This window comes from Dactylosporangium sp. NPDC051087, assembly GCF_055586325.1.
This window is the reverse complement of record NZ_JBVJIJ010000042.1, coordinates 1-55,661: the sequence shown is the minus strand read 5'-3', so window position 1 is coordinate 55,661 and position 55,661 is coordinate 1. Positions and strand designations below refer to the sequence as shown.

General features: G+C 73.4%; 56 protein-coding genes and 2 pseudogenes (1 of these 58 running past the window's edge). 22 read left to right on the top strand and 36 right to left on the bottom strand.

Features of this window, described 5'->3' with window-relative positions; translation table 11 throughout:
• Positions 1-450 carry the end of a galactose-binding domain-containing protein gene (locus tag ACZ6TV_RS49090; protein ID WP_465307492.1) on the top strand. Its footprint begins 1,503 nt before the window's first position, so the window shows 450 of its 1,953 coding nt (coding positions 1,504-1,953); the start codon falls outside the window, past its left edge; it ends in the stop codon at positions 448-450.
• A 77-nt stretch (positions 451-527) separates the two neighbouring features.
• On the opposite strand, the gene ACZ6TV_RS49085 is transcribed toward ACZ6TV_RS49090, so the two are convergent.
• Entirely contained in the window at positions 528-968 is a 441-nt protein-coding gene (locus tag ACZ6TV_RS49085; protein ID WP_465307490.1) for a cupin domain-containing protein, read from the bottom strand.
• A 136-nt stretch (positions 969-1,104) separates the two neighbouring features.
• Here ACZ6TV_RS49085 and ACZ6TV_RS49080 point away from each other — a divergent pair, with 136 nt between their 5' ends.
• Positions 1,105-1,899, top strand: a complete 795-nt coding sequence (locus tag ACZ6TV_RS49080; protein WP_465307488.1) for a hypothetical protein — start codon at positions 1,105-1,107, stop codon at positions 1,897-1,899.
• Positions 1,900-2,056: 157 nt separating this feature from the next.
• On the opposite strand, the gene ACZ6TV_RS49075 is transcribed toward ACZ6TV_RS49080, so the two are convergent.
• From ACZ6TV_RS49075 to ACZ6TV_RS49035, 9 genes are all read right to left on the bottom strand, one after another.
• Entirely contained in the window at positions 2,057-2,623 is a 567-nt protein-coding gene (locus tag ACZ6TV_RS49075; protein WP_465307486.1) for a TetR-like C-terminal domain-containing protein, read from the bottom strand.
• Complete coding sequence (locus ACZ6TV_RS49070) at positions 2,616-3,413, bottom strand: alpha/beta fold hydrolase (protein ID WP_465307484.1); 798 nt, start codon at positions 3,411-3,413, stop codon at positions 2,616-2,618. The genes ACZ6TV_RS49075 and ACZ6TV_RS49070 overlap by 8 nt, the downstream gene beginning before the upstream one ends.
• A gap of 46 nt (positions 3,414-3,459) precedes the next feature.
• A complete protein-coding gene (locus ACZ6TV_RS49065) occupies positions 3,460-4,509 on the bottom strand; it encodes a sugar ABC transporter substrate-binding protein (RefSeq protein WP_465307482.1) in 1,050 nt (349 codons plus the stop codon).
• A gap of 8 nt (positions 4,510-4,517) precedes the next feature.
• The gene (locus ACZ6TV_RS49060; RefSeq protein WP_465307480.1) at positions 4,518-6,137 is read right to left on the bottom strand and encodes a methyl-accepting chemotaxis protein; all 1,620 of its coding nucleotides are present in this window, start codon (positions 6,135-6,137) and stop codon (positions 4,518-4,520) included.
• A 45-nt stretch (positions 6,138-6,182) separates the two neighbouring features.
• The gene (locus ACZ6TV_RS49055; protein WP_465307478.1) at positions 6,183-6,854 is read right to left on the bottom strand and encodes a FadR/GntR family transcriptional regulator; all 672 of its coding nucleotides are present in this window, start codon (positions 6,852-6,854) and stop codon (positions 6,183-6,185) included.
• A 25-nt stretch (positions 6,855-6,879) separates the two neighbouring features.
• Positions 6,880-7,713, bottom strand: coding sequence for an amidohydrolase family protein (locus ACZ6TV_RS49050; protein WP_465307476.1), 834 nt, complete (start codon positions 7,711-7,713; stop codon positions 6,880-6,882).
• Positions 7,714-7,730: 17 nt separating this feature from the next.
• The gene (locus ACZ6TV_RS49045; protein ID WP_465307474.1) at positions 7,731-8,657 is read right to left on the bottom strand and encodes an aldo/keto reductase; all 927 of its coding nucleotides are present in this window, start codon (positions 8,655-8,657) and stop codon (positions 7,731-7,733) included.
• Positions 8,654-9,409, bottom strand: coding sequence for an SDR family NAD(P)-dependent oxidoreductase (locus tag ACZ6TV_RS49040; protein WP_465307472.1), 756 nt, complete (start codon positions 9,407-9,409; stop codon positions 8,654-8,656). Before ACZ6TV_RS49040 ends, ACZ6TV_RS49045 begins: the two co-directional genes overlap by 4 nt.
• A gap of 105 nt (positions 9,410-9,514) precedes the next feature.
• Positions 9,515-10,396, bottom strand: coding sequence for a serine/threonine-protein kinase (locus tag ACZ6TV_RS49035; protein ID WP_465307470.1), 882 nt, complete (start codon positions 10,394-10,396; stop codon positions 9,515-9,517).
• Between the two features lie 108 nt (positions 10,397-10,504).
• Here ACZ6TV_RS49035 and ACZ6TV_RS49030 point away from each other — a divergent pair, with 108 nt between their 5' ends.
• Together ACZ6TV_RS49030 and ACZ6TV_RS49025 are read left to right on the top strand one after the other, a co-directional pair.
• Entirely contained in the window at positions 10,505-12,856 is a 2,352-nt protein-coding gene (locus ACZ6TV_RS49030) for a putative bifunctional diguanylate cyclase/phosphodiesterase (RefSeq protein ID WP_465307468.1), read from the top strand.
• Positions 12,853-14,664 carry a diguanylate cyclase domain-containing protein gene (locus ACZ6TV_RS49025; protein WP_465307466.1) on the top strand — a complete coding sequence of 604 codons (1,812 nt, stop codon included), beginning with the start codon at positions 12,853-12,855 and terminating at the stop codon, positions 14,662-14,664. Before ACZ6TV_RS49030 ends, ACZ6TV_RS49025 begins: the two co-directional genes overlap by 4 nt.
• Here ACZ6TV_RS49025 and ACZ6TV_RS49020 read toward each other — a convergent pair.
• Positions 14,643-14,846, bottom strand: a complete 204-nt coding sequence (locus ACZ6TV_RS49020; protein ID WP_465307464.1) for a hypothetical protein — start codon at positions 14,844-14,846, stop codon at positions 14,643-14,645. The two genes, ACZ6TV_RS49025 and ACZ6TV_RS49020, sit on opposite strands and share 22 nt — an antisense overlap.
• A gap of 135 nt (positions 14,847-14,981) precedes the next feature.
• On the opposite strand from ACZ6TV_RS49020, the gene ACZ6TV_RS49015 reads away from it, so the two are divergent.
• Positions 14,982-15,851 (top strand): aldo/keto reductase, encoded by an 870-nt coding sequence (locus ACZ6TV_RS49015; protein WP_465307462.1) that lies wholly within the window; start codon positions 14,982-14,984, stop codon positions 15,849-15,851.
• 9 nt (positions 15,852-15,860) lie between these two features.
• On the opposite strand, the gene ACZ6TV_RS49010 is transcribed toward ACZ6TV_RS49015, so the two are convergent.
• Entirely contained in the window at positions 15,861-17,114 is a 1,254-nt protein-coding gene (locus ACZ6TV_RS49010) for an aldehyde dehydrogenase family protein (protein WP_465307460.1), read from the bottom strand.
• Positions 17,115-17,161: 47 nt separating this feature from the next.
• Complete coding sequence (locus ACZ6TV_RS49005) at positions 17,162-17,986, bottom strand: class I SAM-dependent methyltransferase (protein ID WP_465307458.1); 825 nt, start codon at positions 17,984-17,986, stop codon at positions 17,162-17,164.
• 86 nt (positions 17,987-18,072) lie between these two features.
• Between ACZ6TV_RS49005 and ACZ6TV_RS49000 the strand changes: the two genes are divergently transcribed.
• The 3 genes from ACZ6TV_RS49000 (at position 18,073) to ACZ6TV_RS48990 (ending at position 21,575) form a co-directional block, all read left to right on the top strand.
• The gene (locus ACZ6TV_RS49000) at positions 18,073-18,744 is read left to right on the top strand and encodes a siderophore-interacting protein (protein WP_465307456.1); all 672 of its coding nucleotides are present in this window, start codon (positions 18,073-18,075) and stop codon (positions 18,742-18,744) included.
• A 122-nt stretch (positions 18,745-18,866) separates the two neighbouring features.
• Positions 18,867-20,327: a diguanylate cyclase domain-containing protein gene (locus tag ACZ6TV_RS48995; RefSeq protein ID WP_465307454.1), complete on the top strand. Its 1,461-nt coding sequence runs from the start codon at positions 18,867-18,869 to the stop codon at positions 20,325-20,327.
• A 9-nt stretch (positions 20,328-20,336) separates the two neighbouring features.
• Positions 20,337-21,575: an RNA polymerase sigma factor gene (locus ACZ6TV_RS48990; RefSeq protein ID WP_465307452.1), complete on the top strand. Its 1,239-nt coding sequence runs from the start codon at positions 20,337-20,339 to the stop codon at positions 21,573-21,575.
• On the opposite strand, the gene ACZ6TV_RS48985 is transcribed toward ACZ6TV_RS48990, so the two are convergent.
• Complete coding sequence (locus ACZ6TV_RS48985; RefSeq protein ID WP_465307556.1) at positions 21,556-21,906, bottom strand: MarR family winged helix-turn-helix transcriptional regulator; 351 nt, start codon at positions 21,904-21,906, stop codon at positions 21,556-21,558. The genes ACZ6TV_RS48990 and ACZ6TV_RS48985 overlap by 20 nt on opposite strands.
• A 246-nt stretch (positions 21,907-22,152) precedes the next feature.
• On the opposite strand from ACZ6TV_RS48985, the gene ACZ6TV_RS48980 reads away from it, so the two are divergent.
• Positions 22,153-23,856, top strand: coding sequence for an ABC transporter ATP-binding protein (locus ACZ6TV_RS48980; RefSeq protein ID WP_465307554.1), 1,704 nt, complete (start codon positions 22,153-22,155; stop codon positions 23,854-23,856).
• Here ACZ6TV_RS48980 and ACZ6TV_RS48975 read toward each other — a convergent pair.
• From ACZ6TV_RS48975 to ACZ6TV_RS48965, 3 genes are all read right to left on the bottom strand, one after another.
• A complete protein-coding gene (locus ACZ6TV_RS48975) occupies positions 23,835-24,326 on the bottom strand; it encodes a hypothetical protein (RefSeq protein ID WP_465307450.1) in 492 nt (163 codons plus the stop codon). The genes ACZ6TV_RS48980 and ACZ6TV_RS48975 overlap by 22 nt on opposite strands.
• A gap of 108 nt (positions 24,327-24,434) precedes the next feature.
• Positions 24,435-24,800, bottom strand: a complete 366-nt coding sequence (locus ACZ6TV_RS48970; protein WP_465307448.1) for a DoxX family protein — start codon at positions 24,798-24,800, stop codon at positions 24,435-24,437.
• Between the two features lies 1 nt (position 24,801).
• On the bottom strand, positions 24,802-25,620 hold the full coding sequence (locus ACZ6TV_RS48965) for an NAD(P)H-binding protein (protein WP_465307446.1): 819 nt from the start codon (positions 25,618-25,620) through the stop codon (positions 24,802-24,804).
• Positions 25,621-25,732: 112 nt separating this feature from the next.
• Between ACZ6TV_RS48965 and ACZ6TV_RS48960 the strand changes: the two genes are divergently transcribed.
• Positions 25,733-26,203, top strand: coding sequence for a MarR family transcriptional regulator (locus ACZ6TV_RS48960; protein ID WP_465307444.1), 471 nt, complete (start codon positions 25,733-25,735; stop codon positions 26,201-26,203).
• A gap of 32 nt (positions 26,204-26,235) precedes the next feature.
• Here the strand turns inward: ACZ6TV_RS48960 and ACZ6TV_RS48955 are convergent, their stop codons facing one another.
• From ACZ6TV_RS48955 to ACZ6TV_RS48940, 4 genes are read right to left on the bottom strand one after another with little or no spacing between them, the layout of a single operon-like run.
• Positions 26,236-27,126, bottom strand: a complete 891-nt coding sequence (locus ACZ6TV_RS48955; protein ID WP_465307442.1) for a glycoside hydrolase family 88 protein — start codon at positions 27,124-27,126, stop codon at positions 26,236-26,238.
• A gap of 5 nt (positions 27,127-27,131) precedes the next feature.
• Entirely contained in the window at positions 27,132-27,569 is a 438-nt protein-coding gene (locus ACZ6TV_RS48950) for a nitroreductase family deazaflavin-dependent oxidoreductase (protein ID WP_465307440.1), read from the bottom strand.
• 38 nt (positions 27,570-27,607) lie between these two features.
• Positions 27,608-28,939 carry an AI-2E family transporter gene (locus ACZ6TV_RS48945; protein WP_465307438.1) on the bottom strand — a complete coding sequence of 444 codons (1,332 nt, stop codon included), beginning with the start codon at positions 28,937-28,939 and terminating at the stop codon, positions 27,608-27,610.
• Positions 28,940-28,992: 53 nt separating this feature from the next.
• Positions 28,993-29,871: a hypothetical protein gene (locus tag ACZ6TV_RS48940; RefSeq protein WP_465307436.1), complete on the bottom strand. Its 879-nt coding sequence runs from the start codon at positions 29,869-29,871 to the stop codon at positions 28,993-28,995.
• Between the two features lie 235 nt (positions 29,872-30,106).
• On the opposite strand from ACZ6TV_RS48940, the gene ACZ6TV_RS48935 reads away from it, so the two are divergent.
• Entirely contained in the window at positions 30,107-30,388 is a 282-nt protein-coding gene (locus ACZ6TV_RS48935) for a DUF3040 domain-containing protein (RefSeq protein WP_465307434.1), read from the top strand.
• Positions 30,389-30,466: 78 nt separating this feature from the next.
• Complete coding sequence (locus ACZ6TV_RS48930; RefSeq protein WP_465307432.1) at positions 30,467-31,198, top strand: 3-keto-5-aminohexanoate cleavage protein; 732 nt, start codon at positions 30,467-30,469, stop codon at positions 31,196-31,198.
• Between the two features lie 25 nt (positions 31,199-31,223).
• Here ACZ6TV_RS48930 and ACZ6TV_RS48925 read toward each other — a convergent pair whose 3' ends face one another.
• Positions 31,224-32,036 (bottom strand): NAD-dependent protein deacetylase, encoded by an 813-nt coding sequence (locus tag ACZ6TV_RS48925; RefSeq protein ID WP_465307430.1) that lies wholly within the window; start codon positions 32,034-32,036, stop codon positions 31,224-31,226.
• A 91-nt stretch (positions 32,037-32,127) separates the two neighbouring features.
• On the opposite strand from ACZ6TV_RS48925, the gene secA2 reads away from it, so the two are divergent.
• Complete coding sequence (gene secA2 / locus ACZ6TV_RS48920; RefSeq protein WP_465307428.1) at positions 32,128-34,455, top strand: accessory Sec system translocase SecA2; 2,328 nt, start codon at positions 32,128-32,130, stop codon at positions 34,453-34,455.
• On the opposite strand, the gene ACZ6TV_RS48915 is transcribed toward secA2, so the two are convergent.
• Positions 34,442-37,672, bottom strand: a complete 3,231-nt coding sequence (locus tag ACZ6TV_RS48915; RefSeq protein WP_465307426.1) for an AfsR/SARP family transcriptional regulator — start codon at positions 37,670-37,672, stop codon at positions 34,442-34,444. The genes secA2 and ACZ6TV_RS48915 overlap by 14 nt on opposite strands.
• A gap of 95 nt (positions 37,673-37,767) precedes the next feature.
• On the opposite strand from ACZ6TV_RS48915, the gene ACZ6TV_RS48910 reads away from it, so the two are divergent.
• Positions 37,768-38,832 carry a class I SAM-dependent methyltransferase gene (locus tag ACZ6TV_RS48910; protein WP_465307424.1) on the top strand — a complete coding sequence of 355 codons (1,065 nt, stop codon included), beginning with the start codon at positions 37,768-37,770 and terminating at the stop codon, positions 38,830-38,832.
• A 44-nt stretch (positions 38,833-38,876) separates the two neighbouring features.
• Here the strand turns inward: ACZ6TV_RS48910 and ACZ6TV_RS48905 are convergent, their stop codons facing one another.
• The 3 genes and pseudogenes from ACZ6TV_RS48905 to ACZ6TV_RS48895 form a co-directional block, all read right to left on the bottom strand.
• Positions 38,877-39,356 (bottom strand): GNAT family N-acetyltransferase, encoded by a 480-nt coding sequence (locus ACZ6TV_RS48905; RefSeq protein WP_465307422.1) that lies wholly within the window; start codon positions 39,354-39,356, stop codon positions 38,877-38,879.
• A gap of 12 nt (positions 39,357-39,368) precedes the next feature.
• Positions 39,369-39,728, bottom strand: a complete 360-nt coding sequence (locus tag ACZ6TV_RS48900; RefSeq protein WP_465307420.1) for a hypothetical protein — start codon at positions 39,726-39,728, stop codon at positions 39,369-39,371.
• Positions 39,729-39,747: 19 nt separating this feature from the next.
• Positions 39,748-39,948: pseudogene (locus ACZ6TV_RS48895) on the bottom strand (ATP-binding cassette domain-containing protein); the annotation flags it as partial.
• Between the two features lie 76 nt (positions 39,949-40,024).
• Here ACZ6TV_RS48895 and ACZ6TV_RS48890 point away from each other — a divergent pair.
• From ACZ6TV_RS48890 to ACZ6TV_RS48880, 3 genes are all read left to right on the top strand, one after another.
• Positions 40,025-40,192 (top strand): hypothetical protein, encoded by a 168-nt coding sequence (locus ACZ6TV_RS48890; protein ID WP_465307418.1) that lies wholly within the window; start codon positions 40,025-40,027, stop codon positions 40,190-40,192.
• Positions 40,193-40,892: 700 nt separating this feature from the next.
• Positions 40,893-41,687 carry a hypothetical protein gene (locus ACZ6TV_RS48885; RefSeq protein ID WP_465307417.1) on the top strand — a complete coding sequence of 265 codons (795 nt, stop codon included), beginning with the start codon at positions 40,893-40,895 and terminating at the stop codon, positions 41,685-41,687.
• A 184-nt stretch (positions 41,688-41,871) separates the two neighbouring features.
• Positions 41,872-42,642 carry a hypothetical protein gene (locus ACZ6TV_RS48880; protein ID WP_465307415.1) on the top strand — a complete coding sequence of 257 codons (771 nt, stop codon included), beginning with the start codon at positions 41,872-41,874 and terminating at the stop codon, positions 42,640-42,642.
• 247 nt (positions 42,643-42,889) lie between these two features.
• Here the strand turns inward: ACZ6TV_RS48880 and ACZ6TV_RS48875 are convergent, their stop codons facing one another.
• Positions 42,890-43,195: a hypothetical protein gene (locus ACZ6TV_RS48875; RefSeq protein ID WP_465307413.1), complete on the bottom strand. Its 306-nt coding sequence runs from the start codon at positions 43,193-43,195 to the stop codon at positions 42,890-42,892.
• Positions 43,196-43,443: 248 nt separating this feature from the next.
• Between ACZ6TV_RS48875 and ACZ6TV_RS48870 the strand changes: the two genes are divergently transcribed.
• Together ACZ6TV_RS48870 and ACZ6TV_RS48865 are read left to right on the top strand one after the other, a co-directional pair.
• Positions 43,444-43,827, top strand: a complete 384-nt coding sequence (locus tag ACZ6TV_RS48870) for a hypothetical protein (protein ID WP_465307411.1) — start codon at positions 43,444-43,446, stop codon at positions 43,825-43,827.
• Between the two features lie 79 nt (positions 43,828-43,906).
• On the top strand, positions 43,907-44,128 hold the full coding sequence (locus ACZ6TV_RS48865; RefSeq protein ID WP_465307409.1) for an NADAR domain-containing protein: 222 nt from the start codon (positions 43,907-43,909) through the stop codon (positions 44,126-44,128).
• Between the two features lie 62 nt (positions 44,129-44,190).
• Here the strand turns inward: ACZ6TV_RS48865 and ACZ6TV_RS48860 are convergent, their stop codons facing one another.
• The 4 genes and pseudogenes from ACZ6TV_RS48860 to ACZ6TV_RS48845 all read right to left on the bottom strand — a co-directional run bounded on the left by ACZ6TV_RS48860 (position 44,191) and on the right by ACZ6TV_RS48845 (position 47,959).
• Positions 44,191-44,742 carry a hypothetical protein gene (locus ACZ6TV_RS48860; protein ID WP_465307407.1) on the bottom strand — a complete coding sequence of 184 codons (552 nt, stop codon included), beginning with the start codon at positions 44,740-44,742 and terminating at the stop codon, positions 44,191-44,193.
• A gap of 312 nt (positions 44,743-45,054) precedes the next feature.
• The gene (locus ACZ6TV_RS48855) at positions 45,055-45,705 is read right to left on the bottom strand and encodes a hypothetical protein (RefSeq protein WP_465307405.1); all 651 of its coding nucleotides are present in this window, start codon (positions 45,703-45,705) and stop codon (positions 45,055-45,057) included.
• A gap of 185 nt (positions 45,706-45,890) precedes the next feature.
• The gene (locus tag ACZ6TV_RS48850; protein ID WP_465307403.1) at positions 45,891-46,688 is read right to left on the bottom strand and encodes a hypothetical protein; all 798 of its coding nucleotides are present in this window, start codon (positions 46,686-46,688) and stop codon (positions 45,891-45,893) included.
• A gap of 208 nt (positions 46,689-46,896) precedes the next feature.
• Positions 46,897-47,959, bottom strand: a pseudogene (locus ACZ6TV_RS48845) (IS30 family transposase).
• A 205-nt stretch (positions 47,960-48,164) separates the two neighbouring features.
• On the opposite strand from ACZ6TV_RS48845, the gene ACZ6TV_RS48840 reads away from it, so the two are divergent.
• Both ACZ6TV_RS48840 and ACZ6TV_RS48835 read left to right on the top strand, forming a co-directional pair.
• A complete protein-coding gene (locus ACZ6TV_RS48840) occupies positions 48,165-48,692 on the top strand; it encodes a type 1 glutamine amidotransferase domain-containing protein (protein WP_465307401.1) in 528 nt (175 codons plus the stop codon).
• A 132-nt stretch (positions 48,693-48,824) separates the two neighbouring features.
• Positions 48,825-49,853 carry a hypothetical protein gene (locus ACZ6TV_RS48835; protein WP_465307399.1) on the top strand — a complete coding sequence of 343 codons (1,029 nt, stop codon included), beginning with the start codon at positions 48,825-48,827 and terminating at the stop codon, positions 49,851-49,853.
• Positions 49,854-49,861: 8 nt separating this feature from the next.
• Here the strand turns inward: ACZ6TV_RS48835 and ACZ6TV_RS48830 are convergent, their stop codons facing one another.
• Positions 49,862-50,524, bottom strand: coding sequence for an SDR family NAD(P)-dependent oxidoreductase (locus ACZ6TV_RS48830; RefSeq protein ID WP_465307397.1), 663 nt, complete (start codon positions 50,522-50,524; stop codon positions 49,862-49,864).
• A gap of 66 nt (positions 50,525-50,590) precedes the next feature.
• Between ACZ6TV_RS48830 and ACZ6TV_RS48825 the strand changes: the two genes are divergently transcribed.
• Positions 50,591-51,556 carry a dipeptidase gene (locus ACZ6TV_RS48825; protein ID WP_465307395.1) on the top strand — a complete coding sequence of 322 codons (966 nt, stop codon included), beginning with the start codon at positions 50,591-50,593 and terminating at the stop codon, positions 51,554-51,556.
• A 6-nt stretch (positions 51,557-51,562) separates the two neighbouring features.
• On the opposite strand, the gene ACZ6TV_RS48820 is transcribed toward ACZ6TV_RS48825, so the two are convergent.
• From ACZ6TV_RS48820 to ACZ6TV_RS48805, 4 genes are all read right to left on the bottom strand, one after another.
• Positions 51,563-52,069, bottom strand: coding sequence for a flavin reductase family protein (locus tag ACZ6TV_RS48820; protein ID WP_465307393.1), 507 nt, complete (start codon positions 52,067-52,069; stop codon positions 51,563-51,565).
• 87 nt (positions 52,070-52,156) lie between these two features.
• Entirely contained in the window at positions 52,157-53,104 is a 948-nt protein-coding gene (gene alc, locus ACZ6TV_RS48815; protein WP_465307391.1) for an allantoicase, read from the bottom strand.
• Entirely contained in the window at positions 53,101-54,414 is a 1,314-nt protein-coding gene (gene allB, locus ACZ6TV_RS48810) for an allantoinase AllB (protein WP_465307389.1), read from the bottom strand. The genes alc and allB overlap by 4 nt, the downstream gene beginning before the upstream one ends.
• Positions 54,411-55,559, bottom strand: a complete 1,149-nt coding sequence (locus ACZ6TV_RS48805; RefSeq protein ID WP_465307387.1) for a DUF6986 family protein — start codon at positions 55,557-55,559, stop codon at positions 54,411-54,413. Before ACZ6TV_RS48805 ends, allB begins: the two co-directional genes overlap by 4 nt.
• Positions 55,560-55,661 lie beyond the last annotated feature (102 nt).

Below are 55,661 nucleotides of genomic sequence, written 5' to 3'. Positions count from 1 at the left end.
TCCAACGCCGTCACCGTCACCACCTCGGCGCCGCCGAACACCAACACCAACCTCGCCCAGGGCAAGCCGACCTCGCAGAGCAGCCAGACCCAGGTGTACGGCAGCGGCAACGCCGTGGACGGCAACACCGGCACCTACTGGGAGAGCGCCAACAACGCGTGGCCGCAGTGGCTGCAGGTCGACCTCGGCGCCGCCACCGCCGCCCGCCGGGTCGTGCTGACCCTGCCGTCGCACTGGGGCACCCGCAACCAGACGCTGTCGGTCACCGACGGCTCGTCCGGCGCGACGATCGTCGCCTCGCGCAGCTACACCTTCGACCAGAACGCCGCCAACACGGTGACGATCACCCTGCCCACCACCACGTCCGTGCGCTACCTGCGGCTGAACTTCACCGCCAACACCGGCTGGCCCGCCGGCCAGATCTCGGAGTTCCGCGTCTACACGGGCTGACCACGAGCACCCTGACCGACGCCGACGGTCAGGGCCGGGCGGGTGACGACCGGACGCCGGTCCTCACCCGCCCGACTTCACGCCCCCGTCGGCCCGCCGCCGTCCGTCCCGGTGCCGAACAGGCTGGGGAGGTTGACGACGATGCCCTCCTGGCTGCTGCGGGCGATGACGACGACGGCCTCCTCGGCGCCGGGGTTCTCCTCGCGGTGCGGGACGAACGGCGGCACGAAGACGTAGTCGCCGGGCTCGGTCTCGATCCGGACCTCCCGGCCGTCCTCGGCGAACACGAAGACCGGGTGGCCGGACACGACGTAGATGGCGGTCTCCGCCTCGCCGTGGTGGTGGTCGCCGGAGTTCGTCGCCGGGGCGACGTGCGTCTGGCCCATCCAGACCTTCTCCGAGCCGACGGTCCTGCCGGACACCGCCTCCAGGCGGGTCATGCCGGTGGTCTGCCGGGTGTCGCCGCTGAGCTGCCTGCCCTTGATGTGCCGCAGCGGCGCGTGCCAGTGATCGGTCATGTGTGCTGCTCCCCTGCCCGCGGTCCTCGACCTGCGTCCATTGTCGCCTGAACCGTTTGGAGTCTTTTAGTCCGTTTTGTCGTTAAGGTCACCAGTGGCCGGGCACGACGCGCGGCCGGACGGGAGCGACGCAAGCATGAACCGCAGGAGTCTGCTGCTGGGCGCGGGCGCGGTCGGCATCACGGCCGCCGTCGGCGGCGCCGCGATCGCGGTGGCCGCGCCGGACGACACCGAGGCGGGCCGGCGCCCGCAGCCGCTGCTCACCTGGGAACTGACCGGCGGGTTCGTGCCCGCCGGCTGGAACGCGCTGCGCGCCCCGCGCCTCGCCGCCTACGACGACGGCACCCTCATCGCCGACGCCACGCACCGGCTGAAGATCGGCCAGGGCACCCTGCGCTCGCTGCGCAACCACGCCACCGCGGTCCTGCGCGACCCGGCCAACGCCCGGCGCCGCGCCGGCGCTCCGATGATCGCGGACGTGCCGTCGACCGTCTTCACCGTGCGCGCCAACGGCCGCCGCTTCCGGGCGCAGTACGAGGGCCTCGAGGAGACCCGCTCGGACCGGGCGTACCCGCAGGCGTCGTACTCGCTGCTGGACCACCTCGCCCAGCTCCGGGACCGCACGCTGGAGCACGGCTCGTCGTTCCGCCCGGACGCGGTCCGGCTCGTCGCGGTCAAGCTCGACCCGTCGCAGGTCCCGGCGACGCAGCCGCCCACCCGGCCCACGGTCGTCCAGCCGTGGCCCGCCGAGGTGCCGCTGCCGCGCCTGGGCCGGGACGAGTTCGTCGCCCAGCTCGACCTGCACGGCCGGCAGGCCCGCGCCCTCCTGCGCGCGGTCCCGCGCCCCGACCCGACCCGCTGGCCGGTCTTCGCCACCCCCGACGGCAACCGCTTCCAGGTCAACCACCGCTTCCTCCTCCCCCACGAGTGACCGCCGAGCGACCCGCCGACCGACCCGCCGACCGACCCGCCGACCGACCGCCGAGGGACCGCCGATCGACTCGCCGAGGGACCCGGAGCGACCCGCTGAGGGTCCGCTGAGGGTCCGCTGAGGGACCGCTGAGGGACCGCCGAGCGACCACCCGTCGTCAGCGCGGGGCCGTGGTGACGATGCCGTGCACGACGGTCGCGACGAGCCGGTCGAGGGTGGCGCCGACGTCCTGCGGGAGCCCGAAGCCGCCGGACGTGTGCAGGACGGCGAATCCGTGCATCGCGGCGCGGGCGATGCGGGTCGCGTGGACGAGGTCGTCGCCGGCCAGGCCGCAGCCGCGCAGCACGGCGTAGTGCACCTCGACGAGCCTGGCCGCGGCGGCGCTGACCGCCGGGTCGGGGTCGGGGGCCTGCGGCAGCAGCGCATAGCGGTGCGGGTGCGCGACGGCGTAGTCGTGGTAGGCGCGCATGAGCGCCTCGAGCGCGGCGGTGCCGCCGAGGCCGAGCACGGCGGCGGTCGTGGCGGCGGTGAACTCGTCGAAGAGCCGCACCGCGAGCAGGTTGCGCAGGTCGGTGAGGCTGCCGACGTGCTTGTACAGCGACGGCGTGGCCACCCCGGTGCGCGCCGCCACCGCGGCGAGGGTCAGCGCCGCCGGGCCCTCGGCGTCCACGAGGGCCAGGGCGGCGCCGGCGACCGCGTCGCGGCTGAGCCCGGCCCTAGGCACGGGCGACGTGCCGGTGCAGGAAGGTGACCACGGCGGCCGCGGTCTCCGCCGGGAACTCCGAGTGCGGGTAGTGACCGGCGCCGTCGATCATCGAGACGGTGCCGCCGATCCGGGACGCGACGAGGGAGGCCTCGGCGGCGGGGTCCGGGAAGTCGGGGTCGCGGGTGCCCATGACGACGAGGGCGGGCGTGCGGACCTCGCCCATGCGGGCCTCGCAGTCCGCCACGTCGGCGGCGAACATCGAACGCAGCGCCGCCATCCGGCCCGGTTCGGCGAGGTTCGCGGACAGCGCGGCCCGCTCCTCGGCGTGGTTCGCGGGCTTGCGCGTCTTGTACAGGCTCGCCCAGTACATCATCCACAGTGGACGGAAGCGGCCGACCGCCCGGATCGCCAGGCGCATGAACGCGTTCGGCGCGGGCATGACGCGGGCGAACGGGGCGCAGAGCACGATCGCGCTGAACAGCTCGGGCGCCGAGGCGGCGGCCCAGACGGCGGTCGCGCCGGTGTAGGAGTTGGTGAGCAGCACCGCCGGGCCGGCGTCGAGGTGCCGCACGAGCGCGACCGCGTCCCGGCCGATCGCCGAGGGGCTGTAGTCGCCCCAGACGGCGTCGGTCTCCCCCGCGCCGCGCAGGTCCATGGTGACGACCCGGTAGCCGGCGTCGACCAGCAGCGGCCTGATCAGGTCGTACGTCTGGCGGGTCACGCCCATCCCGGGCAGGCACAGCAGCAGGGGTCCGGCGGTGCCGCTGTCGTCGTACGCGATGCGGCCGCCCTCGTGGCTAAGTTCCATAGCCATAAAGCTAATGCCATTAGCCAACGTGCGCAAGCCCGCGGCGTCAGACGATCCCCGCCGCCCTGCACGCGTCCGCGTAGGCGCCGGCGCACAGCGCGGTCGGCGTGACGAAGCCGTCCTTCACCACGGTCGACGCGATCGTGTCCTTCGTGACGGTCACCGGGTCGAGCAGGATCGACGGGATCCGCCCGGCGCCGTTGTCGACCGTCGCCGGCGCGGCCGGCCGCCTGCCGCGCACCAGGTCGTCGGCGAGGACGGCCGCCGTCTCCGCCTCGGTGCGGATCGCCTTGTAGACCGTCATGTACTGGTCGCCGACGAGGATCCGCTGCAGCGCCGCGGTCTCCGCGTCCTGCCCGGTGACCGGCACCTGCGGCAGGCCCGCCGCCTTCATCGCGGCGATCGCGCCCCCGGCGGTGCCGTCGTTCGCGGCGTACACGCCGACGATCGTGCGTCCGCGCAGCGTCGGCAGGATCCGCGCGGTCCACGCCTTCGCGTTGTCCGGGTTCCACTCCGCGGTGTCGGACTCGGCCGCGACCCGGACCTTGCCGTCCAGGCCCGCGTGCGCGCCCTGCTTGAACAGGGTGGCGTTGTTGTCGGTGGGCGAGCCGTTGATCCACAGGATCTCGCCGGCGGCGGCCTTGCCGCCGAGGGCCTGCAGCAGCGCCGTGGCCTGCAACGAGCCGACCTTCGCGTTGTCGAAGGAGATGTAGTAGTCGACCGGCGTCTTGAGCACGAGGCGGTCGTAGGAGATGACCGGCACGCCCTTGCCGCGGGCGAGCTCGGCGATCTCACCGGCGGCGACGCTGTCGACCGGGGTGAGGACCAGCACCTTCGCGCCCTGCGCCAGCGCGTTCCGCGCCTGCTCCGACTGCTTCGCGGCGTCCTGTTCGGCGTTGCGGTAGTCGACCTCGCACCGGGGGCACAGCTCAGCGAGCTTCTGCGCGAAGTACGGCTGGTCGCCGGCCTCGTAGCGGCTGGCCTTGCGCTCCGGCAGCAGCAGCGCCACCCGGGCGGACGGCCCGGCGTCGCCGGTCTCCAGCGCCTGCGTGCAGCCGGCGAGCAGCGACAACGCCACGAGAAGCAGTAGGCGCACGACACACCTCAATACGTGAAGCGGGACACGAGGCCGCGCATGTCGGAGGCCATCCGGGCCAGCTGGTCGACGGCCTCGCCGGTGCTGGTGACGCCGTCGGTGGTGGACCTGGTGGCGTCGGCGACGCCGGCGATGTTGGTGGCGATGTCCACGGACCCGCCGGCGGCCTCGTCGACGCTGTGGCCCATCGTCCGGGCGGTGACCGCCTGCTCCTCGACGGCGGCCGCGATCGAGTGCTGATACTCGCTCATCTGCGCGATGACCTCGCCGATCTGCCCGATCGCGCCGACCGCGTCCTCGGTGTCGAGCTGGATCGCCTGGACGCGCCGGCCGATGTCGTCGGTGGCGCGGGCCGTCTCCCGGGCCAGGTCCTTGACCTCCTGGGCGACGACGGCGAAGCCCTTGCCGAAGTCGCCGGCCCGCGCGGCCTCGATGGTGGCGTTGAGCGCGAGGAGGTTCGTCTGCCCGGCGATCGAGGTGATGACCTTGATGACCTCGCCGATCTCGGCGGAGGACGAGCCGAGCTTGCCGATGGTCTCGTTGGTGGCAGCGGCGATCGACACGGCGGTGGCGGTGACGGTGGCGGCGTGCGCGGTGCTGCGGGAGATCTCCTCGATCGCGCCGCCCATCTCCATCGCGCCGTTGGCGACGGCGGCGACGTGCTCGCTGACCTCGCCGGCGGCGCGGGCGACGAGCTCCGCGCGGGAGTTGGCGGCGGACGCGCTGGTGTCGATCTGCCGGCTGATCGCGGCGAGCTCCTCCGCGGCCGCCGACAGGGTCGCGGAGTTGTCGCCGAGGCTGCGCACGGCCTCGCGGGTGCTGGCGGTCGCCGCGTTCAGGGCGCGGGCCATGTCGCCGACCTCGTCGCGCTGCCGGATGTCGGCGCCGACGGTCAGGTCACCGTCGGCGACGGCGGTCAGCACGCCGTGGACCCGCCGGATCGGGCGGACGATGAGCCCGGTCAGGTACCGGCTGAGCAGCAGTGCCGCGGCGAGCCCGGCGAGCAGCGCGACGATCATCGCGATCCTGGCCCGCCCGTAGGCGTCCGACGCGGCGCCGGCGGCGGACCGGCCGCTGGCCTGTTCGTAGGCGAGCAGGTCGGTGAGCGCCCGCACGGCGTTGCCGGTGACGGTGGCGCCGTCGCCGAGGTACGCGGCCTGGAAGCCGGCGATGTCACCGGCGGCGACGAGCGGCAGCAGCCGGTGCTCGCGGATGTTGCGGAACGCGCCCCACCAGATCTCGAAGCGGGCCAGGAGCTGCCGTTGCCCGGTGGTCGTGACCGTGGCGCGGTACGCCGCGAGCTCGGCGTCGACGGTGGCGTCGGCGGCGGCGATGCCGTCCTGGAACGCCTTGCTGGCGACCGGCCCGTTGGACAGGGCGAAGTTGGCGACACCGTTCTGGACCGTCATCGCCGCCTGGTGCATCGCGGCGAGGTGCGAGGACGGGACGAGGTTGCCGTTGTAGAGGTCGGCGGCCTTCGCGTTGACCCGGCCGAGGCTGGTGACCCCGACGCCGAGGACCACGGCCCCGACGGCGCAGCAGACCAGCACCAGCACCAGCAGTTTCCGGGCGACGGGCTGGTCGGCCAGCCACTGCCGGCGCGGCCGCCGCGTCTCTGCGCGCTCCACGGTCCCGCCGATCGGCGGGAGGACGTCCGATCTGAGCGATTTACGTCACAGCGCCCGGCGCAGCCATTCCTCGACGCCGGCCACGTGGATCGTCGCCCAGGAGCGGGCGAGGTCGGGCTGGCGGGCGGTGATCGCGTCGACGATCGCCTGGTGCTGCTCGCGGGTGCGCTCGGCGGCGCCCTCCTGGGTGAGGCCGCGCCAGATCCGCGCCCGGGTCGTCGGCCCGGACAGCCCGTCGATGAGGGAGCACAGCACGGCGTTGCCGGAGCCCGCCGCGATCTGCCGGTGGAACTCGAGGTCGTTGGCGACGAGCGCCTCGATCGTGGGGTCGTCGCCGAGCTCGTCGAGGACGGCCTGGAGCTTCGCGATGTCCGCGGGCGTCATCCGCTCGGTCGCCAGGGCCGTCGCGGACGGCTCGAGGATGCGGCGGACCTCGAGGAACTGCAGGACGGTGTCGTCGCGGTGGAAGTCGACGACGAAGCTCAGCGCGTCCAGGAGCAGGTCCGGGGCGAGGCTGGTGACGTAGGTGCCGTCGCCCTGGCGGACGTCGAGGACCCGGATCATGGACAGCGCCTTGACCGCCTCGCGGAGCGAGTTGCGGGACAGGCCGAGCCGTTCGGCGAGATCCGCCTCCTTCGGCAGCCGGTCGCCGGGGCCGAGCTCACCGGAGGTGATCATGCCCTTGATCTTGTCGATTGCCTCGTCGGTCAGTGCCATGGGTGCCTCATGTATTCATCGGGGGCTACTCTACGCCGGTCCCGGCGGTGTCCAGTTGGTAGACGGCCGCCGCGGTGCCGCCGAGGACGGCCGCGCGCTCCGTGTCCTGCAGCAGTTCGACGACGGTGTCCAGGACCCGCCGGTACGACGCGGCGAGCAGGCAGACGGGCCAGTCCGAGCCGAACATGAGCCGATCGGGACCGAACAGGTCGAGCGCCGCCCGCACGTAGGGTCGCAGGTCCGACCCGGTCCAGGAGGCCCAGTCGGCCTCGGTGACCAATCCGGACAGCTTCGCCGTCACGTTCGGGCAGCGCGCGAGGAGCTCGAGGTCGTCGCGCCACGGCCGCAGCCCGCCCGAGCGCACCGGGGGTTTGCCCAGGTGGTCGAGGACGAACCGGACCTCCGGCAGGTCGGCGGCGAGCCGGGCGCACTCGCGGAGCTGGTCGGGCCGGACCACCAGGTCGAAGGCGAGCCCGGCGGCGCCGATCGCCCGCAGCCCGGCCCGGACCTCCGCGGCGTCGAGGTATCCGGCGGGCTCGGCCTGGACCTGCGCCCGGAGCCCGACGAGATACCCGGCGCCCGGCAGGCCCCGGTAGTGCTCCAGGGGCGGGTCCGCCGGGTCGGCCCACGCGACCACCCCGGCGATCTGCGGCGTGTCCAGGGCATGCCGCAGCAGTACCGGAGCCTCCGAGACGGCGCAGCGACCGCCTTCGACGAGGACGGTGCGCGCGACGCCCGCCGCGGCGAGCTCGGGGCGCAGGTCCGCGGGGGCGAACGTGCGGCGGATCGGCGCGAGGGCGGGGTCGTCGAGCCAGGTGTACCCACCGCCGACGTCCCACAGATGGTGATGAGCGTCCACGATCCCGGCGTGCACGGTCACAGCAGCCCGGCCTCCCGCAGCGCCGGCCACAGCGACTCCGGCGGCGGCGTCGCGGCGAGCTCGGCGTTGCGGCGGATCTGCTCCGGGGAGTCCGCGCCGACGACGACGGCGGTCACGGCCGGGTCGGCGGCGGCGAACGCGAGCGCCGCCGCCGGCAGGGTCGTGCCGTGCCGGTCGCAGACGGCCGCGATCTCGCGGGCCCTCGCGACCAGGGCGGCGGGCGCCGCGCCGTACTCGTACGGCAGGTCGGCGCGCGGGTCGGGCAGCGCCAGCAGGCCGCTGTTGAACACGCCGGCGTTGAGCACGCCGACGCCCGCCGCCGCGCACGCCGGCAGCAGCGTCTCGCGGGCCGGCTGCTCCAGCAGCGTGTAGCGGCCGGCGACCATGACGACGTCGGGGCTGCACTCGGTGACGAGGCGGGTCAGGACGGCGGCGTCCTTCGACCCGGCGCCGATCGCGCCGACGACGCCTTCGTCGCGCAGCTCCGCGAGGGCGGGGAAGCCGGTGCGCAGCGCCACCTCGGGGTGCTGCTCGGGGTCGTGCAGCAGTGCCACGTCGACCCGGTCGAGCCCGAGCCGGGCGAGGCTCGCCTCCAGGGACCGGCGGATGCCGTCGCGGCTGAAGTCCCACACCCGCCGGTGGGTGGCGGGGACGACGAAGCCCTCGGTGTCCATGCCGCCGGCGTAGGACGGGTCGCCGACGAGGAGCCTGCCGACCTTGGTGCTGACGGTGTACCGCTCGCGCGGCCGCCCCCGCAGCGCTTCGCCCAGCCGCCGCTCGGACAGCCCGAGACCGTAGTGCGGCGCGGTGTCGAAGGCGCGGACCCCGGCGTCCCAGGCGGCGTCGACGGTCGCGCGGGCCCGGTCGTCGCCGATCTCGTGATAGAGGTTGCCCAGCTGCGCGCAGCCCAGCCCGAGCCTCATCTCGGCGGCCTGACCCGCAGCCCGTGCATGCCGCCGTCGACGGACAGCACGGTGCCGGTGGTCGCGCCGGCGAGGGGGCTGGCGAGATAGGCGATGGCGTGCGCGACCTCCTCGGCGCTGACCAGGCGGCCGGTCGGCTGCCGGGCCTTGAGCGCGGCGAGCTCCGCGTCGGGGTCGGCGGCCTGGGCGAGGAGCCGGCGCACCCACGGCGTGTCGGCGGTGCCGGGGTTGACGCAGCAGACCCGGATGCCCTCGCGGACGTGGTCGGCGGCCATCGCGGCGGTCAGCGCCTGGACGGCGCCCTTGCTGGCGCTGTACAGCGCGCGGTCGGGCAGCCCGGCGTGCGCGGCGATGGAGCAGGTGTTGACGATCGCGGGGTGCGCGGAGCGGCGCAGGTGCGGCAGCGCGGCGCGGCTGACGCGCACGAGCCCGACCACGTTGACGTCGAGGACCCGGTGCCACTCCTCGTCGCTGTTGGTCTCGACGGTGCCGATGGCACCGATGCCGGCGTTGTTGACCAGGATGTCGATCCCGCCGAGGCGCTCGGCGGCGGCCGCGACGCCGGCCCGCACGGTCGCGTCGTCGGCCACGTCGGCGGCGATCCCGATCAGCGGCTCGGGCAGCCCGTCGGGGCGCAGGTCGAGACACGCGACCTTGGCGCCGCGCCCGGCCAGGTGCAGGGCAGTGGCCAGCCCGATCCCGGAGGCGCCGCCGGTGACGACGGCGGCGAGCCCGTCAAATTCTCCTCGCACAAGACCCCCAGATACATCGGAGGTTTGATGTCTACCAGTCCGCAGGCACGAAACACAAGCGTCCGAGGTCCACGATTCATCCGATGACAGCGCTCCCGGGCATGCCTAGACGGCGAGCGTGGGCGCGTCGAGGACGGCGGCGTCCGGGACGGGCCGGTGGGTCAGCACCGGCGGGACGTGGACGGACACGTCGACGGCGGCGGCGAGGATCAGCGCCAGGGCGATCGCCGTCGGCCGGCACTCGGGGACCTTCGACAGGCTGGCGGCGCACAGCTCGGCGATCTCCGGCGGCAACCCGGCGATCGGCGGCAGGTCGGACGGCGGGGTGAAGCGGTGGGCGTGCAGGACCTGCTCGTCGGTGTCCACCGGCCACGGGATGCGGCCGGTCAGGCACTGGTAGAGCAGCACCCCGATGGCGTACACGTCGGTGGCGGGGCTCGCCGGGGCGCCTTCGAGCCGTTCCGGGGCGAGGTAGGCGGGGGTGCCGAACAGGATCCGTTCCGACGGGTGGCCGATGCGGGCGGCGACGCCGAAGTCGAGGATCTTCGCGCCGGTGGCGGTGAGCACGACGTTGGCCGGTTTCACGTCGCGGTGGACGATGCCGTGGCCGTGCGCGGCGGCGAGCCCGGCGCCGACCTCCGCGCAGATCCGCCCGGCGACCTGCCAGTCCAGCGGCCCGTCGCGCATCGCCTCGACGAGCAGCGGGCCCTCGACGAGCTCCATGACCAGGTACGCGGTGCCCCGGCCGCCGCGGCGGGACGTGCCGAAGTCGTAGACGGCCACCACGTTGGGGTGGGCGAAGCGGGCGCCGGAGCGGGCCTCGTTGCGGGCGCGGAGGAACGCCTCGGGGTCGGCGGCGTGCTCGGGGGTGAGGAGCTTGACCGCGACGTCCCGGTCCAGGACGTCGTCGTGCGCACGCCAGACACTCGCCATGCCGCCCTGGCCCAGTTTCGGGCCGAGGCGGTACCTCCCACTCAGACACCGCATACCTGTCCCTTTCCCGGATCACCGGCGAACCACACGGCAACCCGGCGGGCAACCCGGACGCAACCCCCCGCGGGTGGACTCGAATGGGATCACCGACAGGAGGCGCGCGTGCACACAACGAGATGGGTGCTGCTCACCGCCGGAACGGCCGGGATCGCGGCCTCGTCGATGACCGAGGGCCGGCTCCACCACGTGATCTGGCTGCTGACCGCGATCGTCTGCGCGTCGCCGCTGCTCGCGCGGGTGTGGCGGGACCGCGGGCGGGTCGCGGCGGCGTGGCGGCTGATCGCGCTCGGGTTCGCGGTGCGGCTCGCCGCCGACGTCGTGTGGATCGCCGAGGACCTGCGGCACGCCGGGGCGGTCCCGTTCCCGTCCTGGAACGACGCCGGCTACCTGCTCTCGTACGGGCTGCTGCTCGCCGGCCTGGTCCGGGCCGCCGGCGGACGGACCCGCACGGCCCTGCTGGACGCGTCGATCATCGCCGCCGGGCTGGCGCTCATCCACTGGCTGATGCTGGTGCACCCCTACCTGCACCACGCCGACCCGGCCCGGTCCGGCGGCGCGACGGCCCTGGCCCTGCTGTACCCGGTGTGCGACCTGGTGCTGTTCGCGGCCGGCGTGCGGGTGCTGTTCGCCGACGCCATGCGCAACCCGGCGAACCGGCTCGTCCTGCTCGGCGTGGGGCTGCTGCTGGCCGGCAACTTCATCTTCTTCGCCCACGCGGCGACCGGCGCCACCCGGTCCGTCGCCCTGCTGGACAACGCGCTGTGGCTGCTGTCGTACCTGGCGCTCGGGCTCGCCGGGCTGCAGCGGACCCGGCCCGGGGACGCCGGGGAGCAGCGGCACGCGGACAGCGAGGTGGCGTCCCGCCCGCGGGTCGTCATGTTCGCCGGCGCCGTCCTCGTCGGGCCGCTGGCGTTCGTCGTGCAGCGGGGTACCAGCGACAACGACCACCTCTTCGTGCCGGCGCTGGTCTCGGCCACCCTGTCGCTGCTGCTCGTGCTGCGCCTCGGCGGCCTGGCCCGGGTCGCGCAGCGCCGCTCCGACGAGCTCGACCTGCACGCCGGTGAGCTCGAACGCCGCGGCCGGGAGCTCACCGACGCCCTGGCCGAGCGGGAGGCCCTGGAGCACCAGCTGCGGCACGGCGCGCTGCACGACCCGACGACCGGCCTGGCCAACCGGGCGCTGCTCACCCAGCGCATGGAGTGGGCGCTGACCCGGGCCGAGCAGGGCCGGCACGCGCTGATCCTGCTCGACCTGGACCGCTTCACCGACGTCAACGACGCGCACGGGCACGGCTTCGGCAACGACGTCCTCGTCGCGCTCACCGCCCGGCTGCGGGACCTGGCCGCGCCCGCCGACACCCTCGCCCGGCTCGGCGGGGACGAGTTCGCGCTGTTCGTGGAGGACGTCGACGACCTGCGGGCCGCGCACCTCGCCGAGCACCTGCGCACCGAGCTGAAGGCGCCCCTCACGGTTGCCCTGACGTCGCCGGCGGAGGGCGGCACGCGGACGGTGCACCTGACGGCGAGCCTCGGCCTGGTGCACCTGACGGCCAAGGCGGCACCCCGCGACGCCGTCGCCGACGCCGAGCTGGCGCTGCGGGCGGCGAAGCGGTCCGGCCGGGACCGGGTCAGCGTCTACCGGCCGGAGCTGCGCACGGCCCGCGAGACGTTCACCCGCGTCAGCGCCGGGCTGCGGCACGCCGTGGAACGCGGCGAGCTGGCGGTGCACTACCAGCCCGTCGTGGAGCTGCCGTCGGCGCGGATCGTCGCCGTCGAGGCGCTGCTGCGCTGGACGCCGCCGACCGGGCCGGTGCCGCCGCTGGACTTCATCCCCGTCGCCGAGGAGACCGGCATGATCGTGCCGATCGGCGCGTGGGTGCTGGAGCAGGCGTGCCGCGACGCGAAGACCTGGCACGACCGGCACGGCACGTCGCTGACGGTGAACGTGTCGGTGCGGCAGCTCGCCGAGCCGGGCTTCGCCGACCAGGTGCTGCGCACCCTGGCCCGGACCGGGCTGCCCGCGTCCGCCCTCGTCCTGGAGATCACCGAGTCGGTGTTCGTCGGGGTCGCCGACGACGCGGCGCCGCTGCTCGCCGCGCTCGACGGGCTGCGTGAGCACGGGATCCGGGTCGCGATCGACGACTTCGGCACCGGGTACTCGTCGCTGTCGTACCTGACCCAGCTGCCCGTCGACATCCTGAAGATCGACCGGTCGTTCGTGCCGGTGGACGCCGACGTCACCGGCGACGACCACGCGTTCACCCGGGCGGTGCTGCAGCTCGGGACGAGCCGGCAGCTGCCCGCGATCGCCGAGGGCATCGAGACGCCGGAGCAGGCGCGGCTGCTGCACGACCTCGGCTGCCGGCTCGCGCAGGGGTACCACTTCGCCAAGCCCGGCCCGGTCGCGCAGGTCGACGCCGCGTTCCTGCACCTCAACCCCGTGCTGACCCCGTGATCGGGCGGCTGCGGCGGGACACGGCGCTCATCGCGCTGGTCGCCGCCTCCACGGTCGTCGTCGGCCTCCTGCTCACCGGCGCCGGCGGGGTGCGGCTGTTCTGGTCCGTGCTGCCGCTCAACGACCTGCTCATCTGGGTCTTCGCGCGGCGGGTCGCGGCCATGCCGGAGCTGGCGCAGGACGCGCGCCGGTTCTGGCGGCGGGCCGCGCAGTCCGCCGTGTTCTTCGTCGTCGGCGACCTCAGCCAGGTCGCGGTCGCGTGGCAGCACCCCGGGCCGGCGGCGGCCGTGCCGAACCCGTTCCAGGCGGTCGCGGTCCTCGCCGGGGCGTGCTGGCTGATCTGGGTCATGCTGTCCCACCCGGCGCCGCTGACGAGCGTGCGGTTCTGGCTGGACGCCGGGTCCGTGCTGATCGGCGCAGGGGTGCTCATCTGGCTGCTGCTCCTGCCGCACTCCGGCGGGTCACCGCCGGCGATGCTGCTCGGCGCGGTCATCGTCGCGTTCGCCGCGTTCGCCGCCGTGAAGCTCGTGCTCAGCGGCAACGCGCCGCTGTCGGTGACCGCGGCCGCGCCGATGATCGCGGCCGCCGCCATCCAGGGCGTCACCGGCTCGCTCGTCACCGCCGACGGCCGGCACCTGCAGCTGCTGCTCGCCGCGCAGATCCTGCCGGCGACGCTGCTCGCGATCGGGCCGCGGCTGCAGGAGCACTCGGTGCGGCTCGACCCGCACCGGACCGCGCACCGCGCCCGGCGGCCCCACAGCCTGCTGCCGTACACCACCCTCGTCGGGCTCTTCGCCGCGCTGCCGATCGTCGTGCACGACGGGCTCGGCCCCGGCGTGTGGCTGCTGCTCGGCGGGCTCGCCGCGACGACCGCGCTCGTCGTGGCCCGGCAGCTGCTCGCGTTCCGGGAGAACGCGGCGCTGCTCGCCGAGCTCGGCGCGCAGCAGGAACGGGTCCGGTCGCTGCTGGCCCACTCCACCGACATCACCTCGATCGTCGACGCGGCCGGCGCGCTGACCTACGTGACCCCGGCGACGGAGCGGCTGCTGGGCAAGTCACCGGCCGCGGTGCTCGGCACGACCGTCGTCTCGCACGTGCACCCCGAGGACCTGCCGGCGTTCGCGGCGGCGATGGACACGCTGCGGGCCACCCCCAACGCGTCGGTGAGCTATCAGGTCCGCTACGCGCACGCCGACGGCTCCTGGCGGTGGCTGGACGTCGTCAGCCGCAACCTGCTGCACCTGCCGAGCGTCGGCGGCTACGTCAGCAACGCCCGCGACGCGACCCAGGCCCGGCTGCTGCAGGACGAGCTGCGGCACCAGGCGACCCACGACGGCCTGACGGGGCTGGCGAACCGGGCGCTGTTCGACGCGCGGCTGGCCGCGGCGGCCCGGCACCGGTCCGGCCACACCGCCGGTGCCGCGGTCGCGGCGGTGCTCCTCGTCGACCTCGACGACTTCAAGATGATCAACGACACCCACGGGCACCACGCCGGTGACGCGGTGCTCGTGGGGGTCGCGGAGCGGCTCGCCGCCAGCGTGCCCGCCGCGGGGACGGCGGCCCGCATCGGCGGCGACGAGTTCGCGGTGCTGCTGCCGGGATCCGACGCGGCGACCGCCGGCGCCGTCGCCCGCGCGTTCCTGGACCTGCTGGACATGCCGGTCCTCGTCGACGGTCACGCGCTGCGGGTGCGGGCGAGCGTCGGCGTCGTCGACGGGGACCCGAAGGCCGCCGAGACGCTGCTACGGCGCGCCGACGCCCGCATGTACGCGGTGAAACGCGAGCGTCAGATGTCCTCGTCGAGCTGAGTCGCGCGGCGCGGCTCGCGGACCAGCTGACCGGTGGAGTCGACGGCACCGTCGTCGATGCGCCCGCCGCGCTGCTCGTGCACGGCGCGGCTCTGCGCCTGCTCATACTCGCGCCGCGCGGCCGCCCGGGCCCGGCCCTCCGGGCTGTCGGGGTCCACCCCGGTCGGGTCCTGTGCGTTCATCGGATCACTCCCAACGGTTGGCGTGAGGAGGGTCACCTTACCCATACCCCTCGCGGCTAATCCAGCGGTACTTCGCCACAGCGCTACGTTTGGACGGTTGCCCGCGACACTCGTCCGACGAGGAGAAGCATCCGCATGTCAGAGCAGATCAGCGCGCACGCCGGGGCGGCCGGCACCATCGACGTCGGCGGTGACCTGACCGTCAACCGGCTCGGCTTCGGCGCCATGCGCATCACCGGCGAGGGCATCTGGGGCGACCCGCCCAGCCGCGCCGACGCCGTCGCCGTCCTGCGCCGCGCCGTCGAGCTCGGCGTCACGTTCATCGACACCGCCGACTCCTACGGGCCCGACGTCAGCGAGGAGCTGATCGCCGAGGCGCTGCATCCCTACTCCGACGACCTCGTCATCGCCACCAAGGGCGGCCTGGAGCGGCCCGGCCCCGGCGTGTGGACGTCCAACGGCGACCCGGCGCACCTGCGTCGCGCCCTGGACGGCAGCCTGCGCAGGCTCCGGTTGGAGCAGATCCCGCTGTACCAGTTCCACCGCCCCGACCCGGACGTGCCCCTGGAGGAGTCGATCGGCGCGCTCGTGGAGCTCAAGGACGCCGGCAAGATCCGCCACATCGGCCTGTCCAACGTCACCGAGGAGCAGCTGCGGGCCGCCCAGCGGCTCACGCCGGTCGTGTCGATCCAGAACCGGTACAACGTCGGCGACCGCGGCTCGGAGTCCATCGTCGACCTGTGCGAGCAGGAGAGCATCGTCTTCCTGCCGTGGGCGCCGATCCAGAACCTCGACGGGGTGGTCGCCGTCGAGGAGATCGCCGCGCGCTACGGCATCGGCACCCGGCAGCTGGTGCTCGCGTGGCTGCTCGCCCGGTCGCCGGCGATGCTGCCGATCCCGGGCACCGGGTCCGTCGACCACCTGGAGTCCAACGTGGCCGCGGCGACGATCGCGCTGACCCCTGCCGAGGTCGCCACGATCACCGCCGCGACGGCCGCCGCCTGACCGGTCCGCCTAGCCGGCCAGGTCGTCCGCCCGGTCGGCGGGCACGACCACGTACTGGCGCAGCGAAAGGTCACGGAAGGTCACCGGACCCCGCGGGCCCGGCACCCGGTCGATGTTGATGCCGGTCTCCGGCAGGGCGAGGAGCTTGAAACCGTCGAGGAGCCGGGTCGTCGCGTTCCAGAACGCGCCGGTCCCGGCGTAGGCGGCGAGGAACTCCCGCGCGGCGGCGGCGGACTCGGTGACGATCCCGGCGGCCAGCCCGGACGTCTCGTCGTTGGCGACCCGGGCCGCCTCCTGGACACCCGAGACCGGGGCGATCGTCACCGTCGCCTCGCCGGCCGAGTCGAGGGCCCACTCGTAGCCGAGGGCGTGGCTGTGCGGCGGCAGCGACGCGGTGATCGACGGGGTGCGGGCGGCGAGCGCGGCGACGATCCCGGGGACGGTCGCGTCCCAGCTCGCGGCGTGCACGAGCAGCAGGTTGAGCCGGTTGCACACGCCGAGCCGGTCGAGACCGGCGTCGATCAGCGCGGCGGCCTTCGCCGGGTCGGCGGCCTCGTCGAGGTAGAGGACGCCGCCGCCGTCGGCGTGGGCGAGGGTCCGCACGCCGTGCAGGGCGGCGCGCTCGGCGAGGCTGCGGGTGCTGTCGCCGCTGCCGCGCAGGATGACGAGCGGGATGAGCCCCGCCTGCGAGACGAGCGCCTCCGCGGACTCGCGGCCCTTCGCCCGCACCAGCTGCACGGCGGCGGGGTCGAGGCCGGCCTCGGCGAGCGCGGGCGCGACGACGCCGTCCATGAGCGCGACCGCGGAGGCCAGGGCGGCGGAGCCGGTGCGCAGCACGCCCGCGTTCTGCGACTTGACCAGCTGGGAGGCGACGTCGACGGTGACGTTGGGCCGGGCCTCGTAGTTGGCGCCGATCACCCCGACGGGCCGGCGCCACTCCTGCAGCACCAGGCCGCCGCCGAGGGACCGGATCGTGCGCCGGGCCGGCTCGGCCCCGACCCCGGCGAGGATGTCCAGCTGCTCGGCCATCGCCGCGAGGCGGGTCTCGTCGAGCTTCAGCCGGTCGAGCAGCCCGCCGCTCATCCCGTCGGCGGCGGCCCGCTCCTGGTCCTCACGGTTCGCGGCGAGGATCTCGTCGCGGGCGGTGACCAGGCGGCGGGCCATGCCGCGCAGCGCGTCGTCGATCGTCTCGGCCGGCGCGGCCGCCAGGGAGGGCGCGGCGGCCCGCGCCGCGCGCGCGGCCTCGGAAACGGATGCGGACACAGCGGCACTCCCAGGATGAGAAACGGCGGAACCCGGATTCTAGAAGGTCACCGTTTCCGGGCCTGGAGGGTGTACGTCTGCGGCAGCCGCCACGGACGGTCGGTGAGCCGGTGCTCGCCGTGCCCGTCCTCGGTGGTGCGGCCGGGCAGCGCGTCCCAGGGGGCGCTGTCGTGCTCCTGGAGCATGGTGAGGTCCAGGCCGGCCTCCATGACGGCGGTGACGATCTCGCCGAGGCCGTGGTTCCACTGGTGGGTGGTCGTGTTCTGGAAGACGGTGTCCGTCTGCACGTACGTGCCGTCCTCGTCCCAGACGAGCGGTTCGACCCGTTCGAAGTACGCCTGGTCGATCGCGAGCACACCGTCCGGGCGGGTCTCGTCGACGGCCCACAGCATCGGGTGCCCCTCCCGCAGGAACAGCCGGCCGCCGGGCTTCAGCAGCGCGGCGACGACGCCTGCCCAGCGGCGGACGTCCGGCAGCCAGCACAGCGCGCCGATGCCGGTGTACACGAGGTCGAAGGTGCCCTCCGCCAGGACCCGCGGCGCGTCGTACACGTCGGCCTCGACGTAGCCGATGTCCGCGCCGGTCTCGGCGGCGAGCGAGCGGGCCTCGGCCAGGGACGCGCCGGAGAAGTCGAGCCCGGTGACGTCGGCGCCGAGGCGGTGCAGGGACAGCGTGTCGGTGCCGATGTGGCACTGCAGGTGCACGGCCCGCAGCCCGCGGACGTCGCCGAGGCGCGGCAGGTCGAAGCGGACGACCTTGCTGAGGTGGGCGGGGTCGTCGACGAACCGCTGCCGGAAGTAGCCGGGCGACGCGGCGTGCGCGGGGGCGCGCTCGTCCCATTGGGCGCGGTTGAGGCGCAGGTACTCGGTCACACGGTCGAACCTGCCATGCCGGGCGGCGCCCCGACAGCGGATTTCCCCTCCGCCGCGAACGCGCCCGCAGGCGTACCGTCTGCGCCGTGAAGAACCGTTTGCTGGAGCTGTTGTTCGTCCGCGCCACCGTCGAGGACGTCACCGCGACCGGGCGTTTCCGGCGGATCGTGCTGCGCGCCGAGCCGCTGCGGACCGCCGGGTGGCAGCCCGGCCAGCAGGTCCGCGTCGACGTCGGCCCGGCGACCGCGCTCGCGCCGCTGCTGCGCACCTACTCGGTCTGGGACCGGCACGACGACGCGGTCGAGCTGCAGGGCCTGCTGCACGGCGACGGCCCCGGCGCCCGCTGGCTCGCCGCCGCCGCGCCCGGCGCCGAGGTGCTGCTCAGCCGGCCGAAGGGCGACTTCGTGCTGCGACCGGCGCCGTGGCACCTGTTCGCCGGGGAGGAGACCGCGTCGGTCGCGTTCGGCGCGATGCTGCGGGCACTGCCGGCGGGCAGCACCGGCCGGGCGGTCGTGGAGTGCGGCGACGACGCCGACCGGCTGCCGCTGCCCGGCGCCGTCGACTGGACCGGCCGCGGCGGCCTCCTCGCCGCCGTCGAGGCGCTGGACCTGCCCGCCGGGCCCGGCATGGCGTACATCGCCGGCGAGGCCCGCGACGTGCAGGCGGTCAAGCGGCACCTGGTCCAGGAGCGCGGCTGGCCCCGCCGGTCGGTGCTGACGAAGCCGTTCTGGACGCCGGGGAAGAAGGGGATGGAATAGATCATCCCGTGGGCTCACCCGGAGCGCTGGTACCGATATGAGCCGTGCCACGTTTCGCGCGGATCCGGTCCGCCGCGCCGATAGGACGGCGTCGAACCGGCGACGCGGCAGGAGGTGGGCACATGCGCGCAGCGCCACGCCTCCGCGAGACCACGGTCGCCCTGATCGTCACCTTCGCGCTCTTCACCGTCGCGGTCGGGCACCCCGGCGGCTCCGTCATCGGCTGGGCCACCTGCGCGCTGACCTTCGGCGTCGGGCTGCGCTGGCTCCGGTCGGCCCGGCGGGCGCGCGGCCGGATGCGGGCCGGGCTGCGGCTGCTCGCCGCCGGGTTCGGCCTCTGGTCGGTGGGGCAGCTGGTGTGGCTGACCGGGCCGGCGCAGCTGGCGACCGCGACGTTCGACGCGGCGATCCTGCTGATGGCGACCGGCGCGGCCGGGATGGCGGCGACCCGCCGGCTCGGCTCGGTCCGCGCGGTCCTCGACGGGTTCATCATGGCGACCAGCCTGTGCTTCATCAGCTGGGCGGTCGTCGTCGGGCCGCTGTACCGGGCCAGCGACGGCGGGACGGCGGCGTTCAGCGCCGCCACCTACCCGCTCGGTGACGTGCTCATCGGCAGCATCACCCTGCTGATGCTCTACGAGACCCGCGGCCCGCGCCGCCGGTCGGTGGCGGTCGCGGCGGCCGGGCTCCTCGCCGTGTTCGCCGCGGACACGGCGTACGCGTCGCAGGTGTTCGCCGGCACGTACGAGCCCGGCGGCGTCACCGACCTCGGCTGGTTCCTCGGCTTCGCGTTCGTCGGCATCGCCGCGCCCCGGGCCGGCGAGATCGACGGCAACGCCAACCTGGTCACCGCGGAGCGGACCTGGGACCACCTGCCCTACGTGCCGTTCGGGGCGGCGCTGCTCACCGGCGTCGTCGAGTTCGCGGTGCGGGGCGGCCGCGTCGACGGGGTCCTGTTCCTGCTCATGATCCTGATGACGGTGCTGATCCTGGGCCGGCAGGTGCTCGCCCTGCGCGACAACCGGCGGCTCAACCAGCGCCTCGCCGAGGTCGTCGAGGACCTGCGGCACCGGGCGTACCACGACCCGCTGACCGGGCTGCCCAACCGCGCGCTGCTGCTGGACACCCTGGAGCGGCGCCTCTCGGCGGACGCCGGCGCCGACCGGCCCGACCGGCCCGTGGCGCTGCTGTACGTGGACCTCGACGGCTTCAAGCCGGTGAACGACACTCACGGCCACGAGGCCGGCGACCGGGTCCTCACCACGATCGCCGAGCGGCTCGCCGGGTGCGCCGGGGACGCGCTGGTCGCCAGGATGGGCGGCGACGAGTTCGCGCTGCTCGTCCCGGCGGACGCGGCCGGCGACCTGGCGGAGCGGGTCATCGCCGCCGTCGCCGTGCCGATCCCGGTCCGCGACGGGTCCGTCACCGTCGGGGCGAGCGTCGGCATCGCGGACCGGGGCACCCGCGTCGGCGACCTGATGCGCCACGCCGACGTCGCCATGTACGCGGCGAAGCTGCGCGGCCGCAACCGCGTGGTCCTCTTCACGCCGGAGCTGGAGCCGGTGACCCCCGTCGCCGCATAATCAGCCGTTGTGGACGTACGCGACACCGTCGAGGCGGTCTTCCGGATCGAGTCGGCACGGCTCGTCGCCGGGCTGGCCAGGATCGTGCGCGACGTCGGCCTCGCCGAGGAGCTCGCCCAGGACGCGCTGGTCATCGCCCTGGAGCAGTGGCCGGAGCGCGGCGTGCCCGACGACCCCGGCCCGTGGCTGATGGCGACGGCGAAGCACCGCGCCGTCGACGTGCTGCGCCGCCGCGCCAACCACGAGCGCAAGCTCGCCGTCATCGGCGCCACCGACCCGGCGCTCGCCGGGGCCTTCGACGACGTGCCGGACGTCGACGACCACGTGCAGGACGACCTGCTGCGCCTGATCCTCACCGCGTGCCACCCGGCGCTGACCACCGAGTCGCAGGTGGCGCTCGTCCTGCGGACGCTGGGCGGGCTCGGCACCGGCGCCATCGCCCGGGCGTTCCTGACCACCGAGGCGACCGTGTCGCAGCGGATCCTGCGCGCCAAGCGGGCGCTCACGGGCGTCGAGTTCGAGCTGCCCTCCCCCGCGGAGCTGCCGGCCCGGCTGAGCGCCACCCTCGGCGTGGTCTACCTCATCTTCAACGAGGGCTACTCGGCGTCCGCCGGCGACGACTGGGCCCGGCCGCAGCTGTGCGAGGAGGCGATCCGCCTCGGCCGGGTCCTCGCGGGCCTGCTGCCGCGCGAGCCGGAGGTGCACGGGCTGTGCGCGCTCATGGAGCTGCAGGCGGCCAGGATCCGGGCGCGGACGGCGCCCGACGGGACGCCGGTGCTGCTCATGGACCAGGACCGGCGGCTGTGGGACAGGCTGCTGATCCGCCGCGGCCTGGCGGCGCTGTCGGCGGCGGAGACGCTCGGCACGCTCGGCCCCTACGGCCTGCAGGCCGCGATCGCCGCCTGCCACGCCCGGGCGCTGCGCCCGCAGGACACCGACTGGGCGAGGATCGTCGCCCTGTATCAGCTGCTCTCGCATGTCGCGCCGTCCGCCGTGGTACGGCTGAACCTCGCCGTCGCGGTCGGCATGGCCCCTGGGCCGGACGGGGGCCCGGCGGCCGGCCTGGCCCTGCTGGACGAGCTCGACGGCGCCCTCACGGGCTACCCGTATCTGCCGGCGGCCCGCGGTGACCTGCTCGAGCGCCTCGACCGCCGGGAGGAGGCCCGGGCCGAGTTCGCCCGGGCGGCGGCCCTGACCGGCAACGAACGCGAGCGCGCCCTGTTCCTGGCTAGGGCTTCAGCGTCCTGAGGATCCGTCCCAGCGTCGCGCGGTCGTCGGCGTCGAGGGCGGCGAAGAAGCGCTCGGCCTCGGCGTGCCGGGCGGCCCTGATCGCCTCCGCGGTGGCCTGACCGGCCTCGGTCAGCGCGACGAGGGTGGCGCGACGGTCCGCCGGGTCGGGGCGCCGCTCGACCAGACCGCGCTCCTGCAGCCCGTCGACGACCTCGGTGGTCGAGCGCGGCGCGATCCGCAGGTGGTCCGACAGCTCGCTGAGGCGCATGACGCCGTGCCGCACGAGCACCGCCACCGCACGGGACTGCCCCGGGGTGATCCCGATCGGCTGGAGCGTCTCGTGGGTCATGTGCCGCAGCCGTCGGGCGACGCTCCAGAACACCTCGGCGAGACTCTCGTCCCCCTGCCGCTCGGCATCTTCCACGGGAATACGGTAGCAGGGGTTGGTGTTGGAGCCTCATAGTGAGGTAACCTCAACATTGTCCCCGACAGAAGGTGAGCCCCCTTGGAACCCCGACACCCGACCCGGCCCCCACGCACCCGCGAGGTCAGCGCCGCCGACAAGCAACGCGCCAGGACCGTCTCCCTCGCCCGCATCGGCAGGCTCTTCACCCCCCACCGCGGCCCCCTGACCACGGTCGTCGCGATCATCGTCATCTCCTCCGCCCTCGGCGGCGCGGCCCCGTTCCTGCTCCGCGAGGTCATCGACGTCGCGCTCCCCGAACGGGACACCACGCTGCTCGGCTGGCTCGTCGCCGGCATGGTCGGCGTCGCCGCCGTCACCTCCGCGCTCGGCGTCGTCCAGACCTGGATCTCCACCAGGGTCGGCCAGCAGGTCATGCACCGGCTCCGCGTCGACGTCTTCACCCACCTCCAGCGCCAGTCGGTCGGGTTCTTCACCCGCACCCGCACCGGCGAGGTCCAGTCCCGGATCACCAACGACATCGGCGGCATGCAGAGCGTGGTCACCTCCACCGCCACCTCCGTCGCCTCCAACCTGACCACCACCGTCACGACCGCCGTCGCCATGGCCGCGCTCTCCTGGCGGCTGTCGCTGGTCTCCCTCGTCGTGCTGCCCCCCGCGATCTACCTGACCCGCAAGGTCGCCGGGATGCGCCGCGAGATCACCGCACAGCGCCAGCGGGAGCTCGCCGACCTCAACGTCACCATCGAGGAAGGCCTCTCCGTCAGCGGCGTGCGCCTCAGCAAGACCATGGGCGCCGGCGCCGCCCTCGTCGACCGGTTCACCGGCTCGTCCACCCGGCTCATCGACCTCGAGCTGCGCTCCGAGCTCGCCGGCCGCTGGCGGATGGCGTCGATGAACATCATCTTCGCCGCGATCCCCGCCGTCATCTACCTCAGCGCCGGGCTCCCGCCCACCGCCGGCTCGCTCAGCATCGGCACCCTCGTCGCCTTCACCGCCCTGCAGTCCGCGCTCTTCCGGCCGCTCATGGGCCTGCTCGGCGTCGGCGTCTCCCTCACCAGCTCCCTCGCGCTCTTCGCGCGGATCTTCGAATACCTCGACCTGCCCGTCGAGGTCGACGACCCCGCGCAGCCCGTGCCGCTGCCCCGCACCGGCACCCGCGGCCACCTGCGCTTCGAGGACGTCACCTACAGCTACCCCGGCAGCGACGCCGCCGCCGTCGCCGGCATCAGCCTCGACGTGCCCGCCGGCAGCTCACTCGCCCTGGTCGGCGAGACCGGCTCCGGCAAGAGCACCATCGCCGCGCTCATCGCCCGGCTCCACGACCCCACCGGCGGCCGCGTCACCATCGACGGCGTCGACCTGCGCGACGTCCGCCTCACCGACCTCGCCGCGGTCGTCGGCGTCGTCAGCCAGGAGACCTACCTGCTGCACACCACCATCCGCGAGAACCTGCGCTACGCGAAGCCCGGCGCCACCGACGCCGAGCTCGTCGAGGCGGCGAAGGCCGCGCAGATCCACGACCTCATCACCCGCCTCCCCGACGGCTACGACACCATGGTCGGCTCCCGGGGCTACCGCTTCTCCGGCGGCGAACAGCAGCGCATCGCCATCGCCCGCACCCTGCTGCGCGACCCGCGCATCCTCGTCCTCGACGAGGCCACCAGCGCCCTGGACACCGAGACCGAACGGGCCGTCCAGCGCGCCTTCGAGACCCTCACCGAGGGCCGCACCACCATCACCATCGCCCACCGCCTCAGCACCGTCCGCGACGCCGACCAGATCCTCGTCATCGACCACGGCCGCGTCGTCGAGCAGGGCACCCACACCACCCTCCTGCAGGCCGACGGCGCCTACGCCGCCCTCGCCGCATGACCCGGTGACGTCCCCGACGCGCCCGCCCACGCGACGGGCGCAACTCCGGGGAGCGGCGGTCCGGCGCACGACCGGCGGCAACCCGCGCCGCCGCCCGCACCGCCGCCCGCACCGCCGCCCGCACCGCCACCCGCACCGCCGCCCGCACCGGCCGGGCGCCGCGGCGGGACCTCTCCGGCCGCGGCGGGCGGCCCGGGGCGGAGCAGGACCTGCCCGGCCGCGGCGGGCGGCCCGGGGCGGGGCGGGACCGCGTCGGCCATGGTCTCGGCGAGCCGGCGCTCGGAACGGTCCGACGACCAGCCGCGGCGACGCACCACACGCGGCACCACGTCCGGAGCGGTCGACGTCCACAGGATGTCGGCCGCCCCCTCGACACCGGCCCGCGGCCCGAACCTCGCGTGCGGGTCCCGGACGACCGGCGCGGCGCCCGTCGCGCGCTCCGCCTCGACCGGGTCGATGGACCCGCACACGTCACGATCCCCGCAGCGCCCTCGCTCAGCAGGACCCGCTCCACCACGCCGCGGCCGCAGCGGCCCGCCCCAGCTCGCCGGAACGGTCCGCGGCCGCGTTCGAGGGTGCTAGCCGACGTGCAGCGCCGGGTCGAGGGCCAGCGTCGCCACCGCGAGTGCCAGGAAGCCGATCGCCAGGCCGAACTGTGCCGACAGGTCGGCCGCCCGCAGATGTGTGTACACGGCGCAGACGAAGAACAGCACCAGGCCCGCGGCGGCGGCCGTGCCGAGCGGCGCCGGCCCCGCGAGACCGGCGAGCAGACCCGCGGCGCCGGCCAGCTTCAGCACGCCGATCGGGAACGCCAGCCACGACACCGGCACGCCGGCCGCCGCCATGCCCGGCAGGATCGGCCTGAACCGCAGGACCGCGCAGGTGCCGGAGAACAGGTTCGCCGCGGCCGTGACCAGCGCGACGGTGAGGTGGGCGGCGCTCATGTCAGAACGCGTCCGCGTGGTCCGCGACCCAGCCGGCGAACGGCGTCGCGGGCCGGCCGAGGACCTGCTCCACCACGTCGGTCGGCGGGTGCTGCGGCTTGTCGAGATGCCGCTCGTACCGCTCCATCAGCGCCCCGGCGAACGCCTCCGGCAGCCCCGCCAGGGTGAGGCGCCAGGCGGCGACCTCGGGCGGCACCTCCTCGAAGGTCAGCGGGCGGCGCAGCACGGCGGCGATCGTCGCGACCTGCTCGCCGTGCGTCAGCGACTGCGGGCCGGTCAGCTCCAGGACCTGCCCGGCGAACGCGTCGTCGCGCAGCGCCCGCGCCGCGACCTCCGCGATGTCGCGCTCGTCCACAAGGGACTCCTCGAACGCGCGGAACGGGTACCGGACCGTGTCACCCGCCCGCAGCTGCGGCCCGAACGCGCGGGCGGCGTTGCCGGCGAACGCCGACGGGCGCAGGCAGGTCCACGCCAGGCCGCTGCCCCGCGCCGCCACGTCGAGCTCCTTGTTGCGGTCGCCGGCGAACCGGGACGGCTGCCGGTCCTCCGGGTCGTCGACGTTGATCGCGGTGAGCGCGACGACCTTCCGCACCCCGGCGGACCGGGCCGCGGCGATGACCTCCGGCGCGTCGCCGCCGGTGACCCGCGGGTGCAGGAACACCGCGGAGGCGCCGGCAAGTCCCTCGCGGATCGAGCCGACGCAGTCGACGCCGGGCAGCGGGGCGCCGCGGGTGACGACCCGCACGAACTCGCCGGTCTCGGTCAGGGTGCGCAGCAGGTGGCGGCCGATCGCGCCGGTCGCACCGGTGAGCAGGATCATGAGATACCTCCGGGTATCGTGTCTTCGACAACCGATATCGTATGGATCTCATAATATTTGGATCCGGGATCGAGATGATATGAGTTCCGTATCACATTCCGATGGGCCCGCCGTGGACGGGCCGCGGCAGCGGCGGCGGTCCACGACGGCCATCAAGGAGTCGCTCCGGGAGCTTTCGATCCAGCTGTCGCTGCTCAACCACCAGGTCGGCGGGCGGCTCGGGGTAAAGGACGCCGACTTCGACTGCCTCGACCTGATCAACCGGCACGGCCCGACGAGCCCCAGCGCCCTCGCCCGGCGCGCCGGGCTGCACCCGGCCACGATGACCGGCGTCCTGGACCGTCTCGAGAAGGCCGGCTGGATCGCCCGCGAGCGGGACCCGGCCGACCGGCGGGCGGTCCAGGTCCGCGCCCTGAAGGAGCGCAACGCTGAGATCTTCCAGCTGTACACGGGGATGAACGCGGCCATGGACGACCTGTGCGCCGGGTATGACGAGGCACAGCTGCAGCTGCTCGCCGAGTTCCTGGACCGGGCCACCGCCGCCGGCCGCCACGCCACCGACGCGCTCGGCGACGCCGACTGAAACCAGCGCCGGAGCGCGCCCGCGCGGGTGGATCAGGGCAGGCGCGCGGCGGCGGCCCGGGCGAGAAGGTGGAAGGCCTGCGCCTCGGCCGAGGTGCCGGGCCGGTCGAACGCCGGCGCGCCGCACACCCCCGTGACCAGGCCGTCCTCGGAGACCAGCGGCGCGACCGCGGCGATCAGCGAGCGGCCCACGGCCGCATATGACGGCGGGAGCCAGCCGTCGGCGACGCCTGTGCAGGTGGTGTACGCCAGCATCTGCGCGACGTTCGCCTCCGTGAACGACGCGGGGTCGGGAAGGACGTTGCCGAACAGTCCGTCGGGGCGGCGCAGTGCGAGGCACGCGTCGACGACCTCCCGGGCGTGGCCGGCCAGGGCGGGGGTGAGGGACGGGTCGTGCCGCAGCGCCCGGGCGATGCCCGCGGCGACCCACCCGCTGCCGGTCCCCCAGCGCTCCGCGCCGGTCAGGGCGGCGGCGTCCTCGTCCCAGCGGGCCGCGTAGAGCCCGTCGCCGCACAGCCGGGTCCGGTGGCCCTCCACCTGCCGGACGGCCTCGTCGGGGTGGCCGGTCGCGGCGAGCAGCGGCACCACCATGTAGACGGTGTCGGCCCAGACCTCGCGGCCGCCGATCACGTGGAACAGCGTGCCGTCCGCGGCCCGCGGCGCCCGCCGCAGCAGCCAGTCCAGCTGCGCCGCGACGGCGGGGTGCTCGAGGATCGGCTCGGCGCAGGCCGCGCCGTTGACCGAGCCGGACTCCTCCCCCATCGTGCCGAGGCGGCCGTCCGCGCTCTGGTGGACGACCGCGTCGAGGGCGAGCCGGCGGGCGAGATCGGTGTGACCGAGGTCGAGCAGGGCGTGCGCGGCGACGCCCTGCTCCCACGAGTGGCGCTGCATGGCGAGCAGCGCGAGCAGGACCGGGTCGGTCACCCGGGTCAGCTGGCGGGCATGAGCACGAAGACGGGGATCTCCCGGTCGGTCTTGGCCTGGTAGCCGTCATAGTCGGGCCAGGTCTCGTTGGCCCGCCGCCACCACGCGGTGCGCTCGTCGCCGGTGACGAGCCGGGCGGTGTAGTCCTTGCGCACCGGGCCGTCCTGCAGCTCCACCTGCGGGTGGGCGACCAGGTTGTGATACCAGACGGGGTGGCTCGGCTGGCCGCCGGCGGACGCGACGACCGCGTACTCACCCTCGTGCTCGACCCGCATCAGCGGGTTCTTGCGGATCTTGCCGGATTTCGCGCCGAGGGTGGTGAGCAGGATGATCGGGCGTCCGCGCAGCGTGTTGCCCTCGGCGCCGTTGGACCGCTCGAACAGCTGGGCCTGCTCGTTGGCCCAGTCCGCGGCGCCTGGCGCGTACTCTCCGGTCAGCGGCATGACAGCTCCTCACTGATGGGATCGGTGCGGGCTCAACCCTACTCGCGCGCGCTGGTGCTGCCGGAGGTTTCCGCGTCCGGCAGGTCCTCGCCCGGCGGGGGCGGGGTGGGCTCGGCCGGCTCGGACGCGATGGGGCCGCCGTCGGACTCCTCGGACGGTTCGGTGCCCGGTGGTTCCTTGTCCGGGGTCGGCTCGCCGTCGGGATGGGCGACCAGATATCGGATCGCGGTGTTGCCGACCGCGAGCAGCGGCACCGCCACGAGACCGCCCACGATGCCGGCGGCGACCACGCCGGTCGTGATCGCGAGGATCACCGCCAGCGGGTGCAGGGACACGGCGCGCCCCATGATGAGCGGCTGCAGGACGTGGCCTTCCAGCTGCTGTACCGCGATGACGATGGCGAGCACGAGCAGCGCGTGCAACGGGTCCTTGGTGACGAGGGCGACGAGCACCGCGACCGCGCCGGACAGGGTCGCGCCGACGACGGGGATGAACGCGCCGAGGAACACCAGCGCGGCCAGGGGCAGCGCCAGGGGGATCCGCAGGATCGCCAGGCCGATGCCGATGCCGACGGCGTCGACGAACGCGACGAGGACGGTGGCCCGCACGTACGACACGAGCGTGAACCACGAGTAGTGCCCGGCCCGGGCGGCGGGCAGGCGCGCGGGGCGGGGCAGCAGGCGGCAGAGGAACTCCCAGATCTGCCCGCCGTCGCGGAGGAAGAAGAACAGCGTGAACAGCACCACGAAGAAGCCGGTGAGGACCTCGCCGAGGGTGGTGGCGGTGGTCAGGGCACCGGAGGTGAGCGCGCCCCGGTTGGACTTCAGCTGGTCGCTGAACCCGGCCATGGCGTCGTCGACCTGTTGCCGCGACACGTGCAGCGGGCCCCGGGCGAGCCAGTCGCGGATCTCGTTGATGCCGCCGGCGACCTGTTGCGACAGGCTGTCGAACTGGGCGATGAACGTCTGCACGATGATGCCGAGCCCGCCGAAGACGACGATGAGCCCGGCGACGAGGACGAGCCCGGCGGCGAGGGAGCGGTGCACGCCGCGGTTGCGCAGCGCGGCCGCGGCCGGCTCCAGCAGCGCCGCGAGCAGCAGCGCCACCACGACCGGGATGACCATGAGCCGCAGCGCGCCGATCAGCCGGAGCAGCAGGTACGCGGCGAGGATGAACAGCACGATGCGCCAGGCCCAGGCGCCGGCCACCCGCACGCCGTGCGGGATGCCGTCGTCCACTGTGGAGCGCTGGTCGACCACGAGGACGTCCCGGTCGGGCACCTCACGGCGGAACTCGGGGACCGCGCCCGTGCGACGGGCCGTGGTCAGTCGCGCCTTCGCACGGTCCGAAACTTGCGCAATCCAGGTCATGCCGTCGCTGTACCCCCCGACGGGCTCCACCAATCGAGGGGTTTCGCGTCAGATCACTTGACCTTGTCGTAGCGGGCGAACGAGTCGGGGTCGCTGGTGCTCGAGGTGCGCCACACGTCGCCGACGCAGGTGTAGTTGGTCGGGTCGAGGTTGGGCTCGAGGTTGATCGTGCCGGCCTTGCGGCCGTCGACCGAGATGACCACCGAGGACGTGCTCTCCTTGCCGGCGAACTCGATCGTCCGGCCGACCGTCTTGAGCGCCCAGTCGGTGGTGCCGGAGAAGGTGGCGTCGATCTTGCGGCCCTTGTCGTCCTTGCCGCTGTACACCGTCTTCGCGTCGTCCTCCACGGCACTGCCGTCGGCCTTGATGGTCCATTTCTTGCCGCTGCCGGTCATCTTGACCTTGCCGATGCTCTCGCGCTTGTCGACGTCGGTGCCCGTCAGGTCGACGACCTTCTGGTAGCTGGTCTGGTTCCAGGTGCCGACGAGGCACGGGTCGACCGGCCCGGCGTAGGACGAGGCCGTCGCGACGGCCGGGCCGGGGCCAGGGTCGCTCTTGTCGTCCCGGCCGAGGGCGACGACGACGATCGCCACCACCAGCACGACGACCACGACCCCACCGGCGATGAGGATCGGCACGAGCCGGTTGCGCGAGCGCGGCGGCGGCGCGTACGGGACCGGCTGGGTGTACGGGTTCGCGGGCGGCCCGCTGTACGGCGCGGCGGAGTTGGGCGCGATGTTGTACGGCTGCGCCGAGTAGGGCTGGCCCGGGTAGCCCGGCTGCGGCTGCTGCGGCTGCGGCTGTTGCGGGTACTGCGGCGGGACCGGCTGACCCTGCTGCGGGTACTGCGGGTACTGCGGCTGGCCCTGCTGCGGGTACTGCGGACCCGGCTGACCCTGCTGCGGGTGCTGCCACTGCTGCGACGGATCCACGTTGCCTCCCCATGCCTCACATGTATCGCCGCAGAGTTTGGCACACCGGCCACCACCTCGCAGGTCGCCAGAAGTGACATTTGGTGCATTTACCCGGTCTGGGCACAACCCCGCAGGCTGGGAGTTTCCCACTGGCGCCGATCGACCGACCCTAAACCCGCAGAAGTGTGTGACCATCGAGCGGAGCGGGTACACGTCGCGCACCGGGCAGGCCCGTCGGAGGAGGTTGAGCATCATGCTCAGCGAGAGCGAGCAGCAGCGGCTCGCGGACATCGAAGCCGCACTGCGCAATGACACGCGGTTCGTCAACGGGTTCAACCGGGCGATGACCCGCCGGGTCACACCCCGCCGCATCACCGCGGTCGCCATCGCCACTGCCGGGGTCCTCGGCGTCGTCGTCGGGCTGGCCGCCGGCAGCGTCGCGGGCACCGTCCTGGCGATCTGCGCCGTGGGCGTCGCCGGGGGCGTGTGGACCTGGCGGCCGCAGCACCAGTCGGACCCCCCTGCCATCCCATAGTCCCACCCCCCCCGCACTCCAGACCCCCGAAGGCCCCCGCCGGCCGTCGGGGGTCAGTGCACTGCGTAACTTTGTCCGGTGCTGTCCCCGATCGCCCGGATCAAGGTCGCGCTGAACGGGAGCCGCCGGCCCGGCGAGCACCCCGGCCTGCCCTGCACCCCCGCGGAGCTCGCCGCCTCGGCGCGGGACGCCGTGGCCGCCGGCGCCGAGGCCGTGCACCTGCACCCCCGGGGTCCGGACGGGCAGGAGTCCCTCGACCCGGCCGACGTGGGTGCCGCCGTGGCCGCGGTCCGCGCGGCGTGCCCGTCCACCCCCGTCGGGGTCACCACGGGACTGTGGATCACCGGCCGGGACGTCGGCGCCCGGCAGCGCGCCCTCGACGCGTGGGCGGGGCTGCCACCGGTACACCTGCCGGACTTCGCGTCGGTGAACGTCGCCGAACCGGGCTTCACCGGCGTGACCGGCACGCTGCGGGCACTCGGCGTCGCCGTCGAGGCCGGCGTCTGGACCGTGCAGGACGCCTCGGCGCTGTCCATCGTGGACGACCTGCCCCGCGTCCTCGTCGAGATCATGTCGCCGGCCACCGACGCCCTCGCGGTCCTGGCGCGGCTCGACGAGGTCGGGGTCCGCGGCGAGCGGCTCCTGCACGGCGAGGGCGAGCTGTGCTGGCCGATGGTCGCCCTCGCCGGACGGCTCGGCCTGCCGACCCGCATCGGCCTGGAGGACACCCTCACCGGGCCCGGCGGCGGTCCCGTCTCCGGCAACGCCGACCTCGTGCGGCACGCCCTGTCGGTGTGGTCGTCCCCCTGATCGCGGCCGCCGCAGCGGGGCGAGGTCAGCCCGCGAGCTCGGCGAGGAGGGCCAGCGTCTTGCCCAGCGGCGCGTCCACGAGCACGGCCGCGGCGCCGTCGCTCTTCGTCGGGCCCTGGTTGACGATGGCGATCGGCACGCCCAGCTTCGCCGCCCGGATGACGAACCGGCGCCCGGACAGCACCGTCAGCGACGAGCCCAGCACGAGCAGCGCCGCCGCGCCCTCCACGAGCGCGAACGCCGCCTCGACGCGGGGCATCGGCACCTGCTCGCCGAAGAACACGACGTCGGGCTTGAGCATGCCGCCGCAACGCTCGCAGTCGGCCGTGGCGAAGTCCGCGGCCTGATCGTCGGTCAGGTCGACGTCGCCGTCGGGGTTGACCTCCGGGCCCGTCTGCGGATCGAACCCCGGGTTCATCCGCCGCAGCCGCAGGTCGAGCGCGGTGCGGGCGGTCAGGTCGCCGCAGTCCAGGCACACCACCCGGTCCAGCCCGCCGTGCAGCTCGATGACCGGGTCCGCGCCGCCGGCCTGGTGCAGACCGTCGACGTTCTGCGTGACGATCCCGGTCACCAGGCCGCAGCGCTGCAGCCGGGCGACCGCACGGTGGCCGTCGTTGGGCGCCGCCTCGGCGATCGTGCGCCAGCCCAGGTAGCTGCGCGCCCAGTAGCGCCGCCTGGCCACCGGGTCGCCGGTGAACCTCTGGTACGTCATCGGTGTCGCGCCGCGCCGCAGGCCGCTCGGCCCCCGATAGTCCGGAATGCCCGACTCCGTGGACAGCCCGGCGCCGCTGAGGACCACCACCCCGCCGTCCCGGACGAGCCCGATCAACCGTTCCACGCCTTTCAGTGTGCCTCGCCGCCCGCGCTCCCCGGCGGCCGTGCGTGATGGGGCGCACACGTCCGCCCGGCGGGGACGTATCGTGGGGGCCATGGGTTTGGTGAGCAAATTCAACGCGTGGCGTCGCAAGCTGCAGGAGCAGCCGGGCACCACGATCGACCTCGAGCCGATGCAGGCTCTTCTGCCGCTGATCGAGGAGCGCGAGGCCGAGCTGTCCGAGCTCACCGACGACGAGCTCCGCGCCGCCGCCACGGCGCTGCACCAGCGGGACGACCCGCAGGACTTCGTCGAGGCGTGCGCGCTGGGCCGCGAGGCCGCCAAGCGGGCCCTCGACGAGCGCCCCTATGACGTGCAGCTGCTCGGCGCCCAGGTGCTCCTCGCCGGTCACGTCGTCGAGATGGCCACCGGTGAGGGCAAGACCCTGACCGCCGCGATCGCCGCCGCCGGGTATGCCGCGATGGGCCCCGTCCACGTCATCACGGTCAACGACTATCTCGCCCGTCGTGACGCCGAGTGGATGCGCCCGGTCTATGCGCTGCTGGACCTCACCGTCGGCTGGGTCAACGAGTCCTCGACCCCCGAGGAGCGCCGCGAGGCGTATGCCGCCGACATCACGTATGTCTCGGTCAGCGAGGCCGGCTTCGACCTGCTCCGCGACAGCATCGTCACCGACACGGCGCTGCGCGTGCACCGCGAGTTCGGCACGGTCATCATCGACGAGGCCGACTCGATCCTGATCGACGAGGCCAAGGTCCCGCTGGTCCTGGCCGGCTCGACCATCGACGAGAAGGACTCGCCGGTCGCGATCGCCGAGATCGTCAGCGGCCTGCGGCGCGACCACGACTACGACGTCGTCGACGACGGCCGCACCGTGCACCTGACGACCGAGGGCCTGGCGAAGGTCGAGGCGCTGCTGGGGATCGACCTCTACGCGGCCGAGGAGATGGACTCCCTCACCGCCGTCAACCTGGCGCTGCACGCCGAGGCGCTGCTGGTCCGCGACGTGGACTACATCGTCCGCGACGAGAAGGTCGAGCTCATCGACGAGTTCCGCGGCCGGGTCGCCCAGCGGCGGCGCTGGCCCGACGGGCTCCAGGCGGCCGTCGAGGCCAAGGAGAAGATCCGCAGCAGCGGCGGCGGCACCGTCCTGCAGACGATCACCGTCCAGGCGTTCCTGACGCAGTACAAGAAGATCTGCGGCATGACGGGCACCGCCCTTCCCGTCGGCGACCAGCTCCGCGAGTTCTACAAGCTCGAGGTCGCGGTCATCCCGCCGCACCTGCCCAACATCCGCAAGGACTGGCCCGACCGCGTCTACGCCTCCGCCGAGGAGCGCGACATCGCCGTCGTCAACGAGATCGTCGCGATGCACGGCACCGGCCGTCCCGTCCTCGTCGGCACGCTCAGCGTCGCCGAGTCCGAGCAGCTCGCCGCCACCCTCGCCGAGGAGGGCGTCGAGTGCGTCGTGCTCAACGCGAAGAACGACGAGAAGGAGGCCGGCATCGTCGCGGAGGCCGGCTCCTACAACGCCGTCACCGTCTCCACGCAGATGACCGGCCGTGGTGTCGACATCCGCCTCGGCGGCAGCGACGAGAAGGACCGGGAGCGGGTCGAGGGCCTCGGCGGCCTGTTCGTCATCGGCACCGCCCGCAACGACAGCCGCCGCATCGACGACCAGCTCCGCGGCCGTGCCGGCCGGCAGGGCGACCCCGGCGAGTCGATGTTCTTCGTCAGCCTCGAGGACGAGCTCATCGAGCGCTACGGCCCCGAGCCGATGCCGATGGGCCGGGCCGACGCCGACGGCGCCATCGACGACGAGGACGTCCGCTGGGCGATCGGCTCCGCGCAGCGGGTCGCGGAGACCGTCAACCTGGAGATCCACCGCAACACCTGGCGCTACAACTACCTGCTCGACCAGCACCGCCAGCTGCACGCCAAGCGGCGCGAGGAGCTGCTCACCACCGACGCGGCCGGTGAGCTGCTCGCCGAGCGGGCCCCCGACCGCTACAACGAGCTGGCCGAGGAGCTGGGCGAGGAGACGGTGCTGCGCATCGCCCGCACCATCGCCCTCTTCCACGCCGACAGCGCCTGGTCGGAGCACCTCGCCGACATGAGCGAGCTGCGCGAGGGCATCCACCTGCGGGTCCTCGGCGCGCAGGACCCGCTCGACGAGTTCCACCGCGAGGCGATCCCCGCCTTCCGCGGCCTGCTCGCCGAGATCGACGACCGGGTGGTCAAGGAGTTCGAGGAGCTGGAGATCGACGGCCCCGACTGGGAGCCCGCCGACGCCGGCCTGGTCCGCCCGAGCGCCACCTGGACCTATGTGGTCAGCGACAACCCGTTCGGCTCGGAGATGGAGCGTTTCTTCGCCGGCATGGTGAAGCTGTTCCGCAGCGGCAAGGGCGTCAAGAAGGGCTGAGGCCCCTGATCCTGTCGTTCCCTACGGCCGCCGCGGCACCTGCCGCGGCGGCCGTTCCGCGTTCTCCGCTCAGGCGGTGCAGCGCGCGTTCGGCGGCCGCATCGACGGACCGGGCGCTTCCCCGCCGCCAGGCCGCCTCCGCCGCTTCGGCGCTGAGCCGGGTCCGGACCGCCCGCAGGGCGCGCGTGAGCCGTTCCGCCTCGGCGCCGTAGACCCCGGCGGGCGCGTCCAGGGCCGCGGCGAGCTCGATGGCGGCGGTGTCGTCGCCGGTACGCGCGAAGAGCACCACCAGGTTCCGCAGCGCGATGACGAGCAGTGGCCGGCCGCCGGTGGTGCGCCAGTGCCGGATCGCGGCGGCGAACAGCGCGAGGGCGGGCTCCGGCGGGCCGTGCCGCCCGCGCAGCGCCACCATGGCCGTGCGGGCGACCCCCGCCACGAACCTGTTGCCGACCTCGCCCGCGAGCCGCAGCGACTCGTCGAGGGCGGCGATCGCGGCGGCGGGGTCGCCGTCGCCGTGTGCTTCCGCGAGCGCGAACAGGGCGAACGCCACCGCCGACGGGTTGCCCGTCGCCCGGGCCGCGGCGAGCCCGGCCGCCGCGGCGGGCACGGCGGCGGGGTCCTGCAGGTAGGCCAGGGGCAGCGCGACGTTGGCCATCGCGACCGCCCGGGCGGCCCCGGCGGGGAGCTCGGCGGCCGCGCGGCGGTACTGCGTGCCGGCCGCGTCGAGGTCGCCCTGGATGAGCGCGATGTCGCCGAGCACGTCGGCGGCGCCGGGATGGCCCGCGTCGGCGGCCCGCCGCGCGATCCGGGCGGCGGTGCCGAGGTCGCCGTCGAGCCAGGCCTTGTACGCCGCCCCGACCAGCACCGCGGGCAACCCGGGGTGCTGGTCGGCCTGCTCTTGGAGGGTCTGGGTCGACCAGGTGAGGAGGTCGGCGCGCAGGTGCCAGAACCCGAATCCGCCGACCGCCCCGGCGAGCCGGACCGCCGTCCGCGGGTCGTTCACCCGCGACCACTGCCACGCCTGCCGCCCGTCGTCGAGCGCCGCTTCCACGACCGGCACCCAGACAGCCTCGTCCGGGCCCGAAAGACCTTCCGCGGCCGCGGTCAGGACGCCGGCGAAGTACGCGGCGTGCCGCGCCCGCAGTTCCCGGTCCCCGGCGGGGTCGAGGAGCTCGGCGGCGTACACGCGCAGGCTGACCAGCATGCGGTAGCGCCCGACGCCGGCGCTGCCCGGCCGGGTCAGCAGGGACCGCTCGGCGAGCAGCGCGACGACGTGCGCGACCTCGGCGGCCGGCAGCGCGCCGTAGCCGATGACGGCCTCCGCGGCGTCGAGGTCGAACCCGGCGGCGAACACGTGCAACCTCGCGAACGCGACCCGCTCCCGCTCCCCCAGCAGCCGCCACGACCAGTCGACGACCGCCCGCAGCGTCTGGTGCCGCGCCGGCCGTCCGCGGGGTCCGGCGTCGAGCAGCACGAGCCGCGCGTCGAGCCGTTTCGAGAGGTCGTCGACGGTGAGCGTACCGACGCGGGCGGCCGCCAGCTCGATCGCCAGCGGCAACCGGTCGAGCGCCTCGCACACCGCGCCGACCCGGTCCGCGACGTCCCCGGCCCGCGCCGCGAACCCCGGATCGGCGGCCGCCGCCCGCACCGTGAACAGCCGGACCGCGTCGGGCCCGCGCAGGGGGTCCAGGACGTACACCCGCTCGCCCGGCAGCCCGACACGTTCCCGGCTGGTGGTCAGCACGCTCAACGCCGGACAGTCCTCGATCGACAGTCCCGTGAGGACCTCGTGGACGGCGTCGAGGAGATGCTCGCAGTTGTCGACGACGAGCAGCCCGCGGGCGCCACGGGCCCACGCGGCGAGGGCCTCGGCGAGCCGCCCTTCGACGACGAGCCCGACGGCCGCGGCGACGGCGGGCGCGACGGCGGCCGGGTCGCCGACCGCGGCCAGGTCGACCCACCACGCCGGCGTACACGCCCTGGCGAGGCTGGTCTTGCCGACCCCGCCGGCCCCGACCACGGTGACGACCCTGCCGGGAGCGACCAGCCCGGCGACGTCGGCGAGCGCACCGTCCCGCCCGATGAGCTCCTGCCTCCCCCGCGGCAGGTGTACGTCGCCCTCCCCACCCGCACGCACCGCCGCCACCTGATCCGGCTCCCGCGGCTGCGGCACGTGGGCGGCGTCGCCCGAGCCGCCCGCAGACGCCGCGTCCACCCGATCCGGCGGCGGGGGTCCAGGGTCGGCCGGGATACCCGCAAGGGACGTGCGGCGGCGATCCGGCGGTCGCGGCACGTGGACGACATCGTCCTGGCCACCCGCAGACACCGCGGCCACCCCATCCGGCGGCGCCGGTCCAGGGTCGGCCGGGATACCCGCAAGGGACGTGCGGCGGCGATCCGGCGGTGTCGTCCCGGAGCAGGACAGGAGCCGCGACTGCAGGCGGAGGACGGCCGGCGACGGATCGAGGCCGGTCTCGTCGCGGAGCCGGTCACGGTGGACCCGCACGGCGGCGAGGGCGTCGCCGGTGCGGCCCGCGGCTGCCAGGGCCGACGCGAGCGCCCGGACCACCCGTTCGCGGCCCGGGTCGGCGGCGAAGAGCGCGGACGCCGCGGCGACGGTCTCCGCGACCCGGCCGAGCCCCGCCAGCAGCTCCACCCGCGTCTCCTCCGCGTCCCGGCGCAGCTCCCCGAGGCGGGCGGCGGCGACCCGTGCGAGGTCGGGAAACTCCACGTACGCCGGCCCCCGCCACAACCCGAGCGCCTCCTCGATCCGGACCAGGGCGTCGGCCCCCGGCTCACCGGGACGCGGCACCACGAGCGCCCCGAACCGCTCCGCGTCGACCGCGCCGGCCGGCACGTCCAGCCGGTACCCGGGCGGGCTGGTCCTGACGCATCCGGCCGCGTCACCGAGACACCGGCGCAGCCTCGCGACATACGTCTGCGCCGCGTTGCGGGCACCGGCCGCGTCGCGCGGCGCACCACCCCCGGCCGCGTTCCGGACGCCGGAACCACCCGTCCTCGCTCCCCCGACACCCGCCGCGCCCCGGTCGGCGGCGTCGGGCACGACGAGGGCGGCGAGCCGGTCGACGCTCAGGACGCCCGGGTGGCTGAGCACCAGTGCGGCGAGGACGGCGCGCTGCCGGCCGCCGGCGACGTCGACGGGGCGGCCGTCGAGGGTCACCTCCAGCGGGCCCAGGACCCCGATGTGCAGCTTCACGGTCGCGGTCCCTCCAGGCCGGTGCCGTCCCTTCGTACAGAGCACGTACTCAGGTTGTACCCGGTTCGACAGCGGCGTGGGACACCCTTGAAGGTATGACTGACACGACGCCGGCAGACCTGACCGAGCGGCTCCTGGGGCAGCTCCTCGCGGGCACCGAACTGTTCAGCGTGCACCTGGGCATCCAACTGGGGTTGTACAAGGTGCTGCACGAGCATCCCGACGCCACCGACGCGGTCCTCGCCGAGAAGGCCGGGATCGCCGAACGGTACGCCCGCGAGTGGCTGGAGCAGCAGGCCGCGGCCGGGTACCTCATATGCACGTCGATTGCGCAGCGCACCTTCCGGTTGCCCGAGGGGTCGGCCGACGTGCTGCTCGACCCGGCGCACCCGGCGTCGGGGGTCGGGCTCGTCACCGTGTTCGCCGGGGTCGCCCAGGCGGTGCCGGCGCTCGCCGAGGCGTACCGGACAGGTGGCGGCGTGCCGTATGCCGACTTCGGCGCGTACACCCGTGACGGCATCGCGCAGATGAACCTTCCGGGTTTCCGGCACAGCCTCGCGCAGGAGTGGCTGCCGGCGCTGCCGGACGTGGTGGAGCGGCTGACGCGGGCGCCCGCGGCCCGGGTCCTGGACCTCGGCTGCGGCGCGGGCGCATCGACGCTCGCCCTCGCCGGGGCGTTCCCGCGGGCCGTGGTCACCGGCATCGACCTGGACGAGGCGTCGATCGCCGACGCCCGGCGGGCCGCCGCGGCGGCGGGGCTCGCGGACCGGGTGACGTTCCTGCGGCAGGACGCGTCGGCCGCGGCCGGCGACCACGCGCTCGTCACGATCTTCGAGGCGCTGCACGACATGGGCGACCCCGTGGGCGTGCTGCGCACCGTGCGGGGGCTGCTCGCGCCCGGCGGCGTGCTGCTCATCGCGGACGAGAAGGTCGCCGACGAGTTCACCGCGCCGGCCGGTGAGATCGAGCGGCTGCAGTACGCCTTCAGCGTCCTGCACTGCCTGCCGGCGACGATGGCGGAGCACCCGGTGGAGGCGGCCGGGACCGCGCTGCGGGCGCCGACGGTGGCCAGGTGGGCGGCGGCCGCCGGGTTCACCTGCGCGGTGCTGCCGATCGAGCACGACTTCTGGCGCTTCTACCGGCTGTCCGTCGTGGACTGAGTCCACCGTGGACGGCTGCGTGCCGGAGCTGTCGTGGTGCGGTGTTACAGGGCGACGCGCATCGACGGGCTCTGCGAGTCGCGGAAGCCGAGCCGCCGGTAGAGCACCTGACCCTCGCTGGACGCGTGCAGCTGCACCTGCGCGACCCCGCTGTCGCGGAACCAGTCGAGCAGCGCGGTCATGCACGCGCGGGAGTAGCCGCGGCGCCGGTACCCGCTGTCGGTGGACACGTTGAAGACGTAGCCGGACAGGCTGGCGGGGTTCGCGGGCGAGCCGAGCCGCTCGTCGATCACACCGACCGCGCACGCCGCCAGCCGTCCGGCCTCGCCTGGCCGGTCCACGACGAACGCCGCCGTGCGGGCGTCCGGCGCCGGCAGGCGCTCCCGCAGCGCCCGGACGGACGCCGCGGACCACTCCCCCGGCTCCGGCGCGACGCCGTCCACGGCCTCCAGCATGACGATCCGCAGCCGGATCAGCTCCTCGGCGTCCGCCGCGGTGGCTCTGCGGGCCTGTGCGTCGATCACGCCGCGAAGGTATCAGGCGGCTGTGTACCCCGTCGCCTGCAATGCGAACAGCTCCGCGTAGGTGCCGCCGGCGGCGAGCAGGTCCCGGTGGCCGCCGTGTTCGACGACGCGGCCCTCGTGCAGGACGTAGATGTGGTCGGCGTGCCGGACGTTGGCGAGGCGGTGCGTGATGAGCACCGTGATCCGGTCGGGCGCGCCGGCCCTGCGCGCGGCGGCCTCGACCAGCCCGTCGCGTGCGTCCTGGTGTGTGCCGAGCAGGATGTTGCGTTCGGCGGTGAACGGCCAGGGCCAGTACTCCTGGCTGACCATCGCGACGTGCCGCCACGCGGCCTCGGGGTCCACCGTGGACAGTTCGGTGCCGTCCCACGACACAGTGCCGCGCTCGGGGTGGTAGAGCCCCGGCGATGAGCCGCGCGAGGCTGGTCTTGCCGGACCCGTTCTCACCGACGAGCGCGATCGTCTGCCCACGGTGGACGGTCAGGCTCGCGCCGAGGACGGCCGGGGAGTCGGTCTCGGCGTAGTGCAGGGTCGCGTCCCGCACGACGATGCTCCGCGGCGGGCCCACCGTGGCCCGGCGGGACGCGACCGGCATCCGCTCCCCCGCACGGGCGAGGAAGCCGGTGTAGTCGTTGAAGTACAGGCCCTCCTCGTAGACCCGGTTGACGTTGGTGACGGCGAGCGCGAGCGCGGTGCGGGCCGCCTGCAGCGCGAGCACCGCCGTGCCGGCCGCGGCGAGGGGCAGCCGGTGGCCGACCAGGAGGAGGCCGAGCGCCACGTACACGCCGAACGTCGCGAGCCCGGAGAACACGCCGCCGACGAGCCGGGTCGCCGTCTGACGGCGCACGACGTCCAGCTCGGTGGCCGTCTCCACGCCGGCCATGATGTCGCACTCGCGCAGCAGGAACGGCCGCATCGTGAACGCGCGCAGCTCCGCGGCGGTGGCCCGGTTCGCCATCAGGTCCGACAGCATCCAGAGCCGGCGGCGGCGGCTCGTACGGGCGTGGTTTCTCAGGTACGCGAGCCGGGCCGCCCGCACGGCCGCCCACGCCGCCGGGACACTGGCCAGCAGCAGCGCGCCGAGCAGCACCGGGTGGGCGGATTCCAGCGGTCGTCGCAACACTGCTGGTGAACGACTACAACCCGAGCCTAGCGAATGCGGTCACAACGTCATCAGCGACGGGCTGATCGCAGCCCGCGGGCGCGGATCGCGGCATGAGCGGATGTCATCGTGCACGCGGTTGTGTATCACCGAACGAGTCGGCCACCCGTCGAAGTCGCCGGACTTCCTCGATCAACTCCCGGTCGGACGGCACGCTGAGCGCGGTGAGGCCACCGGGCCCAGGCGATCGCTGTGTCAGGCGAAGCGTCACTGCAAGCCAAGCGCGGAGATCGCCGAGTTTACGAGCCGGATCCGTCACGCCTCGATCGTGCCATTAAGCCGAACATCCCGACGGTCGTGCTGGCCGGCCCACCATGTCCAGCGAGTAACCAGCGGCAGAGGCGTACGTGTTGTGCTCGGCGGTGTTTGATGGCGCGGTGATCGATTGGTGGTTGGTGCAGGATCATTCAGGTAGTCCCGGCGTGCTCGTCGAGCGGTTGCTCGGCCGGCTCGAACGGCGGCCGGATGCCGGGGTCTGGAAGGACCTCGAACGGCGGCTTGTTGTGGAAGGCGAGTGCTGGTGTTCGGCCGGTTTCGCCGCGCTGCCAGGTCTGGCTGGGATCGCGCGGTCCGGTGCTCGGCCGGATCGTGACCGGGCGTTGGATCTCGCCGCCGTGATCGTGCGGAGCTTGCACCGCAACCACCAGCACGACGACCTGGTCCGTGCGAGCCGGCACGTGCTGGCCGCGCTGCACCGCCTCGCCGAGGACCGTCTGGCCACTGCCACGGCGCTCTCGGCGGCATCTTCGCTGGTGCAGTTGATGCAGGACGCGCTCGGCTTCGCCGGCTATACCTTCTGGGCCACGATCAGCCTGGATTTCACCGACGAGCATTACCACCTCGACTGCCCCGGCTGCGCCACCCGCCTGGCGATTGTCGTCGGCGACTACGGCCAATACGCGGTGATCCGCCACTACAACGACGGCGACGTCCACCGGCGCCCGCTCACCCCGGCCGCACCCGGCCAGCTGACCGGGATCGGCCGATGGATGCACGACACCGCGATCGCCGGCGGCGACATCGTTCTCGCCGACGGCATCACCTACCTGTTCGGCCACGCCACCTGCAGCACGTGTGAGTGCAGGTTCCCCCTCGCCGACAGCTACGAAGCGGAAAACAGTCCCACCCAACCGATCGACCCGATCGTGCCGAAAACCGACGCCTCAGCCTGACCCACGAACCTCGAACGATGCCGCCCATGTCTGACGAGTGCCTACGCAGCGTCAAGGCCACGTCGACCACCGCGCCCGCGACGCGGCAGATGTGCGCGCCCGACCATGCGGTATCGGCGGCTCGGGCTATGTTCTGGCCACGGCTGTCGGTGCTGCGCGTGCCGAGCGTGGGGATGGAGGCTGGTTGCAGATGTTGACGGGCGCAGTCGAGGTGTACGCGAACCATGGCCTACTCGTCGTGGGGTCGATCAGCTGGCCGGAGCTGGACTGGGGCGACGGCCCGGCCGACGCCGACGGGCGGCACGTCGCGGTCAAGACACGTGGCCAGACCGGCCACACCCGGGTGTCGTTCTGGTCAGGTTCGATGCCGTTGCATGGAGCACTCGTCTTCGACGGAAACCTGGCATTGGAGGATTACCAGATCTTCGTCGGTGACGTTGAGCGGCTCCGGCGGTGGACGCAGCGGATCTCACGGACGGGGCCACAGCGGGTGATCATCCGGGTCGACGACCCAGGCAACGCGTCCCGAGTCGACGTTGGGCTGGACATCAGCGCTGACGCGCAGGTCATGCCGCTGCCCGGAACCGGGCCGGCACTTTTCGATGTCCTCACGTCTGACCGGGACGGGATACACCCGGCCAACCAGCGCGGCCTGGCGCTGGACGGCCACGACGCACCCCATCGGCGACTTGCGGCCGCGATTCGCCTGCTGTCCGATCGCAGTTTGATCGAGACACGGCAGAATGGATACGAGGCGGAGATCATCGCGGAATGGCTGCGATGGCTCAGCCCGGACCTCGATCAGACCAGTGCATCAGCGCTCGGAGATCAGCTGCAGCGGCTGGTCATCGCCGCCCGGACCGTCAACCCTGCTGATGACAGGACCGTCCTGTCTGCCGATGCCGCACGCATCGCCGAGACGATAGTCAATGCGGCGATCCGGCGCAGCGAGTGACGACCGCACGTTCGATACCAGCAGCCGCAAGCCGCCTTCCATGAGTTGGGCGCCTTCTACGTCAACGCGACTGCGCGACCGCATACGCACATCGGCAAGACAGGAAGCGTCGACATCGCCGGGGCGCGTCGCTCGCTGTGACGACCAAGGTGCCGGCGCCGCGCGAGACCAGCGGCAGATCCGGATGCCAAGATCGCGGATCGGGGATGCTCGGTGGTGGCCTGTGCTTCGGTGTCAGAAACGCCGGTCAGCACCACGGGTGCCCGTCGGCGTCTTCGCCCAGGACCGCGGCGCTCTCCCGGCACAGGGCCATGCCGAACCGCCGGTCCCCGCCCGAGGCGACGCCCAGAATTTGGTCGGCCACCCGGGCCGGGTCCGAGTAGGCGTAACCCTCGATGCGCCACTGCCGCACCATCCCGGCGACGTCCTCGGCGACCTCGACGCCCCAGTCGGCGGCCGCGGGCACCGGCGCGAAGACCGGCCGCAACGCGGTCGGCGACCGCCCGCACCGCCTCCCGGGTGGCGACGCCGCCGAACGTCCGCGCTTCGGCACAGTCGAACCTCCGATGGCGAACCGGACGGCCACGCGACCTGCGGCATAGCGGACGCCTCCATCAAGGTGGTCGGCGATGGGTCAGCGCATACGAAGCGGCGGGACATTGTCCTTGGTGGATCAGGTGCTACGGACGGCATCGCTTCCGCGATCATCTGGTGGCGCCGATCCGGATCTTGGAGGACTTACCGGTCAATTTGGCGCGAGCAGCTACCCTGGCTGGCACGGCAGTGGTTTGATGTGCGCCCATGAGGATGCGGTGGGCGCTTGCCGGCGTGGTGGTGATGGTGGCGGCGTTCCTTGTGGGCTGCGGGGCGTCAAACACCACTGGTGATGCGTGCGCTGAGGTTCGTAAGACCCTGACCTATTACTTGACCGACTCGCCGGAGATCAAGGCGGTGACGGCCGAGGTGGAGAAGGGTTACTACGGCACGGGCGAGCCCGGCAAGCTGAAATCCGCGAAGGACGCCTACAACAAGGCGCTCGGCAACGCGTTGAGGCCGATCGTCGACAAGGCGAAGACGCCAGAGTTGAAAGCCGCCATCGCAGACGCCGCGGACGCCTACAGCGAGGGTAACGACGACGTCGAAGCACTCCAAGCGGTCTACAAGTTGTGCCCACAGCAGCCATAGGCCGGCCTGGGCCGCGACCGGTCCCGGCCGCTGCGCCGCGACTGGGAACGGATCAAAAGACGACGTGATGCGCCGGGCCGTGACGGCCAAGTTCACCGCCCACGCCGACATCCGCGCCATCCTGTTGGACAGCGGCGACGAGGAGATCGTCGAGGACACCAGCACTGACCACTACTGGGGACGCGGCCGGAGTGGCACCGGCAAGAACATGCTCGGACGGATCTTGATGCGCACCCGCACCCAGCTACGCGCCGACCTCACCCAGAACGCCAACACCCAGGGCCGCCGACGGCGGCGATAGCACTGAGCGCAACCATCGCGAACGCGCTGTCCGCGGCAGATCAGTACGCGGGCCGCCGGAGATCAGTTCTTGGTGCTTCGTTGATCGGCTGCCGCGCGATCGACCCGCGCCGCCACACGTGAACTGGTCATCGCTGTGATGCCGGCGGCCACGATGCACAAGAACATCGAAATGACTGCCGAGGCGAGTTGGCCGCCCTCAAGTGCCTGCAGGTACACCTGCCGGGAGACCGGTGTGAGAGAACCGTGGTTGTTCAGCACGTAGCGTCCCTGCACGATCTCGGGCGCACCCGGCGGGGTCGACATGTCCGGCGCGACTGCAATGAGCACAATTACTCCCATGGCCAGGGTCAGCAGACCGAAGAGGGTGCCCCGGACAACCGCGCCCGGCAGCCTCAACGCCGAAGGCGTTCCACTGCGCCAGTACCGTTTATGTAGCAACGAGGCAGCGCCGAGGGTCGGGAAGCATTGCGCGAACGCGATCAGCGCGACCGGTGTGGGCACCGGCCGGGCACCCGGCAACAGCAGCCAGACCGCGACGCCGGCCGCGTACACCGCGCCGAACACCGCCAAGCCGAGAACCACGTCGAACCCATGTCTCCACCATCGGCGCACCACCTCATGATGCAGCCAGACCGGTCCGCCAACACATCCGCTCATCGGCAGGAGCGGAAGCCTCGGCGCCGCTTGGGTCTTTCGCTCACGGTGACGACGGCGGTTCTGGCGCCGTGCAACACTCGCGGCATGTGTGAATGTCAGAGCCATCGAGAGGACTGGCCAGGACGCAAGATGCCTTCCGAAACCTACGACGGCTCGACAGCGGTGCGAGGCGCATCGCCACGGCTTCCACCTCACCTGGCGCCTCACGAATGGCACCCACTCGCCGAACCGCGCGTGCGATACGAAGTACTCCACCAGTTTGACTGACTACGGCACGGTGTAGCCGTCCACTGGCGCCGGCTCGTCCGCGGGTCGTGGATCGACCGCCGTCCAGGGCTGCGAATCCTGATACGAGGAGCGGCTGACCGGCGGCAGGAACCGCTCGCTGCGAGGATCGGCCAGCCCGGCGTCAGCGGGGAGTAGCCCCCGCGCCGTCAGGAAATCTCGGAGTTCGGCGTCCTGCTGTTCGGTCAGCGGAACCCGAGGCAGGTCGAAGACGCCGAAATACCGCACTCCGAACACATACGCCTCAGGCGTGACCCAAACGATGTGCACCAGCGGCCAGCGGTACGTCACGGCTGACAGGTCGGTACTGGCATGCAGCCCTTCGTCATCAACCCGGTACTGGCGTGGCAGCGACAAGAACTCCGGCACCTTCATGACCGCGGCATAACTGCGCCATGCCCGCCACAGCGCGTACGTCGTTGGGACGACGAAGAGCCCAATCGTCGTCGGGACGACGGAGGGCCCAATCGAGACGACATCGTCAACGAAAGCCACTAAAGCCACGATCGCATATCCGAGCAGCACGAGCACGCCAGCGGTGACCACCCCCGGCAGCGCGGCATGCCTGGCCTCCGCGGCCGCGTACCTCCGAAAGTAGCTCTGCGGCCGGGCGAAGGTGAACTCGATATTCACGCGGCGATAGTACGGCGCCGCACCGCTGCACGGCTCACGGCAGCGCAGCGATCGATACCAGCAACCGGTGGCTCCAAGATCACGTGCACGCTCATCGGCAGATGCGGTAGCCATGATCAGGGGTGTGTTCGACCTCGTGGGGCGCGGGTGATCTCTGGACTGCCGGTCGAACTCAAGTTGATGCGCTACCGGCTGTGCGAATCTTTCACAGCCACGACGAGTGTCGCGCCCTGGCCTTCGCCGAACTCCCAGCCGGCGATGGCGGTGCTGCCCGGCAGGTCAGCGATCGGTTGCAGGTCGGCCGGGCACTCGCCGGGGCCGAGGTAGTACGCGCCGGCGCTTCGTGCCCAGTGCGCGCTGAGGCACAGCCCGCGCAGATGCCGCCGCAGGGCGTCATCGTCGAGCTGGTTCAGGACGGGCTCCCAGCGTGGGTCCACCGCACTCGCGCCGGGTTTCACGTACCCGTGCCTGGCGAGGGTCCCTTCGATGTCTGTGAGACCGTTCGGGGCGCTCATGGTGAACGTCGCTGCCCGCATCGCGTCCAGGAGTGAGCCGTCCGTCCTTGGCCGCAGCAGGAGGACGGGGTACAGCCTGAAGGCGTCGGGGCTGAGCTCGTCGAGGCGCAGCGCACCCTCGAGCAGCGCTCGGCCGAGGTCTCTGCCAAACACCACGGCGGGGCCACTGTCCGCCGGCGTGGCGAGCAACGCCTTGAGCGCGGCCGGCCGCACGCTCTTCGCCACGAACGCCGACCCGGCGAGGTCCGGCACCCACCGCTCCAGGCCTAGCCACGCGCCGCCCTGGTCCTCGGACGGCCCGGACACCTCAGCGACCAGCTTGCCGGGATCGAGTTCACCGAGAGCCTCGCCGGCTGTCTCGTCGTCGTAATGGAAGACCGCGTATGTCGCCGCTGGGTCGAACTCCGTCAACGGGCGGCCGAGCAGCAGACCGAACGCATGGCCGAGCAGATCGTCCCAGCGGGACACTGTCAACTCCTTGGACCGGCTGTCAGGCATCGGGTCGGACGAGTGTGACATGAGGGATCGGAGACAGTCGAGCATCGTGGTGCCGTCACCTCCGGAGCGTACCGGACAAGGTCAACTACTCAGAGATCTCGCCACGGTCCTCCCGGCCGAGCGCAGCGGCCGTCGACCTGGCTGCGGCACCCGCTCATCGGCAGAAGCGGATACCTGATCACGCGGCTTCAGTGAGCGGTCTGGTGAACCGCTGGGCGGGGGTGTCCCAGCCGAGGATCTTTCGGGGCCGGTTGTTGAGTTCGGCGGCCACGGCGGTCAGGTTCTCGGCGGCGTGCACGCTGAGGTCGCTGCTCTTGGGGAAGTACTGGCGGAGCAGGCCGTTGGTGTTTCGTTGGAGCCGCGCTGCCACGGGCTGGCCGGGTCACAGAAGTGGACCGGGAAGCTCACCGCGGCAGTGAGCTCGGCATGTCGACCCATCTCGACGCCCTGAGCCCAAGCCAGCGATTGTCGCAGCCCCGCGGGGAGAGCGGAGAACACGGTGATGAGCTGGTCGCGAAAGTGTGTGGCGTTGCGGCCCTGCGGCAGGTGGACGAGGACGACGTAGCGGGTGCTGCGCTCGACCAGGGTGCCGATGGCTGTCCGGTTGTGGGCGCCCATGATCAGGTCGCCTTCCCAGTGTCCGGGCACGGTGCGGTCGTCAGCGGTGGCGGGGCCGTCGTGAATAGTCATCGAGCGGTCGGTGAACCGCGGTGTGCGTTGCTCGCGGCTGCGACGACACTTGCGGTAGGTGCGGCCGGTGCGCAGCAACGGCGAGCGTCTGCGAGTCACGCCGCCTCGATCAGGCCGGTATAACGCCTGGTAGATCGTTTCGTGTGTGAGCCGCAGCTCTGGCCGGTCGGGGTGCTGCAAGGGCAGAGTCCGGCAGATCTGCTCCGGGCTCCAGCGCTGGTCCAGCAGCGCTTGGATGAGCTCGCGCAATTCCGTACTGGTTTGCAGCTTCACGGGCTTGGGTCGTGGGCGGCGTGCCGCCGCACGCTGGTGGGCGGCGAAGGGGTGGTAGTCGCCGGTTGCCGGATCGAGCTGCCGGCCCGGTGTTCGTCGGCGATAGTGATGCGCTCGTCCTCGGATAGGTAGCGGGCCGAGACCGCCCGCTTCGGCGCAGCGAGCGGTGGGTAGATCCGGGACTCACCGTCCGCGTTGGTGATGGTCCGGCCGTATCGCCAGCGGGTGCCGGTGCGACGGTTGATCCCGACTTCCCGGCAGGCTGCCGAGTTGTTCATGCCCTGCGCCACGAGGCGAAGGTAGTGATCACGTTTCGCTTGCTCTGGACCGGCACCTGGTGGCTTGCGCGGACGACGGGGCTGGGGCACGGCAACTCCTGAACGGGGTCAGGTGTTGCGACGACCGTTAGAACCTAAGCACGCTTGGGTGGCCTCGCAGGGGGTAGGCAACAGGTGAGAGCGACACAGAAGGAGGACTTCAACGATGAACGTCGCGTTTCTGGTTGCCAAGGAAGGCATCGAGCAGGTCGAGCTCACCGAGCCGTGGAAGGCCGTCGAACACGCCGGTCACACGCCCCGCCTGATCTCGCCGCAACCCGGCCGCGTCCAGGCCTACAACCACATGGACAAGGCCGACGCGTTCGACGTGGACGTGACCGCGGCGGACGCCCGGGCCGGCGACTACTCCGCCCTCGTCCTACCCGGCGGCGTCGCCAACGGTGATCTGTTGCGCTGGCAGCGCCCCGCGGTCGATCTGGTGCGGGAGTTCGTCTCGGCCGGCAAGCCGATCGCGGTGATCTGCCACGGCGGCTGGGTCCTCATCGAGGCCGGCGGTGTCACCGGCCGCCGCGTGACCTCGTGGCCGTCGATGCAGACCGACTTCCGCAACGCCGGCGCCACCTGGGTCGACGAGGAGATCGTCGTGGACGGCCCGCTCATCAGCAGCCGCAAGCCCGCCGATCTGCCGGCCTTCTGCAAGGAGCTCGTCGAGGCCCTCGCGGACGCCCGCTGACCCTCGCGACGCACGGGAAGGACGCCCGGTCGCCGCCGCACCGGCGGCAACCCGACCGCAGCCTCGTCCCCGGACACCCCGGCTCGCAGTCCGGGCCCGGGGCGGGGCAGGTCGGGCTAAAGTCGGCGGGCGATGCTGGAGATCACGCGGGAGCTGATCCGCCGCCATGAGCGCGGGGCGGCCGGAAAGCACGACGTCTGGGTCCGCGCCGCGGTGCGGGCGGTCCGGCGCTCCGGTGGCCCCGCCGACGCGGCGGCGTTGCTGCCCGCGTTCCTCGGAGACCCGGCCGCGGGCACCGCGCTGCTGCCCGTGCTCGCCTGCCTCGGAGACCCGGCCACCGCCGATGCGCTGCTCGGCGTGCACGAACGCAACCCCGAGGTGCTGCACGCCGTCGGGTATCTCGGGCATGAGGCAGCGACCCTCCTCCTCTGGGACCATGCGCTGCACGGCGACTGGGACGTCCAGTGCGCCGCGGTGCTCGGGCTCGTCCACCTCCGGTGCGACGGCATCGACATCGACGCCGAGCTGCGCCGGCACGAGGGTCGCGGGCTGTTCCCCGAGCTGCTGCCCGCCCTCGCGGTGAAGACCGGCGACCCGGCGTGGGCGCGGCGGCTCCTCGACTGGGGCACGACCCGGGCGTCGACCGACTGCAACGGTGGGCTGCTGCTCGGCCTGGCGCTGCTCGAAGACGCCGGCCGGGAGGCGTTCGACGTGGCGTTGTGGAGCCCCACGTGGGAGACCTGGTCGGGCTCGACGGGGACGGTCCGCTGGGCGGCGCGCGGCGCGCTCGCCGCCGGGCTCGGCTTCACCGGCCTGCGGGCGGGGTTCGACGCGCACGTCGCCGCCACCGCCGACCCGCGGGACCGGGCCGACGCGGTGCTCGTCCTCACCGGCGTCGTGGACCGCTGGCTGGACGGCGACTGGACCGGCCTGCGCGCCGCGGCGCCGCCGCCGGAGTCGATGGAGCGCGCCCACCGCCTGCTGTTCGAGGGTGACGCGGCGCTGGACCGCCTCGCCGAGCGGCTCGTCGGCGAGGCCCGGGACGGCGGTCGCGCCGAGGTGGAGCCGGGGCTGCCGATCCGGTTCGTCCTGCGGCAGGTGTACGACCTGCGCCGCCGCCTCGAAGACGCCGTCCGGCACGAGGTGGACCGCGGCGCCTGAGCAGCGGGTCAGCGCTTGAGCGTGGCCCTGGTGACCAGGCGGAGCGTGCGGGCGGCGACCGACATCCTCCTCGGGTAGGACACGACCGGCCGGCGGCTGCGAACCGCTTGCATGAGCACGTCCACCGCCCGCTCGACGCTGACGAGCATGGGCTTCGCGGAGCCCTTGGCCATCTTCGTGTCGACGAACCCGAACCTGACCACGGTCACCGCGACTCCCCGCGGGCGCAGCGCGGCGGACAGCCCGAGCAGGTAGGCGGTGAGCCCGGCCTTCGACGCGGCGTAGCCGGGCGCGTCGCCGGAGATGAGGACGTCGGCGAGGCTGGACAGCCCGATGAAGTGCCCGGAGCCCGCGGCGAGCATGCCGGGGACGACGCCCTCGACGGTCCTGGCCGCGCCGATCAGGTTGACCTCCAGGGTCCTGGTCTGCGCCGCGAGGTCGGAAGGGTCGAACATCTCGCCGACGCCGGCCGCGTACACGCACAGGTCGACCGGCCCGATCCCGGCGAGCACCTCGGCGAACGCGTCGGCGGTCACGTCCACGACGTGCTGCACGACCCCCTCGTGCGGGCTGCGGGACACCCCGACGACGCTCCACCCCTCGGCGACGAGCCGCCGGGTGAGCGCCAGACCGATCCCGTCGCTGTTGCCGATCACCAGGGCACGCCGCATCCGCCGAGCGTAACGATGACCCGATGGCCCGCACACCGGCACCCACCAAGCCGGTAGCGTCGCGGTATGACGGTCGAACGGCTCCTGTGGGAGCAGCACACCTGCCTGCCGCTGTCGGTCGACGCCAGGCTCGGTGAGCTGCGGCGGTACCGGCGGCCGGGCGGCACGTTCGCGTCGGTCAACGTGGGGTACGCGCCGCACGGCGGCGACGAGGTCCGCACGTTGCTCGCGGCGTTCCGGGCGGGGGTGGCACGTGAGGAGGACCTGGTGCTCGGCGAGACCGTCGCCGCCGTCGACAAGGTGCACGCCGAGGGCGGGATCGCGGTCGCGTTCGACCTGGAGGACTCCGGGCCGCTCGAAGGCGACCTCGGCCGGGTCCGGGAGTTCTTCGACCTGGGCGTGCGGACGATGCTGCCGACGTACAACCGCCGCAACGCCGCGGGGTCGGGCTGTCTCGACGAGGTAGACGAGGGGCTGAGCGCCTACGGGCGGGACCTGGTCCGCGAGATGAACGCCGTCGGCATGGTCGTGGACGGCTCGCACTGCAGCACCCGGACCGGCCTCGACCTGGCCGAGGTGACGCAGCGGCCGATGGTGTACAGCCACTCCTCGATGCGCGGCCTGTGGGACCACCCGCGCAACGTCACCGACGAGCAGGCCAGGACGTGCGCCGCGACCGGCGGGGTGATCGGCATCACCGGTGTCGGGATCTTCCTCGGCCCGAACGACGCGTCCGTCGAGGCGCTGGTCCGGCACATCGACTACGCCGTGGACCTGGTGGGACCCGAGCACGTCGGCATCGCCAGCGACTTCTCCTTCGACAGCGAGGACCTCGCCCTGGAGCTGACCGGCAACCCGGACCTGTTCCCGGAGAGCTACACCCGCTGGGGCCCGATCGAGCTGATGCCGCCGGAGGGCCTGCTGCGGGTGGAAGCGGCCCTGGAGGCGAAGGGCTACCCGGCGGACGCGGTCACCGCGATCCTGGGCGGCAACTTCCGCCGCGTCGCCGCCGCCGTCTGGCCGGCAGGCTAAGAAGGGCTACAGCGCCCCGAGCGCCGTGTACGTGCCGTCGTGGTACACCAGCGGCGTCGCGGCGCTGTCGGCGTGGTGGTCGGCGTGCACCGGCGACGCCACGACGATGACGTGGTCGCCGGCCTCGACGTGGTTGACGACCTCGCAGATGAGCACCGCCAGGACGCCGTCCAGGATCGGCACGCCGCCGGGGCCCGCGGCCCACGTGCCGCCGTCAGCGGCGAACGCGGCATACCGGTCGATCCCCCGCGCGGCGAACGTCCGGGCGACCGGCTCCTGACCGGCGGTGAGCACGTGCACGGCGACCAGCCCGGCGCCGCGGACCGCGGGCCACACCGACGCGGCGGTGGCCACGCAGAACGAGACCAGCGGCGGGTCCAGCGACACGGACGTGAACGACGTGGCGGTGAACCCGGTCGGCGGATCACCCGGCGCCGTCACCACGACCACGGCCGCCGCGTGACGTCGCAGCACCCTCCGGAACAGCCCGGAGTCGATCGCGGTAGCCGTCACCCGTCCTCCCCGAAACGACGGAACCTGCCGGAAGGCAGCCGGTGTCAGGTGAACCTTACCCGCGGGTACACGATGCAACCACCGCTGTCAGACGGTCTCCCCGAACAGTCGCAGGCGTGCCATCCCACCGTCCGGGAAGACGTCGAGCCGCACGTGGGTGGCGGGGGTGGTGCTGTCGAGGCGGAACCGGTGCCTGGTGTCGGGCTGGAGGTCCACGCGGGGCAGCAGATCGAACCACGCCGATTCCGAGGTGGGGTCGGCGGTACCGCGCAGCGTCGCCGCGCCGGGGGCGTTGCCCTTGAAGTGCGTGGTGTCGAGCTCGGCGAGCCGGATGGTCCCTGTCGCGGCGAGCCGCACGAGGACCCAGTCGTTGCCGTCGTCGCGGCGGCGGGCGGTCTCCCAGCCGTCGCCCATGACCCGGGCCCGGTCGGGCAGGATGAGGTTGTTGGCCGAGCCGTAGAAGCGATTGCTGCAGTCCACGACGAGCCCGCCGAGCTCGAGCGCCGCGAGGTCGACGGTCATGCCGTGCAGCAGCGCGGGGTCCGGTTCGACGACGCCGTGCACGCGCAGCCGGGCGACGCCCCCGTCGGGGAAGATGTTGAGCCGCACGTGGGTGACCCGCCGGTGGTCGGTCACCTCGAAGAGGTTGCGCGTGTCGCCCTGCACCGCCGATTTCGGCACGAGGGGGAACCAGCCGGTCAGCGCCGAGGGCGCGGGGTGGCCGGGGACCGAGCAGCCCTCGACCGAGACGTGCGGCGGGTAGTTGCCGGTGAAGTGGGCGGTGTCGACGACGACGCCGTGCACCGCGCCCGGGGCGCCGAGCCGCACGACGGCCCAGTCGTGGCCCGGGGTGCGACGCCGGCGGGTCTCCCAGCCGTCGTAGACCTTCCCTTTGGGGCCGAACGTCCACGTCTCGAACGTGGACGGCTCCGGGTTGACCAGGTTGTCGCGGGCGGCGAAGAACTCGTCGTTGGCGTCGACGACACCGCCGCCGAGCACCCTTGACGCCAGGTCCGGCAGATCCACGAACGTCATCGGTGCTGGTCCTCCCGCAGTAGGAACGTCCCGTGCGGGGTGTCGCCGACCGGCTGCCCGCGCAGCCAGGTGCGGTGGACGACCCCGCGCAGCTCGGTGCCGGCGTAGGGCGTGACCGGGTGCCGGTGGTGCAGGGCGGCCGCGTCGACGACGAACGGCTCGTCGGGCGCGAACGCGACGAGGTCCGCGTCGGCGCCCGGCGCGATGCGCCCCTTCCGGGCCAGCCCGACGAGGTCGGCCGGGCCCTGTGCCATCCACCGCACGACGTCGGCCAGGGTGAAGCCGCGCTCCTGCGCCTCGGTCCAGACGGCGCTGAGCCCGAGCTGCAGCGACGCGATCCCGCCCCACGCGGCGGCGAAGTCCCCGCTCTCGCGCCGTTTGAGGTCAGGGGTACTGGGCGAGTGGTCGGACACGACGATCGAGATCGTGCCGTCGGCGAGCCCGGCCCACAACCCGTCCTGGTTGGCGGCGTCGCGGATCGGCGGGCAGCACTTGAACTCGGTGGCGCCGTCGGGGACGGCGAGCCCGTCGAGGGTGAGGTAGTGCGGGCAGGTCTCGGCGGTGACCCGGACCCCGTCGGCGGCGGCCCGGCGCAGGATCGGCAGCGCGTCGGCGGCCGACAGGTGCAGGATGTGGACGCGGGTGCCGGCGGCCGCCGCCGCGGCGAGCGCGGTGCCGATCGCGGTGACCTCGGCGGCCGGCGGGCGGGACGCGAGGAAGTCGGCGTAGGTGCGCGACGCGTGGGCGTCGTGCAGGTACCCGGGGTCCTCGGCGTGCACGACGAACAGCGCGTCGACGGATCCGAACGCGGCGGCGAGCCCGTGGCGGTCCAGCGGCGGGAACTCGGGGACGCCGGAGTCGGCGAGGAAGCTCTTGAAGCCGAACACCCCGGCGTCGTGCAGCGCGGGCAGGTCGCCGGCGTTGCCGGGGATCGCGCCGCCCCAGAAGCCGACGTCGACGAAGCACTGGCCGGTCGCCGCGGCCTGCTTCTCCCGGAGCGCGGCGACGGTCGTCGTCGGCGGCAGCGAGTTGAGCGGCATGTCGATGAGGGTGGTGACGCCGCCGGCGGCCGCGGCCCGGGTCGCGGTCGCGAAGCCCTCCCATTCGGTGCGGCCCGGCTCGTTGACGTGCACGTGCGTGTCGACCAGGCCCGGCAGCAGGACGAGGTCACCGAGGTCCTGGCCGGCGGCGGGGTCGAAGCCGGCGTCGAAGTCGCCGACCGCCGCGATCCGTCCCTCGTGGACGGTGACGGTCGCCGGCCGCGGCCCGTCGGGGAGGTACACCTGCCGCGAGCGCAGCGTGAACGTCACAGAGCCTCCAGCTCCTCGATGGGCCGTCCTGCGGACGACGCCGGGAGTGCCCCGCAGTGGACACCGCGGAGCAGGAAACGGGCGATGGCGCGGGCGGTGGCGGGCTCGTCGAGGATGCCGCTGTCGCGGCGGGACAGGTACGCGTCGAGGCGCCGGCGGGCCTCGGGCAGCCCGTCGAGGTAGAAGGCGAACGTGGCCGCGTAGCGGGTCGGCAGCTGCCCCGGGTGCAGGTCCCAGCCCTGGTTGATGCCGCGTTCGAGGGAGCGCCGCACCAGCCGGGCGTGCAGCTGCCGGGCGGCGCCGACGGCGGCGGCGTCACCGACCGGGAGGATGTTGCTGGAGCCGTCGGCGACGTGGACGCCGGCACCGGCGGCCGCGACCTGCATGACGGACTTCGCGTGGTCGGCGACGGGGTGGTCGAGGGCCTGGTGCGCGGGGGCGACGCCGAGGGCGGTGCTGTAGTCGTACGTGCCGTAGTGCAGCCCGCTGACCCGCCCCTGCCCGGCGATGATCATCCGGGGCAGCGGGGACGTGCCGTCGGCGCCGAGGACCGCCTGCGGCGTCTCGACCTGCAGCTCGAGGCGCAGCCGGCCCTCCTGCAGGCCGTGCGCGTGCTCCAGCTGCCGGCACAGCAGGACGGCGGTGTCGACGTTGGCGACCACCGTCGGCTTCGGCACGGTGATGACGAAGCCGGGCGGCGGCGGGCCGAGCGCGGACAGGAACAGGTCGAGGGTCCGGGCGGCGCGCAGCACCGTCGCCGGTTCGAGGCTCTTGACGCGCAGCCCGCTGAAGGGTGTCGGCGCGGCCCGCAGTGCGGCACCGGCGGCGAGGGCGGCGGCGTCCTCCACGTCGTCGGGACGCACCCCGTAGCCGTCCTCGAAGTCGACGCGGAGGTCCTCGACCGGCTCGGCCGCGAGCTTCGCCCGTACCATGTCCACAATGGACGCAGGGAAGTCCGGCAGCCCGTCCGCGATCGACGCGAGCGCGGCGGCTCCCCAGTCCGCCGCCGTGGTGGCGGTGAAGCGGTCGGCGGGCACGTAACAGGTGTGCACCGGGCGCCGGCCCACGGCCCCCGGCGGGGCGGGGACTCCGGCGTGCTCGGCGCTGGCGACGAGCTCTTCGAGGTCGAGGTCGGTGAGTCCCATCAGGTCCCCGTCAGGTGTTCGGGCCGGACCGGGACGCGGTTGAGCGCGAGGCCGGTGGCGGCGCGGATGGCGGCGACGATGGCGGGGGTGGAGGAGATGGTG

Coding starts and splice junctions, on each gene's coding strand:
- ACZ6TV_RS49085 (WP_465307490.1), bottom strand. CDS start 968: ATGACCGATCACTGGCACGCGCCGCTGCGGCACATCAAGGGCAGGCAG.
- ACZ6TV_RS49080 (WP_465307488.1), top strand. CDS start 1,105: ATGAACCGCAGGAGTCTGCTGCTGGGCGCGGGCGCGGTCGGCATCACG.
- ACZ6TV_RS49070 (WP_465307484.1), bottom strand. CDS start 3,413: ATGGAACTTAGCCACGAGGGCGGCCGCATCGCGTACGACGACAGCGGC.
- ACZ6TV_RS49055 (WP_465307478.1), bottom strand. CDS start 6,854: ATGGCACTGACCGACGAGGCAATCGACAAGATCAAGGGCATGATCACC.
- ACZ6TV_RS49045 (WP_465307474.1), bottom strand. CDS start 8,657: ATGAGGCTCGGGCTGGGCTGCGCGCAGCTGGGCAACCTCTATCACGAG.
- ACZ6TV_RS49035 (WP_465307470.1), bottom strand. CDS start 10,396: ATGCGGTGTCTGAGTGGGAGGTACCGCCTCGGCCCGAAACTGGGCCAG.
- ACZ6TV_RS49020 (WP_465307464.1), bottom strand. CDS start 14,846: ATGAACGCACAGGACCCGACCGGGGTGGACCCCGACAGCCCGGAGGGC.
- ACZ6TV_RS49015 (WP_465307462.1), top strand. CDS start 14,982: ATGTCAGAGCAGATCAGCGCGCACGCCGGGGCGGCCGGCACCATCGAC.
- ACZ6TV_RS48995 (WP_465307454.1), top strand. CDS start 18,867: ATGCGCGCAGCGCCACGCCTCCGCGAGACCACGGTCGCCCTGATCGTC.
- ACZ6TV_RS48985 (WP_465307556.1), bottom strand. CDS start 21,906: ATGACCCACGAGACGCTCCAGCCGATCGGGATCACCCCGGGGCAGTCC.
- ACZ6TV_RS48970 (WP_465307448.1), bottom strand. CDS start 24,800: ATGAGCGCCGCCCACCTCACCGTCGCGCTGGTCACGGCCGCGGCGAAC.
- ACZ6TV_RS48965 (WP_465307446.1), bottom strand. CDS start 25,620: ATGATCCTGCTCACCGGTGCGACCGGCGCGATCGGCCGCCACCTGCTG.
- ACZ6TV_RS48950 (WP_465307440.1), bottom strand. CDS start 27,569: ATGCCGCTGACCGGAGAGTACGCGCCAGGCGCCGCGGACTGGGCCAAC.
- ACZ6TV_RS48945 (WP_465307438.1), bottom strand. CDS start 28,939: ATGACCTGGATTGCGCAAGTTTCGGACCGTGCGAAGGCGCGACTGACC.
- ACZ6TV_RS48935 (WP_465307434.1), top strand. CDS start 30,107: ATGCTCAGCGAGAGCGAGCAGCAGCGGCTCGCGGACATCGAAGCCGCA.
- secA2 (WP_465307428.1), top strand. CDS start 32,128: ATGGGTTTGGTGAGCAAATTCAACGCGTGGCGTCGCAAGCTGCAGGAG.
- ACZ6TV_RS48910 (WP_465307424.1), top strand. CDS start 37,768: ATGACTGACACGACGCCGGCAGACCTGACCGAGCGGCTCCTGGGGCAG.
- ACZ6TV_RS48870 (WP_465307411.1), top strand. CDS start 43,444: ATGAGGATGCGGTGGGCGCTTGCCGGCGTGGTGGTGATGGTGGCGGCG.
- ACZ6TV_RS48840 (WP_465307401.1), top strand. CDS start 48,165: ATGAACGTCGCGTTTCTGGTTGCCAAGGAAGGCATCGAGCAGGTCGAG.
- ACZ6TV_RS48835 (WP_465307399.1), top strand. CDS start 48,825: ATGCTGGAGATCACGCGGGAGCTGATCCGCCGCCATGAGCGCGGGGCG.
- ACZ6TV_RS48830 (WP_465307397.1), bottom strand. CDS start 50,524: ATGCGGCGTGCCCTGGTGATCGGCAACAGCGACGGGATCGGTCTGGCG.
- ACZ6TV_RS48825 (WP_465307395.1), top strand. CDS start 50,591: ATGACGGTCGAACGGCTCCTGTGGGAGCAGCACACCTGCCTGCCGCTG.
- alc (WP_465307391.1), bottom strand. CDS start 53,104: ATGACGTTCGTGGATCTGCCGGACCTGGCGTCAAGGGTGCTCGGCGGC.
- ACZ6TV_RS48805 (WP_465307387.1), bottom strand. CDS start 55,559: ATGGGACTCACCGACCTCGACCTCGAAGAGCTCGTCGCCAGCGCCGAG.